This is a genomic window from Candidatus Nitrospira neuquenensis (assembly GCF_979578155.1).
On sequence record NZ_CEFZDU010000022.1, the window covers coordinates 225,295 to 278,497 of the forward strand.

Genomic DNA, 53,203 nt, shown 5'->3' on the forward strand with positions numbered 1-53,203 from the left:
TCGGCGCGGGCCTCCTCGTCCTGCTCGGCGTGGCCCAGGGCGACGAGCCGGCCGACGTCCGGTGGATGGTCGAGAAGCTCGCCACGCTGCGCGTCTTCCCCGACGCGGACGGCAAGATGAACCTGGACCTCGTCGCGGCCGGCGGCGCCCTGCTCGTCGTCCCGCAGTTCACGCTGCTCGGCGACACGGCCAAGGGCCGCCGGCCCGGCTTCGACCGGGCCGCCCCGCCGGCGGTCGCCCGGGCGCTCTACGAGGAGGTCGTGGCGGGGCTGACGGCCCGGGGGCTCCGGGTGGAGACCGGCCGGTTCGGCGCGCACATGCAGGTGTCGCTCGTGAACGACGGCCCCCTCACGTTCATCCTGGACAGCCGGGGGGGCGCCGCCTGAGGTCCCCGTTAAGGTCGGTGGAGGAGGCGCCGACACAGGATATGATCGGGGGAGGCCGCCGGAGCGGAGCGGGCGGCCGGCTTGCCTTCGTGAGGATTGGCTGGCATACTGCCCGCACAGCCTGTGACGCGAGGGGAACATGGACGTGCCGATTCCCGAGCATCACCCGTTGCGACGCTTGTTCGAGACGCTGACCGAGCGCAGCTTCACCGAGAAGCTCGGCTGGCCCGACCTCACGGTCACCGAGTACGTCTCCAACCTCCTGGTCCGGTTCACCCACATCGACCAGCTCCACCGCATCAGGAACGCCCAGGGGCGGCCGGCCGATACGGTCGTGGACCTGCTCTACGAGTCGGAGGTCCTGCTCGAAGCGCAGTCCTTCGACCGGGAGCGCGACGTCCACCGGCACATCGGCGACTTCACCCTCTTCATGACCGGCCTGTTCCCCGAGTACCTCCGCCGGCTCAAGGCCGCCGGGCTCATCTATCACAAGGACTTCCTGGTGGACTACGTGAAGACGGGCAAGCGCTCCTACGGGATCGTCGCCCGGTTCGAGGCCGGCGCCTCCGGCGACGACACCCCGCTCTTCCGCAAGCTCTCCGAGAATTTCGAGCTGTGCGTGACGGGGCTCGGCTTCGTCCGCACCGACCTGGACCGCCTGAAGGACCCGACCTACCGGAAGGCGAAGGACCTCCTGCTGAATTGACCCCGTGACGCGCGCGACCCCGGTTCTCCTGGCCCACGGCGGCGCGGGCTCGCGGCGGATGTCCGCCGCGCAGGCCGCCTGCCTGGCCGAGGCCCTGACGGCCGGCGGCGCCCTGCTCCGCCGCGGCGCCCCGGCGCTGGACGCCGTCGAGGCGACGATCCGCGTCCTGGAGGGGTCCGGCGGCTTCAACGCCGGCCTGGGGGCGCGACTCCAACTGGACGGGACGAGGCGGATGGACGCCGCGCTCATGGAGGGTCGCGGCCTGCGCGCGGGCGCCGTGGCCGGGATCGAGCGCGTGCGGCATCCGATCACCGCGGCGCGGCTCGTGCTGGAGCGGACGGCCCACGTGCTCCTCGCCGGCCCGCCCGCGACCCGCCTGGCCCTGCACTTCGGCTTGGCGCGGCAGCCCCGCCCGACGCCGGCGCAGCGCCGGCTCCTGGCGGCGGACATCCGGCGGCTGGGCCGGGCGGCCGGGGCGACCGGCACGCTGCGGCTGTTCGCGACCCTGGCGCGACGCCGGCGGGCGGGACTGGAAACGGTCGGCGCGGTGGCGCGGGACCGAACCGGTACGGTGGCCGCCGGCGCCTCCACCGGCGGCATCGCGCTCATGCTGCCGGGGCGCGTCGGCGACACGCCCCTGATCGGCTGCGGGGTCTACGCGGATAACGAGGCCGGCGCCGTCTCGATGACCGGCATCGGGGAGGGCATCATCCGCCTGGCCATGGCGAGGGCGATCACGGAGCGGCTGGCGGCCGGCGCCGGCCCCGCCGCGGCGGTCCGGCTCCTGCTCGCGCGGCTGACCGCCCGCGTGGACGGCCGGGCCGGCGCGTTGGTCCTGGCCGCGGACGGCCGCTTCGCCATCCGGCACAACACGCCGCGCATGGCGGCCGGCTGGTGGCGCGGCGGCGACGAGCCGGTCGTCGCGGACACCTTTCCGTTAGAGACGAGTGCCCCCTTGAGGGATTGATGCATTGACGGAGGGCGGGCCGGCGGGCTAGCCTGGGGGGGCTCGTCCATCATCCATCACCCAATGCTTCAATCCACGATCGTCAACCCTTCCATCACGCAATCTCCCAACCTTCAATGGCTCGCCTCCTCTTCCACCTCGCCTTTCCCGTGACCGACCTCCTCGAGGCCAAGCGCTTCTACGTGGAGGGGCTCGGCTGCACGCTGGGGCGGGAGTCCGCCTCCGCCGTCACGCTGGGCTTGGCCGGTCACCAACTGGTGGGCCATCTGGTCGAGCGGGTCGAGCGGCAGCGGGGCGTCTACCCGCGCCACTTCGGGCTGATCTTCACGGATGAGCGGGATTGGCAAGCCTTGGCCGACCGAGCCAGGGAGCGGGGGCTGCGGTTCTTCCAGCAGCCTCGGGTCCGGTTTCCCGGGACCCGCATCGAGCACCGGACGTTCTTCCTCGAAGACCCCGCCGGCAACCTCCTCGAGTTCAAGCACTACAGCCACGAGTCGGCCGTTTTCGGCGAGCGGGAGCATCGGGAAATCGGGGACACGGATTAGCGGCAGAAGCGTTCATGAAGAACGCGGGCTAGAACCCCGCCTTCTTGATCCGCTCCACCGCTTCGGCGAGGCGCTCTTTCGTGGTCGTCACGGTCATGCGGATGTAGCCCTCGCCCGGCTCGCCGAAGCCGTTGCCCGGCGTCGTGACGATGCCGGCCTTCTCCAGCAGGTGCGCGGTGAAGGAAGTCGAGGTGTAGCCCTTGGGCACGGTCACCCAGACGTAGAAGGCCGCGGGCGGCAGGGCCACGTCCAGGCCGAGCTTCTGCAGGCCCGGCACGAGCGTGTCGCGCCGCTCCTGGTAGATCTTCCGCAAGCCGTCGGTGACGGCGTCGTCGAGCCCCAGTGCCGTGATGCCCGCCTCCTGCACGGCCTGAAACACGCCGGAATCCAGGTTGCTCTTGACCTTCCCCAGCCCGGCCAACACCTGCGCGTGGCCCACGGCGAAGCCCAGCCGCCAGCCCGTCATGTTGTAGGTCTTGGACAGGGAGTGGAACTCGATGCCGACCTCCTTGGCGCCCTCGACCTCCAGGAAGCTCGCCGGCCGCTTGCCGTCGTAGTACACCTCCGAGTAGGCCGCGTCGTGGCAGATGATGATCCCGTGCTCCCGCGCGAAGGCGACGGCGCGCTTGAAATAGTCCTTCCCCATCACGACCGAGGTGGGGTTGTTCGGCGAGTTCAGGAACATCAGCTTGGCCCGCCGAGCCACGTCCCTGGGCACCGCGTCGAGGTCCGGGAGAAAGCCGTTCTGCTTGAGCAGGGGCATGACGTGCGCCACGCCGCCGGCGAAGCTCGTGCCGACGGGATAGACCGGATAACCGGGGCTCGGCACCAGGACGACGTCGCCCGGGTTCACGAACGCCAGCGGGACATGCCCGATGCCCTCCTTCGAGCCGATCAGGGTCAGCACCTCGGTCGCCGGGTCCAGCGTGACGTGGAAGCGGCGCCGGTACCAGTCGGCGACGGCCCGGCGGAACGACAGCAGGCCCTCGTAGGAGGGGTACTGGTGGTTCTTGGGGTCGGCGGCCGCCTGCGTGAGCCGCTCGATGATCGGCGCGGGCGTCGGCAGGTCGGGGTCGCCGACCCCCAGGTTGATGATGTCCACCCCGCGGGCGATGGCGGCCCGCTTCATCTCGTCGATCGCGGCGAAGAGGTAGGGCGGCAGCGTCTTGATCCGGTCGGCGTACTCGATCGAGAGTCCGGCCATGCGACGGGGCTCCTTTCGCTCGTTGAGTCGGACGGGTGACGAGGAGGCTTCAGGGTACTTCAGGACGAGGCCGGCAATCAACGTGCGGGCAGCGCGAGCCGGGCGATGAGGCGATCGGCCCATTCCTGCTGGCGGGCAAAGTGCGGCGCGGCGCGGGCCAGCAGCGCGGCGGCATCCAGCCCGGCGCGGCGGAGGTCATCGGGGCATTCCCGGCAGAGGGCCTCCGCCCCCGGCCGCTCCATTTCCAGGTGGAAGAGCAGGCCGTAGGCCCCTTCGTCGTAGCGGAAGGCCTGGCAGGGAAAGAGGTCGGATTGGGCCAACGAGACGGCGCCGGTCGGGAGGTCGAAGCCCTCCCCGTGCCACTGGAACACCTCGAAGGTCGCGGGGAAGGTCCCGAACACCCGGTCCTTGCGGCCGTCCTCGGTCAGCCGCGCCGGCGTCATGCCGATCTCGACGCCGGGTCCCGGCCGGACCGTCGCGCCCAGCGCCCGCGCGAGGAGCTGCGCCCCGAGGCAGACGCCGATCAGCGGTACGCCCCGTTGCACGGCCAGCTTGATGAATTCGATCTCCTCGGCGATCCAGGGGTCGGGATCGTTGACGGACATCGGCCCGCCCATGACGAGCAGGAACTCCCCCGCGTCGTCCGGCAGGCCGTCGCGCGGCACCAGCCGCGGCTCCAGCCGATAGCCGCGCCGCGCCAAGAGGCCGGCGAAGGCGCCCGGCCCCTCGAAGGCCACGTGCTGGAGACAGACCGCGCGCGTCACTGGCCGATCTCCTCCTTCACGCCCCGGCCCGTCGCCCCGCCGGCCGGCCCCTCCGCCGTGCGGCCGTCCGCCCGAACGTCAGGCCGGTCTTCTGCACTTCCTGGTAAGGCAGCAGCCAGACGAGCGACTCGTCGTGGAGGTCCACGACCTGGATGCGGTTGCCCCAGGGGTCTCGGAAGTCGCAGCGGAAGCCGGGGATCGGCCTCAAGCCGTACTTCGTGACGATCTTTCTGCGGACCTCCTCGATCTGCGCCTCGTCCCGCACGATCAGCCCGAAGTGCTTGGCCCGGTCCGGCTGGAGCCGCTCCACCTCGAAGATCGCCATGAACTGGTGCGCGCCGAGCTTGCACCAGACCGCCCCTTCCCCGCCGGTCAACATCTTCATCCCGAAGACGTCCGCATAGAACCGCGCGGCCTTCTTCGCGTCGGACACCTCGATGACGATGTGGTTACAGCCGTAGACCTGGACCGCCATGATCGGCCTCCCCTCTTCGCGTGCGGGCCTCAGTCGAGGCGGCCCATCCGGCCCGCCTGATAGTCGCGCACCGCCTGCACCAGCTCCTCTTGCGTATTCATGACGAAGGGGCCGTACCGGGCGACCGGCTCGCGGATCGGCTCCCCCGCCATCACGAGGATGGTCGCATCCGCCTCCGCCTCGACCAGGACCGGCGCCCCCGAATCCCCGACGGCCGCGAGCGTCGCCTCGCCGATCGGCGCCGAGCCGTTCACCGACGCCGGCCCGCGCAGGACGAACAGCGCGGCCTGCTGCCCGGCGGGCAGCGCCAACTCGACGCGCCGCCCCGCGCTCACGCGGAGGTCGTAGAGCTGCACCGGGGTGAAGGTGCGGGCGGGCCCCGTCACCCCGCGGTAGGAGCCGGCGATCACGCGCAGGCGGCCCGCGCCGGCCGTCAGCTCGACCACGGGAATGTCCCGCTCCCCCAGCGTCTGATAGCACGGCGGCGTCAGCTTGAAGGCCTTGGGCAGGTTCACCCAGAGCTGGATCGCCTCGAGCGTGCCGCCCCGGCGGGCGAAGTCCCGCTCGTGCATCTCCTCGTGGACGACGCCGGACCCGGCCGTCATCCATTGCACGTCGCCCGGTCCGATGATCCCGCCGTGGCCCGCCGAGTCGCGGTGCGCGACGACGCCCTGGTACAGAAGCGTGACCGTCTCGAAGCCGCGGTGCGGATGCTCGCCGACGCCCCTGGGCCGGTCCGTGGGGGGAAAGTCGGCCGGTCCCGCGTAGTCGAGCAGCAGGAAGGGCGAGAGGCGCTCGCCCAGGCCGCCGCTGGGAATGAGGTTGCGCACCGGAAACCCGTCGCCGACCATGTGGGCCGACCCGTGCCGATAGACCGCCGGCGCCGGACCGACCCGCTCGGGTGTCGCCTTCATGGCTTCCATGGGAGCGCCTCCTTCGCATCGCGCCGCATAGGCAAGAGTATAGTTCTAGCTAGGATGAAGTCAAGGGCAAGCTGACCCCCGTAGCCGAGGGGCCCGCCCTGCGCTACAATGGCGCCATGCCGCGCCGCATCCGCAGCGCCGAGGACCTCGCCCTGCTGCTGGAGCACGCCCACGCCTTCCGGGGCGGGCAGATCACGGACCTGCACGTCCACAAGCATCGGCTGCTGGACGAGGCGACCGGCCGCGAGATCCCCGCCGCGACCACCATCACCGCCGTCATCCAGTACGAGCTGCGCGTGCAGACGGCCGGGGGCCTCTGCCCCGTCGCCCGCGTGGCGAAGCTCACCATGCGCGGCGTGACCGACTTCTCGATCTTCGAGCAGGAGGGGGCGGATTGCTCGGAGATCGGCACGATCCACGCCGAGGCCTCGGGTGGACGGCTCCGGTTCTGGTTCGATCCGCACGGCGAGCTCTACGTGATCTGCGACGAGGCCGAGATCGAGGAGGTGTCGCGCCCCGCGTCCGGTCTCCTCGTCCCGCGGGGACGGACGGAATGGACCTTCCAGTCCGTCGGCGGCGCGCTGCCGCCCGTCTCCTGGTTTCTGGATGGGCTCGATCGGGCGGGGCTGCCCTGCGCCTGGCGTGCCGTCAAGCGGACCGCGGGGCACCCGCTCTTGCGCTGGGAGGGCGTCCTGCTCCCGGCCGGGGCGCCGGCCCCGCCGCGGGGCGCGGGTGTGTATGTCCAGGCCTTCGGTCCGCTGGACGGGAGCGCCTTCGGCATCTCGCTGCGGGCATCCGAGGACGGGAAGGTCGGCGACCGCCTGATCGCCGTGCTGGCCGACCTCATCCTCCGGGAGTTCGACGGCACCTGCCTGGCGGGCACGCTGGTGCTGGAGCGGGATGAGTGGCTGGGCTGGCAGGGGCTGGGGCCGGTCGGCCGCGGCGGCGAGGAGCGCCGCTGAGCGGGGGCGGTCAGTGGGCGTGGACGGCCGAGCCGTTCTTGCGGTTGACGCACTCGACCAGGTGCCAGAACCGGAAGGGGTTGACCTTCTCCTTGCGGGCCACGAGCAGCGACGTGCCGTCCAGCACGGTGTCCAGTGAGAGGTCGGTCCGGAAGCCGATGTGCTTGCACAGCGGCGAGATGACCTTCTCCACCGCCGCGATGAGCTTGTTGCCGTTGCTGAAGTGGTTGAGCATGATGATGCGCCCGCCGGGCCGGCAGACGCGGATCATCTCGGTGACGACCTTCCGGTAGTCGGGGACGGCGGTTACGACGTAGGCGGCCATCACCGTGTCGAAGCTGTCGTCGGAGAACTCCATCTGGCCCGCGTCCATCCGGTACAGCTCGATGTGCGTCAGCCCGTGCCGCGCGACCCGCTCCTGGGCCTCCTTCAACATCCCGCCGGAGATGTCGATCCCCACCACCCGCACGTGGCTGGGGTAGAGCGGCAGCGCCAGCCCCGTCCCGACGCCGACCTCCAGGATCCGCTCGCCGGGGACGACCTTCAGGTTGCGGACGGCCGACTCCCGCGACTCGTGGAAAATGCGGCCGAAGATGTGGTCGTAGACCCCCGCATAGTTCGAGTACACCCGCTCGACTTTCTTCAGGTCCATTGAACCCCTGCCTCCACGAACGATGCCCGCTGGCTGGCCCGGCGGCCGGCACCGGAATGTCCTGCCTGGTGCGACGACGAAAGAGATTGTATTGAGGCGGGAAACCGGATGGTGGTGCTTGGTCGGAAGGCCCGCCTGAGCGAAAAATCCGCGTTACTCTAGCCAAAATGCCGGAGCGAGTCAACAGACTCGACTTCGTGCGGTCGGGGGACGCGGGATCGCGGCGCCCGGCCGTCCCCTGTCGGCTCCAGGGGCACTGTGCTATCCTCCCGCCCATGCTGCTCGCCGGTCTGTTCGGGGGCGTCCTGCTCGTCGCGCTCGTGGTCGGGGACTGGGTCCGGTTCACCGGCCTGACGGCGCCCGCCAGCCGGTACGGCTGCACCGTCGCCCGGCGAGAGGACCGGCTCCCCGGCACCGCCGCGGCGGCGCTGGCCGACCGGTTCGACCACCGAGGCCTCCTGGCGCTCCCCCACGGCGTCGCCCGGCTCTTCGCGCGGGAGCGTCGCATCCTGCTCCGGCCGCAGTACCGGCTCTTCTCGCTCCGCTTCCGGACCGCCTGGCCCATCAAAGGCTCGATCGAGTTCGCAGCGGAGGGCGACGCGACGCGCCTCCTCTGCCTCAAGCGGGTGCCCTGGTCCTCCGCGCTCATCACCCTCCTGTGGTTCGCGCTCGTCGGGGTCGGGACGCTGGGCTTCGTGGGCGCCTACCTGGCCGACGGCGGGCTCGCCTCGTTCGCGGGCCTGCTCATGGGCGTCGGGATCACCGCGCTCGGGCTGATGGTCCTCGCGTTCGGCCTGATCGTCGTGACGCTCGCCTACCGGCTCGAGGACCAGCGCTTCTCGCAGGCCTACGAGGAGCTGTGCGCGGCCCTGGCCGGCGACCGGCCCGCGGCGCCGTGAGGGGCTACCGCGTATAGACGTCGAGGAGCGGCTGATACTCGGGGGGGAGCCCGCCGGTCTGCTTGGCCCGCACCAGTCCCGCGATGATGCCCCGGTGCTTCTGGCTCAAGCCCGACTCGACGAAGGCCCGCCGGTAGAAGACCCAGCGGCGGGCGGGCTCCGCGGCGACGCGCGCGCGCTCCTCCGGCGGGAGCGCCGCCAGCGCGGCGGCCAGGTGCGCGACCGCCCGCTCGACGCTGTGGTAGGGCGGGGCCAGCTTGAGCCCCGCGTAGAACAGCTCCAGCGTGCGGCGGAAGTCGTCGCGCAGCGACGGGATCGGCTCGGGGGAGGACGGCGACATGACGATGGTTCGGTTCGACGGCTCCGGCAGGCAGCAGGATAGGCCGACCGACGGCGCGAAGGCAAGGGGCGCGGCGGGGAGGCCGACGGCATGACGCCTGACCTCCGCCGGATGCGCGAGGCGGCCGTGGCGGCGGCCCGCGAGGCGGGCGCGATCCTCCAGGACCACGCCCGACGCGGCTTTCGCATCGAGCACAAGAACGCCGTGAACCTCGTCACGGACGCGGATCGCCGCGCGGAGGCGGCCATCGTCGCCGCCCTCGGCAAGGCCTTTCCCGACCACGAGATCCTCGCCGAGGAGGAGGGGCTGCGTGAGGCCCGCGCCGCGGCCTTCCGCTGGGTGATCGATCCGCTCGACGGCACGACGAACTTCGCGCACGGCCTGCCGCTCTACTGCGTCTCGATCGGGTTGGAGCACGAGGGCCGGCCCGTGCTCGGCGTCGTCTTGGATCCGACGCGGGACGAGCTGTTCGTCGGCGAGGCCGGCGGCGGGGCCACGGTCAACGGCGCGCCGCTCCGCGTCTCGGCCACCGCGACGCTGGACGCGGCGCTGCTCGTCACCGGCTTCGCCTACGACATCCGCGAGACGGCCGACAACAACCTCGACCACTTCTCGCGGTTCGCCCTGCGGGCCCAGGGCGTCCGCCGGCTCGGGGCGGCGGCGCTGGACCTCTGCTACGTCGCGGCCGGGCGCTTCGACGGGTTCTGGGAGCTGAAACTGCACCCCTGGGACATGGCGGCGGGGGTCGTGATCCTGCGGGAAGCGGGCGGGCGGGTCACCGACTTCGCAGGCCGGCCCCACTCGATCTACGGCACGCAGCTCGTCGCGAGCAACGGGCTGATCCACGACGCGATGCTGACGGTGCTGCGGGGGACCTGACCGGCGGCGTCCCCCTCCGCTCCACGTATACAGGGCCGCGGCCGATGGGGTATCATCCCTCCCGGCTCGAGTCGCGAGCGAGGAGGGCGCCATGGCGAGTCAGATTCCCCCGGAGAAGCCGCCGGCCGCGCCGGGCGGCCAGGCGAACGGCGGCGAGCGCGTGTCCTCGGAAGTGGAGCTGCTGAAGGTGGTCGTCGCGCGCGGCGGGCGTCAGGTGAGCGCGCAGTGGGCCATCCATCCCCAGATCAAGCAGGACCTGAAGCCCGAGGAGTGGAAGGAAGTCTCGGACCTCATGGCCAAGGTGACCGGCCTCGTCGGCGCCCGCTTCGCCGAGATCCTGGCGGAGGCCGAGCCCGACCGGCCCGGCAACGCGTAGGCGCCGCCGGGCCCCCCATCACCCATCACGCGGAGCGCGCCATGGACGCCTATTACCATCCCCACGATTTGAAGAAGTTCGCCGACATGGGCAAGGGCGGGAAGGAGCTCTGGGAGAAGTTTTCGAGCTACTACCAGGCCGTCTTCGCCGACGGCGCGCTCACCGAGCGGGAGAAGGCGTTGATCGCGCTGGGCGTCGCCCACGCCGTGCAGTGCCCCTACTGCATCGACGCCTACACCCAGGCCTGCCTGGAGAAGGGCTCCAACGTCGAGGAGATGACCGAGGCCGTCCACGTCGCCTGCGCCATCCGCGGCGGCGCCTCGCTCGTCCACGGTGTGCAGATGCGCAACGTGGCCGAGAAGCTGTCGATGTAGCAGGAGCGGCGCTCCTTCGCTTTCGCGCCTCCCGCGGCAGCTCATCTACGGCTCATCTCCCCGGCCCGCAAGTACCCGAATGCCGCGACTGACCGGCGCCTGCAGTACGTGTTCCCCGCCGGACACCGGTGGGTCAATCAACAGACCGGCGAACAGGGACGCCATCACGTCCACGAGCCGGCCGTCCAGCGTGCCGTCAAGGACGGCGTCCGCAAGGCGGGGATCGCCAAGCACGCCTGTTGTCATACGTTCCGCCACTCGTTTGCCGCGCACGTGCTTGAGGACGGCTCTGATAGTCGAACCATTCAGGAACTGCTCGGCCACCCTGACGTCAAGACCACAATGATCTACACCCATGTCTTGAACCGGGCGGCAAGGGAGTCCGCAGCCCGGCCGACGGGCTGATCGGCACCGTGGGCTCCTGTCAGGTCTAACGGTGCTAGACGGAACCCCATATGACGGCCGCGCGCGAACCAGGAGTCTATTAACCCTCATCCGAAAATACATGGAACGCGGCACTGCCTAAGAGGGAGCGGGTGGCGTGGCGAGCGGGTCCCCCGTCGCCCGCAGCGGAAGGGGCGAAGGGCCCATAGGTTGCCCAACCAGCACGGTCACACAGCGCCCGTACCCCGCCAAACGCCGGAGCGCCCCCCACGGGGGGAGGGGTGGAGCGAGGACGACGGGGGTGGGGGTGAACCATAAGTTCGGCATCTGGCGTTCTGAGATGGGGAATCCGTATGAGGAAGCCGTACGAACTAGAGATGGCGGGCGATACCGCGATGTTGGAACTGCGGGCGACGAGTCTCGAACAACGGGGTTACGTGCAATGAGCGGCCAGCAGCGGAGACCGGCCGACGCGGCTCCACGGGTATAGAAGGTGGCGCGAGAAGGGTCGGATGATCGAGTGCAGTAGCTGCCGGAACGACGCGCGGATCACGCAGGCGACCGGAGCCTTCTACCGCGACCTGCGCGTGACCGTGACGCGGGGCGGGGCTACGTTCCAGAAGAGCATCTGGAAGACGAGGCCCGACCGGCTCCCGGACGGGTTCGCCTGCAAGGCGTGCGGCGAGGTCGTCTCGTTCCCGTCCAAGTGGATCAAGGCCTGGAAGCTGGACGACGCGCCCGCCACGGTCGGGTCGACCCTCGACGTGGACAACCTGCTTCGGGAGATCAAAACTCTCGCCGACGGGGCAACGCTCAATCTCGAGGAGCGCGCGCCGCAGGATGGGAGCTTCAGGGCGTTCTCGTCGCTTGGGGTCGAGCTCCCCGAAGGTCTGGCGGACGGCGCTGTGCGCCGCCGCTGATGCTGCGCGTTGGGCGTCAAGGTAACGCAGTGGCGTGGTGTACAAGGCCGTCAAGGAATCAATAGGTTCCCCCTCAATGTTCTCCCTCATCGAATCCAAAGAAGAAATTGCCAAGGCACAGCGCAAGCTGGAAGCAACCATTCGGCGCGATTCCAAGTCGAAAGCAGTCAAGAACATCGGCTACCCCGGCGGGATAGAATTCCACCTGAATCCGGCGTGAGAAAATTGGTCAGCGTCTTGGCACCTAACGTCACTCGCGGGTTCCACGGACCTTTGGGCATAGGACTGAACCCTACCTTTTAGGTAGCTTTCAGCCCAATCCGCCTGAACAGGAATTCTGCGGTGCCCTGGCTGCGTGGAATGATCAGCTATCACTTTCTCACGCCGGATTCAGGTTCAGAAGAGCCGGAGAAGACGCCCGACCCCGTTTCCCTTTCTCGGCGTGCCCCTCATGGCGGCGCCGTCACCGCCGCGGCTTGACGTGGCCTTCGCCCTTCATCGTCTCGGCGACGTTGGCGTCGTCCACGTAGACCTCGGCCAGCGTCCGGCCGTAGGCGTCGGTGCCCACGGTCAGCATGGCGACCTGGCCGCCGCGCAGCAGCTCGTCCAGCCGCTTCATCGCGTCGAACCCGCCGGGCTCCAGCAGCTCGGGCGCGTTCAGACCCTTGATGCGGATGCGGTCGCCGCCGTAGGCGAAGGTGTCGCCGTCGATGACGTGGATGCGCGCGGCGTCCAGCGTGCGAAGCCGCTCGTCGTCGAGGGGCATATCGAGTCGGGAGCTCGGACTGGAGTCGCGGGCGTGCCGGCGCAAGAAGGTCCAGGGAGAGCGGTGCACGCCGGATCGAAGGGTGGAGCAGGGCCTGCGGATCGCGGGACCGGGGAGGCTGCTCGGTGTGAGCATGACGCAGGGGCGGTGGCGGCTCCGCGGCACGGCGGCCCGCGCCCGCCTGGCTGCGCGCGAGCCCGACGGCGGGTTGCCGACGGCCGGTCGGCCCGAGAGCTTCGGGGCGCCCTGGCCCTTTCCCTGGGGCCCGGCGGCGCCCGCGTGGCCGAGGGCCGGCGTGCCGATGACGATCAGCGCAGCGATGAGCATCGGAGCGAAGAAACGGATGAGGGGACGCATGGCGACCTCCCGTCTCTGGTGAGCCCGGACTCCGTGGAGACCCGGAGCCTCCGGCAACGCCGGAGCGCATACCGCGGGTCCTGCAAGAGCCGTGCGCGGGTTCGGTCTGATCGGGAAGGGGCACCTGTGCGGGAGGAGGCGCGGGGGCCGGGCGGTGGACAAAAAAGAGGCCCGCTCCCGTGTCGAGGACGGGCCGGACGGCATCGTGGGTGGAGAGAACCGGACGCCGCGTCGTGCCGGCGCCCCGCATCTGTTGGAAGGCCTTGGCCTTGTTCGGTCGTGCCTACTGGCACCGAGCGTCAGATGCGCGCCTTCGGTTCCACTCCGGATCCGTCCAGAGTCATCCTCATCGGCTCACGGGAGCGGGCCACCCTTGTCCGGTGGCGTCATGGCTGGCTCCATCACCCCCCTTCAACGCCCGTGAAAACGGTCTTACGATGCGCCCGGCCCGGAGCGAAGTCAAGGTGGAAAATCCTGCCCGCGCGCCGGCGACGCGAGCATATTGCATGCCACGCCGACGGCTCGGGCGACCCGCTGGGGGCCAGGGATCGTCCGGTTGACAACGCCGAAAGGCGCGTGCTGAAATGGCCGCTGGTTCGCGGCCTTTTGCGATGTCGGCAAGGGGGGTTTCGCCATGGACATGTTCGGCAAGGTGGGGCTGGTCGAGATCCCGATCTTGATCGCGCCGGATCAGAAGGAATGGCTCGATCGGATGATCAAGGAAGGCAAGATCGCGATCCCGCCCGGCGGGACGCTGGAGAAGGGCTCGCTCTATTCGATGTTCATCCGGATGCTGCTCCACAACGCGATGGAGGAGCAGCGCCGGCAGGAAGCGCTGGAGGCCGACGAGGACGACGACGAGTAACGGCCTGTATCCTCCCGGAGCCTCCCGTCTCTCTCCGGATACGGACTACAGGCTCTTGAACGCCGCCCGGGCGGCCTTGATCGTCTGTTCGATGTCCGCCGCGCTGTGGGCGGTCGAGAGGAAGGCCGCCTCGAACTGCGAGGGGGCCAGGTACACCCCCTTCGCGAGCATCGCGCGGAAGAACGTCGCGTAGGCCCGGGTGTCGGACTGCTTGGCGGTCGCGAAGTCCACGACCGGCCCCCTGGTGAAGAAGCCCGTCAGCATCGAGCCCACCCGCCGCTGCGTCAGCGGCACGCCCGCCCGTCTCGCCGCCTCGCCCAGGCCCTCCGCCAGGGCCGCCGCCCGCTGCTCCAGTTGCTCGTAGACGCCCCGCCGCTTGAGCCGCGTGAGCGTTTCGATCCCCGCCGTCACCGCGAGCGGATTGCCCGAGAGCGTGCCCGCCTGGTAGACGGGCCCGGCCGGCGCGATCAGCCCCATGATGTCCCGCCGCCCGCCGTAGGCCCCGACCGGCAGCCCGCCGCCGATGATCTTGCCCAGGCAGGTCAGGTCCGGCGTCACGCCGTAGCGCCCCTGCGCGCCGCCGTAGCCGACGCGGAAGCCGGTGATCACCTCGTCGAAGATCAGCAGGCTGTCGTGCGCCCGCGTCAGCTCGCGCAGGGCGGGCAGGAAGTCGGGGGACGGCGGGACGACGCCCATGTTGCCGGCGACGGGCTCGACGATGACGCAGGCCACCTTGCCGCGATGGGTCTCCAGCAGCTTCTGCACGGTCCGGATGTCGTTGTAGGGCGCGGTGAGCGTGTGGCGGGTGAAGTCCGCCGGGACGCCGGGGCAGTCGGGGAGGCCCAACGTGGCGAGGCCCGAGCCGGCCTTGGCGAGCAGGTAGTCGCTGTGCCCGTGGTAGCAGCCCTCGAACTTGATGATCGCGTCGCGCTTCGTGAAGGCGCGCGCCGCGCGGACCGCGCTCATGACCGCCTCGGTCCCCGAGCTGACGAGCCGCACGAGCGCCATCGAGGGCAGGGCCTCCGCGATCATCTTCGCCAACCGCACTTCCAGCGCCGTCGGCGCGCCGTAGCTCGTGCCCCGCGCGGCGGCGCGGGCGACGGCCTGGACGACCGGCCCCGGCGCGTGGCCGAGGATCATCGGCCCCCAGGAGAGCACGTAGTCGATGAACCGGTTGCCGTCCGCGTCGATCAGGCGCGACCCCTTGGCGCGCGCGATGAACAGCGGCCGGCCGCCCACGGACCGGAAGGCGCGCACGGGACTGTTCACGCCGCCCGGGATGTAGTGCTGGGCCTCGACGAAGAGCCGCTCGGAATTCCGTGTCTTCATCCCCTCATCCCCCTCAAAAAACGCGGCGGACCCTAGCATGGGCCGCTCGGCGCGGTCAACCGCGCGGCGGGGACCGGCGACCCGCCCCGCCTTGCCCGCCGCCCCGCCAACTGTGATAGATTGCCCCAGGCGCGACGGGCCACCGCCCATCGCGCGTCACCGCCCATGCGCAAGGCCAAAATTATCTGTACGATCGGCCCGGCCTCCGGCTCGCTGGAGATGCTGGACCGGCTCATCGCGAGCGGCATGGACGCGGCGCGGCTGAACTTCTCGCACGGCTCGCGCGACTGGCACGGCCGGACCGTCAAGGCAATCCGCGAGGCGGCCGGACGGCGGGACACGGCGGTCGCGATCATCCAGGATCTGCAGGGCCCGCGCATCCGGCTGGGCGCCCTGCCGCCCGCCGGGGTCGAGCTGCGACCCGACCAGCGGGTGCGATTGCGCCCCGACGCGGGACCCGGCGCCGCGCCGGCCGGCCCCGGCGACCTGCCGGTGGGCTACGCGCGCCTCGCGGAGGACCTGGCGCCCGGCGCCCGCGTCCTCATCGACGACGGGCTGATCGAGCTGGTCGCCGAGCGGATCGCGGACGGCGCGGTCGAGTGCCTGGTGGTCCGCGGCGGACGGGTCACGTCGCACAAGGGCCTCAACCTGCCGGGCACGCGCATCAGCGAGCTGACGCTCACGGACAAGGACCGGGACGACCTCCGCTTCGGCGTGGCCCAGGGGGTGGATTACCTCGCCCTCTCGTTCGTCCGGAGCCCGGAGGACGTGGCGGCGGCCAAGCGGCTGATCGCCGACTTTGGCGGCGACCAGCCGGTCATCGCCAAGATCGAGCGGCCGGAGGCCCTGGCCTGCCTGGAGGCCCTGCTGGACGAGGCGGACGGCGTGATGATCGCGCGGGGCGACCTGGGCGTCGAGCTGAGTCCGGAGGAGGTGCCGGTGCTCCAGAAGCGGATCATCGCGGCGGCCAACCGCCGGCGCCGGCTGGTCATCACCGCCACCCAGATGCTGGAGTCCATGACGCAGCAGGCGCGGCCCACGCGCGCCGAGGCCTCCGACGTGGCAAACGCGGTGTTCGACGGGACCGATGCCGTGATGCTCTCCGCCGAGACCGCCTCCGGCCGCTTCCCCGTCGAGGCCGTCCAGGTGATGGACCGGATCGTGCGGGAGGCGGAGCGCGGCGCGGAGCCGGGCGTCGTCCGGCTCCGGCAGCCGGAGCGCGGCCCCCTGTCGTTCCAGGAGGCGATCTGCGCGGCCGCCCCCTCCGTCGCGGGCATGGTCGGGGCGACGGCGATCGTGGCGTTCAGCGAATCGGGCACGACGGCCCGGCTGATCGGCAAGCACCGGCCCGCCGCGCCGATCATCGCCTTCACCCCCTTCGAGCCGGTCCGCCGCCGCATGGCCCTCTACTGGGGCGTGCGCCCGCTGACGATGCCGCCGATCGCCCAGACCGACGAGCGCGTGCGCGAGGCGGAGCGGCGGCTCACGGCCGAGGGCCTGGCGGCGCGCGGCGACCGGCTCGTGATCGTGACGGGCGCGCAGGCGTCCCACCCGGGGGGCACGACGTTGCTCAAGCTCCATGCGGTCGCCTGACCTCCGGAAGACCGGCGCGCGGCGCCGGGTCGCGGCCGCGCTGCTCGGCCTCGCGCTGGCGGCCGGCCTGGCCGGCGCCGACGGCCTCGCCATCACCGGCGACCTGACCAAGGACCCGGCCGACATCGTCAAGAAGTACTTCGACCTGGACATGAAGGGCGCCCGGCTGGAGTCGCTGAGCCGCACGGCGCTCAAGCCCTACACGCGCTGGAAGGAGGAACCCGCCTGGGGCTACGTCGTGGTGATCCAGGACTTCCTCGTCCTGGACGAGAGCGCGATGTGGGAGATCCTGGGCCCGCTCGACGTCGTGATCCCCGTCCGGTTCAAGGTGCTCGGCCGCATGTACTGGAACACGGCCGCCTTCATCCCGGAGCCGCGCACCGAGGAGGTGCGGGTACGGGTCGCCGCGGTGCACGACCGCTGGCGCATCCTCGAGCCCCAGGTGCCGCCGCACGTCGGCCGGCCGCGCCTCATCAATTACGTCCGGCAGGCCCAGCTCGACGCGACGGAGCAGGCGGACCGCGACGCCCTGGCCGCGCTGCTGGGGGACCTCAAGCGGGCCGGGCCGTGACGCCGATGCCGCGAACCTCCGCCCGATGGCCCGTCGAGCTGCTGATCTTCGACCTGGACGGGACGCTGATCGAATCCAAGTGGGACATCGCCACGGCGGTGAACCTGACGCTCGCCGAGTTGGGCCTGCCGGAGCGGAGCCAGGAGGAAATCTTCGGCTTCGTCGGCGACGGCGTGAAACGGCTGCTGCGCCTTTCCGTGGGCGAGGAGAACCAGGCCCGGTACGAGGAGGCGCTGCGGGTCTTCCGCGGCCATTACCTCGCCCACTGCCTCGACCGCACCCGCTTCTACCCCGGCGTCGAGACCGTGCTCGCGCACTTCTCGCACAAGCAGCAGGCCGTCGCGACGAACAAGTCGTTGGAATACACCCGGCGCATCCTGGAGGGCCTGGGCGCGCGCCACTTCGCCTGCGTCGTCGGGGGCGACAACGGCTACGGGCTCAAGCCCGAGCCGGGGATGCTGCTCAAGATCATGGAGACCCTGAACGCGGACCCGTCCCGAACGGTCCTGATCGGCGACAGCACGAACGACATCACGGGCGGCCACAACGCGGGCATCCGCGTCTGCGCCGTGGGCTACGGCATGGGCAACCGGGAGAAGATGGCCGCCTGCGGGCCGGACTGGTTCATCGAACGGCCCGAAGAATTGATGGAGCTGTTCCTATGAAGACCTTCGCGCCGACGCTGCTCGTCTTCCTGGCGCTCGTCGGGCCGGCGGCGGTCGCGCCGTGGCCCGCCGCGGCCGCCCCGCCGCCTCACACCGAGCGGCCCGGCCTGGCCGAGCGGGTGATCGAGCACCGGCTGGCCAACGGCCTGACCTTGCTGATGGTCGAGCGGCACCAGGCGCCGATCGTCTCCATCAACTTCACCTTCGGCGTGGGCGGGATGCACGAGGCGACCGGCGCCACCGGCGTCGCCCACCTCTACGAGCACATGGCCTTCAAGGGGACGCGCACCATCGGGACGAGGGACTACGAGCGCGAGCGGCCGCTGCTGGAGGAGGTGGAGCGCCTCCAGGCGCGGATCGCCTCGCTCGAGGCCTCGCCGGCCGACCCCGCCGCCGCCGCGGCGCTGGAGGACCTGCGCCGCAAGCTGAAGGAAGCCCAGGAGCGCGCCGACGCGCTCGTGGTGGTCAACGAGATGGCCCTCCTCTACCAGCGGCACGGAGCGGTGGGCTTGAACGCCTCGACCGGCAAGGACGTGACGCGCTACACGGTGAGCCTCCCCGCCAACCGACTGCCCCTGTGGGCGGCGATCGAGTCCGATCGGATGGCGCACCCGGTCCTGCGGGAGTTTTTCAAGGAGCGCGCCGTCGTCATGGAGGAGCGGCGGCTGCGGACGGAGGACAGCCCGGCCGGGCTCCTCCACGAGGCCTTCACCGCCGCCGCCTTCCAGGCCCATCCCTACGGGTTCCCGACGATCGGCTGGGCGTCGGACATCCAGGCGCTCACGCCGGCCGAGACCGAGCGGTTCTTCCGCGCCCACTACGGGCCGAACAACGCGGTGATCGGCATCGTGGGCGACATCGACCCGCGCGAGGTGATCGCCCTCGTCGAGCGGACCTTCGGGAAGATCCCCGCCGCCCCGCCGCCGCCCCCGGTCGTGACGGTCGAGCCGCCCCAGCGCGGCGAGCGGCGCGTCGAGGTGGAGTTCGACGCGGAGCCCTCCCTGCTGATCGGCTACCACAAGCCGGCCATCGGCCACCCGGACGACTATGTGTTCGACGTGCTGGATTCCCTCCTCTCCGAGGGCGTGACCTCCCGCCTCTACAAGCGCCTCGTGCGCGAGAAGCGCGTTGCCGCCTCCGTCGCGACCAGCTCGGGCTATCCCGGCGCCGTCGCGCCGAACCTTTTCGTGATCAGCGCGGTGCCGCTCGCGCCCCACACGACGACGGAGGTGGAGGCCGCGGTCTACGAGGAGCTGGAGCGGCTGAAGGTCGAGCCGGTCACGCCCCGGGAGATGGAGAAGGTCCTCAACAACCTCGACGCCTCGCTCGTGCGCGCGCTGCGCTCGAACAGCGGGCTGGCCTCGCAGCTCGCCTATTTCCAGGTCGTCGCAAAGGACTGGCGCTACCTGCTCAAGGCGCGGGACCGGATCGCCGCCGTCACCCCCGCCGACATCCAACGGGTCGCCGCGACCTACTTCAGGAAGTCGAACCGGACCGTCGCGACGCTCGTCAAGCCCTCCGCGGCGGCGCCGGGCCCCTCCGTCACGAAGGCGGTGCGGCCATGAGGCGGCGGGGATCGGCGCCGACGGTCTCCGTCGCGGGACTCCTCCGCCTGGTTGTCGCGCTCGCGGTCTGCCTGGGCGCCGGCGCGCGCCCCGACGCGGCGCGCGCGGAGGAGCGGCGGCTCGCGCCCCCGCCGGCGGCGGCGGACCTCGACCCGCGGACGATGACGTTCGCGCCGGTCGAGATCCATCCGCCCGAGCCCGAGCGGCTGGTGCTGGCAAACGGCATGGTGGTCTATCTCTTGGAGGACCACGAGCTGCCGCTGGTGACGATCACCGCCACGCTGCAGACCGGCGCCTGGCTGGACCCCCTCGACAAGGTGGGGCTGGCCGGCCTCACCGGCGCGGTGATGCAGACCGGCGGAACCGCCCGGATGTCCGCCGAGGAGGTGGACGAGGAGCTGGAGCGCTTGGCCGCCGGACTGTCCGTCGGCATCGGCACGGACTCGGGGAGCGCCTCGCTGGACGTGCTCAAGAAGGACCTGGACCGCGGGCTGCGGATCTTCGCCGACGTGCTCATGACCCCCGCGTTCGACCCGGCGCGCCTGGAGCTGGCCAAGCTGCAGACCATCGAGGGCATCCGCCGCCGGCAGGACCATCCCGGCTCCATCGCGGGACGCGAGTTCGCCAAGCTGCTCTACGGGCCGACCCACCCGTGGGCGCGCGAGAGCACGGTCGAGTCCATCTCCCGGATCGCGCGCGACGACCTCGTCGCCTTCCACCGCCGCACCGTCCATCCCAACGGGATCATCCTCGGCGTGACGGGCGACTTCGAACGGGACGCGATGCTGGCCGCGCTGCGCGAGGTCTTCGGCTCCTGGCCGAAGGGCGAGGTGCCGCCGATCGCGATCCCGCCGGTCGAGGCGGCCGAGGCGGCCGGCGTCCGTTACATCGGCAAGGACACGCAGCAGACCCACCTGCGTGTCGGCCACCTGTCGCTGAAGGAAGACGACCCGGACTATCCGGCGCTCGCGATCCTGAACGACATCCTGGGGGCCGGCTCCTTCCGCAGCCGGCTGTTCCAGGACGTGCGGACGCGCCGAGGCCTCGCCTACTCGGTCGGGAGCACGCTGCGGCCCGGCACGCGGGAGCCGGGCGTCTGGCTCATGCGCGCCGAGACGAAGCTCGCCTCGACGGAGGAGGTCATCCGCCGCCTGCTCGCCAACGTGCAGCGGCTGCGCGAGGAGCCGGTGAGCGACGCGGAGCTCGCGGAGGCCAAGGAGGCCTTCGTCAACTCGTTCGTCTTCTCGTTCAGCAGCCCCTCGGCGATCGTCAACCGCCTGATCGGCCTGGAGTACGACGGGCTCCCGAAAGACTTCCTCCAGCGGCTGCGCGACCGCGTCGTGAAGCTGACCAAGGAGGACCTGCTCCGCGCCGCCCGCGCGCACCTCCATCCCGAGCGGCTCAAGATCCTCGCCGTCGGCCCGGCCGACAGCCTGCCCCGCGCCCTGGCCGGCTTCGGCGAGGTGAAGGAGATCGCCCTGTCGCCGGAGGGGTAGGGGGAGGGCTGTGGCAGGGCTCTCCCTGCCGCGCTTCGTCGGAGCGACCGTTCCGCCATAGTTATCGATTCGGCCGATCGCGATACGAGGTGGCACGGCGTTCGGAGAACCCGATCGACAGGACGACCATGGCGGACCCGATCCACGGCACGGTTCACGGGAAAGCCATCGAGCTCCACGAGCGCCTCGCGCTGCCCGATGGGACTCAGGTGCTGCTGACTGTGGAACCGCTGCCGCTGTCCGACGAGGAGCGGCGCGAGGGGGCTCTTGCGATGTGTGGGGCCTGGAACGATGACCCTTCGATTCCGGATGTCTGTGAAGCGATCGGCCGCGAGCGGCACCGTCAGAGTGAGCGCGAGGTCCGGATCGATTGCTCCTCCTGGATACCAACGTCGTCGTCGCCTAGCTCCACGGCCATGCCCAGGTCGCTCAACGCATGGCTACTCACCGGGCTGAAAGTACCATCCCCGCTCTCGTCGCCGCCGAGTTGTACTCTGGTGCCCCTGCGTCTTGCCGAGTTGAGGAACATCTCGCCAAACTGGAACAATCGTGGAGGCTCGTCCCGATTCTCACCTTCGACCTCGCTACAGCCCGTCGCTTCGGCGAACTGAAGGCCGGCCTTCGCAGGCGCGGCAAGCCCACGGGTAAGACCGATGCCTGGATCGCTGCGATGGCCCTCGCCCATGCCGCCGGGCTGGTCACGCACAACACGGGGGATCGCGAGAACATCCCCGAGTTGCGCCTTGAGAGCTGGCTGACAAGCGACGCGGAATCACGCTAGACTGTCCCGGTCCACGTCCTTCCTCGACAGGACGCGATGAGCATGGAACGGCCCCGCATCACCGTCGTCCACGGCAGCATCCTGGAGGTCGAGGCCGAGGCGATCGTCAACGCGGCGAACAGCCTGGGGATCATGGGCGGGGGCGTGGCCGGGGTGATCAAGCGCGCGGCGGGAGCCGCGGTGGAAGAGGAGGCGCGGCGGCAGGCGCCGATCCCCGTGGGTCGGGCCGTCCTGACCTCCGGAGGACGGACGAAGTTCCGGGGCATCATCCACGCGCCGACGATGGCGCGGCCGGCCATGCGGATTCCCGTCGGAAACGTGGGGCAGGCGACGCGCGCGGCGCTGGCGCTCGCGGACGAACGGGGGTTCGCCTCGGTGGCGCTGCCGGGGATGGGCACGGGGGTCGGCGGCGTGGCGCCCGCCGCGGCGGCGGCGGCCATGGTCGAGGCGATCGCGGCGTTCGACGCCGCCTCGCTCCGGTCGGTCGTCCTCGTGGACGTGGACCAGGCCATGGTGCGCGCCTGGCAGGAGGCCCTGCCGTGACCCTGGAAGACGACTTCTGCGACATCATCAAGAAGGCCCGGATGGGACAGGGGCTGTCCGTCGAGCAGGTGGCGGGCGCGAGCGGGATTTCGACGGACGCGCTCGCGCGGCTCGAACGAGGCGGGCGGCCGCCCACCCGCGAGGAGGCGGCGGCGGTGGCGGCCGCGCTGGGGCTCCGGGCCGCGCCGCTGGCCGAGATCGCGGCCGGCGCCTGGACGCCGCCGCCGGTCCCGCCCTCGCTGCCGGTCGGCTCCGGCGGCGTGGAGACGGTCCGCGGCGACATCGGCGGCTACGAGGTCAAGGGCTACGTGCTGCACGAGGGCGGAGACGCGGTGCTGATCGACACGGCCGCCAACGCCCCGGCGATGCTGGAGCGGCTGTCGAGCCGGGGGCTCCGCCTCGCCGGGATCTGCCTCACGCACGGCCACGCGGACCACGCGGGGGGGCTGGACCGGATCCTCGCGCAGTGGCGCGTGCCCGTCTATCTCGGAGAGGAAGACCTCGACCTGATGCCGGCGTCTCCGCCGCGCGCGCTGGTTCATCTGCTGACCGCCGGCGACGACGGGCTGACGATCGCCGTCGGACGGCTGACCCTGCGCTGCCTGATCACGCCCGGCCACACGCCGGGCGGCCTCTGCTACCTGGTCGAGGCGGACGGGACGGCCTGCTGCTTCGTCGGGGACACGCTGTTCGCCGGCTCGGTCGGTCGCGCGAATCCCTTCGCGCTCTATCCGACGCACCTGCGCAGCGTCCGCGAGCGATTGCTGCGGCTGCCCCCCCGGACGGTGCTGCTCCCCGGCCACGGGCCGGCGACGACGGTGGAGGCGGAGGCGGCGCACAATCCCTTCGCGGCGAGCCCATGAGCGAGACGCCGGATACACCGGACCGGTCCGTCACGGCCGGTGACCCGCTCCCGGACCTCGACCAGCCGGCCGCGGCCCCGGAAGAGGTGGCGCCCCCGGCCCCGCCCGGACTGGCCTTGCCGCTCGGGCTGTTCCTCGCGACCGTCTTCACGACGCTCTGGGCCGGCGCCTACGCGACAAACACCGATCCGCGGCTCGGGCCGCTCGATTTTCTCCTCGGCGATCCCCGACGGCTCATCCGTGGCCTGCCGTTTTCGGCCACGCTGCTGGCGATCCTGGTCACCCACGAGCTGGGCCACTATGTGCTCTCCCGCGTCCATGGGGTGCCCGCGTCGCTGCCCCTGTTCATCCCCGGCCCGCCCCAGTTCATCGGCACGTTCGGCGCGATCATCCGGATGCGCGGCCCGATTCTCAGCCGCAAGGCGCTCTTCGACATCGGCGTGGCCGGCCCGCTGGCGGGGTTCGCGGTGGCGCTGGCGGCCCTGGTCATCGGGCTCCGCCTCTCGCGGGTCGTCACGAACGACGCGTCCTACGGCCTCCACCTCGGCGAGCCGCTGCTGCTCCAGTTCGTGGCCTGGCTCGTCGTGGGGCCGGTGCCCGAGGGCTACGACGTCCTCCTCCATCCCGTCGGCTTCGCGGCCTGGTTCGGCCTCTTCGTCACCTCGCTGAACCTGATCCCGATCGGGCAGCTCGACGGCGGCCACGTCGCCTGCGCGCTGCTCGGCTCGCGCCAGCGCTCGCTCGCGCTGGCGATCCTGCCGATCCTGCTGGTGCTCGGCTACGTCGGCTGGCCCGGCTGGTACCTCTGGGCCAGTCTGGGCGCGCTCATGGGCATCGCCCACCCCCCCGTCCTCGACCCGGAGGCGGCGCTCGGCCGGACCAGGATCTGGATCGGCTGGGGCGCCCTGGCCATCTTTATCCTCACGTTCGCCCCCATCCCCTTCTCCGTCCACTGACCGGCGCGGGCGGGACGCGCCCCCTGGTCGCGGCCGCCATGAGTCCGAACGGCGGTTCCAATCCCGCGTGCAGTCCGCCCGGGACGCCATCGTGCTCGCCAACGGCGCCGGGCACGCCATCGCGTGGAACCCCGCGGCCCGGCCGGGATTGTCAGCCCCCGCCCTCCTGCGCTATCCTGCCTCGCCGACCATGACGCCCGCCGACGCCGCCCGGACCATCCTGACGCAGATCCCCCGCGCCTTCACGCCCGCGACGTTGGAGGATTACGGCCTCCAGCTCTCGCCGGAGCAGGCCCGACGGGTCACCCGGGAGGCGTTGGCCCTGAGCCTGTTCTGGGTCCGCTCCGCGCTCGACCTCGCGCTCAAGGCCGCGACCGGCGCGACGGTCCTGGCGGAACTGCGCCGCGCCATCGAGCAGGAGTGGCGAACCGGCTTCGGACAGCGGGAGGAGGATGCGGCGGCGTTCTTCCGGGAGGCCGAGGCGCGGCGGGCGGCCTACGACCGCATCATGCGGGAGGGGGCGCCGCCGATGATGATCGCCGGCGAAGCGGCCGGGCTGCTCGTGGACGTCGGCGCGGTCGCGCCGGAGGACCGGACCAAGGCGCTCGCCCTGCTGGTGGACGTGATTCCCGTGGACGAGATCGGCGAGCTGATCGCGGACCTGGACGTGACCGAAGGGTGACGCTCAGAGATACCGCCGGCTCCGGACCTCCCCGCGCTCGTCGAGCTCGTAGAGCAGGGGCACGCCCGTCGGGATGTTGAGCTCCAGCACCTCTTCCTTCGAGAGCCGGTCCAGGTGCATGACCAGCGCCCGGAGGCTGTTGCCGTGGGCCGCGATGAGCACGTGGCGGCCCGCCAGGAGGTGCGGCCGGATGGCCCGCTCGTAGTAGGGCAGCACGCGCTCGGCCGTGTCCTTGAGGCTCTCGCCGCCCGGCGGACGGACGTCATAGCTGCGCCGCCAGATCTTCACCTGCTGCTCGCCGTACTTCCTCGCCGTCTCGGCCTTGTCGAGGCCCTGCAGGTCGCCGTACATGCGCTCGTTCAACGCCCGGTCCCGCTCGATCGGGATGCCGGACTGACCGATGACCTCCAGGACGATACGGAGCGTCTCGCCGGCCCTCGTCAGGACCGAGGTGAAGGCTCGGTCGAACCGGTAGCCGGCCAGCTTCCGCCCCGCCTCCCGCGCCTCCTCCTCTCCCTTCGCCGAGAGGGGCACGTCTACCCAGCCGGTGAAGCGGTTCTCCAGGTTCCACTGCGACTGTCCGTGCCGGAGCAACACCAGATTCGCCATCACGCGGTCTCCTCGACGGGCCGCCGGGCCCTGCGCGGCTTGCAATCGCCCGGGGCGATGGGTACGATGCCTCGAACCCCGCGCGGGCGCGCCGCGCGGGGAACCCCGGAGCCCTCATGTCCTCCTCGCCCCCGCCGCAGGACCCGCCCTGGGCGGAGATCGAGCACTGGTGGGTGGAGATGGCCCGCCGCCTCGGCGTCGCCGACCGGGGGCAGGTCTTCTTCAAGAACGCGCTGGGCCGCGCCGGCGTCCTCGAGCGCGTCGCACGGCTGGGAGCCGATCCGCACTACGTCCTCTTCGTCCTCCTTCGCTACTGGCTTCCCGCCGTCCTGCCGCCGCCCGGCCGGGAGCGAACCTCCAAGGGCGACCAGGACTACTGGCTCGAATCCGAGCAGATCCTCAAGGGCGCGGTCGCGCGACTGCGCGAGCTCAAGCCGCTGATCGACCTGCTCACGGCCCCGAACCCCTTCGCCGCCGAGCCGCCAGCGGGCTCGCCCCCGGTCGCCCCGGTGGTGGAGGTGGAGCTCGCGCGGATGCTGGAGGGGATCGCCGAGGTCGCCGGCAGCTACGGCGGCCCCGACTACACGTCGGTCATCAAGCACTTCGACCCAATCCCCTTCCGCCAGACGCAGCCGTTCAAGCACAATAAAAAGAACAGCGCGGAGCTCTGGGTCGTCTTCCTGCTGCGCGAGCACTTCCGCGCGCTGGGCCTCGGCAAGGACCGCTACTGGCCGCTCGTCGCAGAGTTGCTGACGTGCGCCGGCATCGTCCAGCCCGGCGGCCTGCCCTACACCCCGGACGAGCTGAAGTCCTGGTGGCAGAAGAACTGGCCCCGCACCTACACGCAGTTCGTCCAGAAGGGTCCGGCCGCCGAGCCCTCCGGCGCCGCCTACCAGCAGGACATCGAGTGGTTCCGCACCTGGTTCGCCTGGCAGCTCCGGCGCGCGACCGGCTAGCCCGGCCGCCTCACGACAGCTCGCGTCCCGGCACGAGCCGCGGCAGGTTGCGTAGCGGCGGCCCTCCGTCGGGCGGACCCTGCAACGCCGCCGCGATCAGGAGCGCGAGCAGGAAGAGGTGCAGCGCCACCCCCAGCCAGACGACATAGACCTGCACCCCGCCCAGATCCCTGATCATGGCCGCCTGCCTCGCGGGATCGAGGCCGCCCTTCGACCGGAGATCGGCGAGCTTGTCCCGCACGTGCCAGTAGTAGATGTAGTTGGCGCTCGCGCCCGCCATGATCCGCCAGACGACGCCCACCGTGAGATCCCCCGTCAGGTAGGCCGAGACCACCGGCCCCACCGCATAGACCGCCGCGTAGAGGTACATCTTGCGGTAGAGGAACCACAGGAAGGGGTCCACCAGGAAGGCCGGCCAGTGCCAGGTCAGGGCGAAGGCGGGAGACCCGCCGCGGGTGAACTTCTTGAACTGCTCGAGGTAGCGGTCCGCGTGGGGACCGATGAACGCGCGCCAGAGCGCCTCTTCCTCGGCCGGCGTCGGCTTCTCCCAGATGGACGGCGGCGCGACGGGCGCATCCGGCGTCGGGCCGTGGTGCGCGACCGCCGGGGCCGGCTCGCTCACCGGCGACGAGGACGGCCGGTCCGCGGCGGCGCCGACGAAGGGCTGCCCGCACTGGAGGCAGAACCGCGCCTCATCCGGGTTCTGACGCTCGCAGGTCGCACAGGGCTTCATCGGTCCGTCCGGCGCTCTCGTCTCGGTCGTGGCGCGGCCCCATGCCGCGCACCCTTATAACACTTGTCCCCGCGCGGGCTCAAGCGGAAGCTGGCGCGATTTCTTCAATAGTGTGAACGAGATACGGCCCGCCCGCGCCCGCTCACCCGTTGCGTTATTCCGGACCATTGTGCTAGGTTCCCCCAATTGTCGCGAAGGGGTTCGGGGATGCCGACGGAAGAGCTGGAACGGGACGCACGCCGCTACCTGATGAACACCTACGCCCGGTGGCCGGTGTCCATCGTGCGCGGGCGCGGCTGCAAGGTCTACGACCTGGAAGGGCGGGAATATCTCGACTTCGTCGCGGGCATCGCGGTCAATACCCTCGGGTACGGCCACCCCGACGTCGTCGAGGCGATCCAGAAGCAGGCGCGGCTGCTGCTCCACGCCTCCAACCTCTATTACACGGAGCCGCAGGTGCGGCTCGCCGAGCTGCTCGTCCGCCATTCCTTCGCGGACAAGGTGTTCTTCGGCAACAGCGGCGCGGAGGCCAACGAGGCCGCGATCAAGCTCGCCCGCGCGTACGCGCACCGGCACCATGGGCCGGACCGGTACGAGATCATCACCATGCGGAACTCCTTCCACGGCCGGACGCTGGCGACGCTGACCGCCACCGGCCAGGAGAAGGTCCAGCAGGGGTTCGAGCCGCTTCCCGCGGGCTTCACCTACGTGCCCTTCAACGACCTGGGCGCCGTCGAGGCGGCCGTGACCGACCGGACGGCGGCCGTCCTGCTGGAGCCGGTGCAGGGCGAGGGCGGCGTCCGCGTCGCGGACCGCGCCTATCTCGCCGGGCTGCGCGAGCTCTGCCGCGCGCGGGACCTCCTGCTCATTTTCGACGAGGTGCAGACCGGCATGGGCCGGACCGGCACCCTCTGGGCCTACGAGCAGCTCGGCGTCCAGCCGGACATCATGACGCTCGCGAAGGGGCTCGGCGGGGGGCTCCCCATCGGCGCCTGTCTCGCCACCGACCGGGTGGCCGAGGCCTTCACGCCCGGCTCCCACGCCTCGACCTTCGGCGGCAATCCCCTGGCCTGCACGGCCGCGCTGGCGGTGCTGCGCGTCTTGCTCGAGGGCCGGGTGCTGGCCCACGCCCGTGAGATGGGCGAGTACCTCGCCAAGGGGCTCCAGGACTGCCGGGATCGCGTCTCGACCGTCAAGGAGGTGCGGGGCCTCGGCCTGCTGCAGGGCATGGAGCTGACGATCGAGGGCAAGCCCGTCGTGGCGGACTGCCTGGCGCGCGGGGTCCTCATCAACTGCACGATGGACCGGGTTCTGCGGTTCGTCCCGCCGCTGATCGTTTCGCAGCCCGAGATCGACCGCCTGCTGACGCTGCTGCCCCGGGTGCTGGCGAAACCCGGGACCAAGCACTAGCCGGCGGTGGAGCGCGTCACACCATGACCAGACCCTCGACCCGACCCGGCCGCCGGGCGTCCGGCGCCCCAGCCGGCGCCTCGTCCCGCGCCGCAGCCGGCGCGTCAACCGCGGCGCCGTGGGGCAAGGACCTCCTGGCCCTTTCGGCGATCCCGCCCGCGGACGTGCTGCGGCTGTTGCGCGAGGCCCGGCGGATGAAGGCCCTGCGCCGGCGCGGCGTCCAGCACCGGCCGCTGCGCGGCGCGACGCTCGGGCTGGTCTTCGAGAAACCCTCGACGAGGACCCGCGTCTCGTTCGAGGCCGGGATGAACCAGCTCGGCGGGCAGTCGCTGTTCCTGTCGGCCACGGACATCCAGATGTGCCGCGGCGAGAGCATCGCGGACACGGCGCGCGTCCTCTCCCGCTACCTGGACGGGCTGGTCGTGCGCACCTACGAGCACGCGACCGTGGAGGAGTGGGCGCGCGAGGCCGCGATCCCGGTCATCAACGGGTTGACGGACCTGAGCCATCCCTGCCAGGCGCTCTCGGACCTGCTGACGATCCTGGAGGCGAAGGGGCGGCTTGAGGGCGTGAAGCTCGCCTACGTCGGCGACGGGAACAACGTGGCGAACTCGCTGATCGAGGGCGCGGCCAAGACCGGTATGACGATCTGCCTGGCCTGTCCCGGCGGGTACGAGCCGGACCAGCGGATCGTGGACCTGGCGCGGGCCGAGGCCGAGCGGACGGGCGCGACGATCGAGATCGGCGACGACCCGCTGGTGGCGGTCAAGGACGCGGACGTGCTCTACACCGACGTGTGGATCAGCATGGGCCGCGAGCGGGAGCAGGCCCGGCGCTTGAAGGCGCTCGCGCCCTACCAGGTGAACGAGCGGCTGCTCAAGCGGGCGCGGCCCGACGCGATCGTGCTCCACTGCCTGCCCGCCCACCGCGGGCAGGAGATCACCGCCGGCGTGCTCGACGGCCCCCGGTCCGCGATCCTGGACCAGGCCGAGAACCGCCTGCACATGCAGAAGGCCATCCTGGTCGCGCTGCTGGGACGACGAGGGAGGGGGAGAACCGCGGGGCGTGAAGGGTGAGGCGCCAGGCGTGCGGTAAGGAAGGGGCCTCCCTACCCCTGACGACGGCATCGCAAGACGCCCGGTCGAAGGTTGGTGGAAGGAGATGATGAAGCGCGATGCGATTAAGAAGGTCGTGCTGGCCTACTCGGGCGGCCTGGACACCTCCGTCATCTTGAAGTGGCTCAAGGAGACCTACGGCTGCGCCGTCGTCGCGTTCTGCGCCGACCTGGGCCAGGGCGAGGACCTCAAGGCGATCAAGCGGAAGGCCCTGGCCGTCGGCGCGTCGAAGGTCTACGTCGAGGACCTGCGCGAGGTCTTCGTCAAGGACCACATCTTCCCGATGCTCCGGGCCAACGCGGTGTACGAGGGCAGCTACCTGCTCGGGACCTCCATCGCCCGGCCCCTGATCGCGAAGCGCCAGATCGAGATCGCCGAGAAGGAGGGCGCGGACGCGGTGTCCCACGGCGCGACGGGCAAGGGCAACGACCAGGTGCGGTTCGAGCTGACCTACCTCGCGCTGGCCCCGCGGGTCCGGATCATCGCCCCCTGGCGGGACTGGACCTTCCGCTCGCGGCGCGAGCTGATCGAGTACGCCTCGACCCACGGCATCCCCGTGACGGCGACGAAGGCGAAGCCCTACAGCATGGACTTGAACCTCTTCCACATCAGCTACGAGGGCGGCGTCCTGGAGGACCCCTGGCAGGAGCCGCCGGAGGAGATTTTCCGGATGACGGTCTCGCCCGAGCGGGCGCCGGCCAAGCCGCGGTACGTCGAGATCGACTACGAGGCGGGCGACCCCGTGGCGGTGGACGGCAAGCGGATGACGCCGGCCGCGCTGCTCGCGCACCTGAACAGGCTGGGCGGCGCGCACGGCGTGGGCCGCGTGGACCTGGTCGAGAACCGCTACGTGGGGATGAAGTCGCGGGGGGTCTACGAGACGCCGGGCGGGACGATCCTCCACGCCGCGCACCGGGGCCTTGAGTCCATCACGATGGACCGCGAGGTCCTCCACCTGCGCGACAGCCTGATCCCCCGCTACGCCGAGCTGGTCTACTACGGCTACTGGTACAGCCCGGAGCGCCTGATGCTCCAGAAGGCCATGGACGAGGCGCAGCAGGACGTGAGCGGCACGGTCCGGGTGAAGCTCTACAAGGGAAGCTGCACGGTGGCGGGGCGGCGTTCCGACCGCTCGCTCTACCGCCTCGACCTCGCCACCTTCGAGGAGGACGAGGCCTACCGGCAGAAGGACGCGGAGGGGTTCATCCGGCTGAACGCGCTGCGGCTGGCGATCCGCACGCAGCGGAAGCCGCGAAGGGCGTAATCCGTGAAGCAAGGCTCGTCAAAGGGACCGTCGAAGGCGTCCCCCCCGCCTCTGGCGCCTCACGCCTCACGGGCGTCGGGCAAGCTCTGGGGCGGGCGCTTCCGGGAACGGACGAACCGGGCGGTGGAGGCCTTCACGTCCTCGCTCGCGTTCGACCGGCGGCTCTACCCCCAAGACATCCGGGGCAGCATCGCCCATTGCAAAACGCTGGAGCGGGCCGGCGTGCTGACCGCGAAGGAGGCCGCGGCGATCGTCAAGGGGCTGGAGGCGGTGCGGGCCGAGCTGGACGCGGGCCGCTTTCCCTTCGCTCCCCAGGACGAGGACATCCACACGGCCGTCGAGCGCCGGCTCACCGAGCTGATCGGCCCGACCGGCGGTAAGCTGCACACGGGCCGCAGCCGGAACGACCAGGTGGCGCTGGACCTGCGGCTCTACCTGCGCGACGCCCTCGGTGGGCTGGACGACCGTCTGCGGCGCCTGGAGCGCGCCTTCGTGAAGCAGGCGCGGGCGCACCTGGACCTGGTCATGCCGGGCTACACGCACCTGCAGCGGGCGATGCCGGTCCTGTTCGCCCATCACCTGCTCGCCTACGTCGAGATGCTGGAGCGGGACCGGGGACGCCTGCGGGACGCCCTGGTCCGCATGGACGCCTCCCCCCTCGGCTCCGGCGCGCTCGCCGGCACGAACTATCCGGTGGACCGCGCCTACACGGCCCGCCTGCTGGGGTTCGCCGGCGTGACGCAGAACAGCCTGGACGCGGTGTCGGACCGGGATTTCGCGATCGAGACCCTGTCGGCGCTCGCGATCCTCATGATGCACCTCTCGCGGCTCGGCGAGGAGCTGGTGCTCTGGGCGTCGCAGGAGTTCCGGTTCGTGGACCTGCCGGACGCCTTCTGCACCGGCAGCAGCATGATGCCGCAGAAGAAGAACCCCGACGTGCCGGAGCTCATCCGCGGGAAGACGGGCCGCGTGTACGGCCATCTCGTGGCGCTGCTGACGACGATGAAGGGGCTGCCGCTGAGCTACAACCGGGACCTGCAGGAGGACAAGGAGGCGCTGTTCGACGCGCTCGACACGGCGACCGCCTGCGCAGACCTGGCCGCCGGGCTGATCGAGGGTCTCGTGCCGCAGCGGGCGGCGATGCAGCGGGCGGCCCGCTCCGGCTTCCTGCTCGCGACCGAGCTGGCCGATTACCTCGTCGTCAAGGGCCTGCCCTTCCGCGAGGCGCACGAGGTCGTCGGCCGGCTGGTCCGGTCCTGCCTGGACCGCGGGCGCGACCTCACGGACCTCACGCTGGCCGACCTGCGGGCCTGCTCCGAGCGGTTCGAGAAGGACGCGCTGGACGTGCTGACCGCCGAGGGGGCCGTCGAGCGCAAGGCGCAGGTCGGCGGGACGGCGCGCAAGCGCGTGGAGGCCCGCCTCACCGCGCTGGAGCGCGCGCTGCGCGAGCGCCGCGCGGACCAAGGCGCGTGACGATCTCGCGCGCGAGGCTCCTCGTGGGGCTACCGCTCGTGGGGCTGCTGCTCGCGGGCCTGGCGGCCGGCTGCGGCGCGGTGGGCTCGCCGGTGGCGCCGGAGAGCATCGGCGTGGCGGCCCAGCAGGCCCGCGAGCGGGACAGGGCGGCGAAGGCCGCCGCCGCGCGCAAGGAGCCGGCCCCGGCGCCCATGCCGGCGCCCGCGGAGCCGGCCCCGGCCGCCGAGGCGGAAGAAGACGAGGGGGAGATTCTGCCGGAGGTCCGCCCCGACGGCACCCGGTGACGCGGAGACCGGCTCCGCCGTCGGAGGAGGGCGCCTCCGGATTCGACGTCGACGAATGCTCACAAAGGGCCGACGGCGAACCCACCCGCCCCGGGCGCACCGAGGCGCGCCGTTGTCCCGGGCAAGGCGGCAGCGGCGAGGGGGCGGGGCGCCCTTCCGTTTCGTAGGTTGCGCCCGGGAGCGACGCGGAAACGTCGCGAGCGGACGTTTTCAGCATCCGGTTGAGGAGGTATGGTGATGCAGCCGATCCAGTCCCTGGGAAAGACGCGCACCCTGTTGCTGGTCGATCCCTATCCGCGGAACAATCCCTATCACCTGACGGCGAGCGAGCGCCGGGCCGTCTGGTTTCCCAAGCTGAGCCTGCCGGTCATCGCCGCCTACACCCCGGAGCACTGGCACGTGGTGCTCCAGGACGAGGCGGTCCAGGACCTGGACTTCGACCAGCCCTGCGACCTGGTCGGGCTCTCCGTCATGACCTGCTACGCGCCGCGGGCCTACGAGATCGCCGCGGAGTTCCGCAAGCGCGGCAAGACCGTCGTCCTCGGCGGCGTGCATCCGACCTACTGCCCCGAGGAGGCTCTGCGCCACTGCGACGCCGTCGTGAGCGGAGAGGCCGAGGACCTCTGGCCGCAGGTCGTGGCCGATTTCGAGGCCGGGACGCTGAAGCGGCTCTATAAAATGGAGCAGTTCCCCGCGCTGGAGCGCTACAAGAGCCCGCGCGTGGAGCTGCTGAGCCCCGACGCCTACATGACCCGGCAGTGCTCCTTCACGACCCGCGGCTGCCACTTCGACTGCGAGTTCTGCAGCGTGTCGCCCTTCAACGGCAAGACGACGCGCCGCCGGCCCGTGCACGAGGTGATCCAGGAGCTCGTGCGGGTCAAGCAGTGGATCCGCGCCGAGCTGGTCGAGCGCATGGCGAACGACTCGCTCTGGCAGGCCTTCCTCACCGGGTTGCGGATCCGGGTGGGGATCGAGGACGGCTCGATCGTCGCCTTCGTGGACGACCTCCACAACAGCAACCGCGCCTACTGCCGGGAGCTGTGGACCGCCATGAAGCCGCTGGGGCTCAAGTGGGGCTGCCAGTCCACGCTGTTCCTCGGCGACGACCGGGAGATGGTCAAGCTGGCCGCGGAGAGCGGCTGCGTGTCGGTCTTCGTCGGCATGGAGTCGCTCGACGAGGACTGCCTGGAGGAGACCAACAAGCCCTTCAACCGCGTCAGGAAGTTCGAGGACGAGATCAAGATGTTCCACGACCACGGGATCATGGTGAATCCCGGCATCGTCTTCGGCTTCGACAACGACGACGAGTCCGTGTTCGAGCGCGCGGTGGAGTTTCTCGTCCGCAACCGGGTGGAGCTGGCCTACTTCAACGTGCTCACCCCGCTGCCCGGCACCGCCCTCTACGACCGCTACCACGCGGCCGGCCGCATCTTCGACCGCGACTGGGCCAAGTACGACGGCAAGCACGTGGTCTTCTACCCGAGCCGGATGACCCCCGAGCAGCTCCAGGAGGGGTTCTACTGGGCCAACCATCAGTTCTACTCCTGGCCCTCGATTTGGCGGCGGCTGATGGGCACGCAGCAGCGCTTCATCGCCCGCCTGGAGATGAACCGCGAGTTCCGCAAGCTGGTCCGCCGGGCCTGCCCGACCGGCCGGCTGTCGCCCGTCGCCAAGGTGCTCAAGAACCTGCAGGCCCACCTGCCGGCCTTCGACACCGAGCAGCTCATCCCGAGCGCCCTGCACGCCCTCAAGACCGGCGAGAAGACCGCCCAGGAGCTGTGGCTCAAGGTCACGGCCAAGCGGCACGACCGGGCCGCGGCGCTGCTGGTCAACCTGGAGGGGACGCTCGACCGCCTGAACGCGCGCGAGCTGCTGGAACGGATCACCCAGGCGGCCGAGAAGGCCCGCCTCGACATCATCGTCAACTTCGAGCCCCTGCGGCAGGCGACGCCGGGCGCGCTCCAGACCCTGCTGGAGCGGGAACCGCTCAAGGCCCTCGCGCCGCAGGTGCGGGTGCGCTATCGCAAGTTCAAGGAGGCCTTCGCGTCCGCGCTGCAGGGACTCTCCGCGAGCGGACTGGAGGCGCTGGAAGAGGACTGGCAAGATGCATGACTTCGCGTACCGCCACGGCGAGCTCTACTGCGAGGACGTGGCCTTGAGCCGCGTCGCCAAGGAGGTCGGCACCCCCTGCTACCTCTACAGCCACGCGACCCTGGTGCGCCACTTCCGGGTGTTCGACGGGGCGTTCCAGGGCGTGCCGCACATCGTCGCCTTCGCGATGAAGGCCAATTCCAACCTGGCCATCCTGCGGCTGATGGCGCGGGAGGGCAGCGGCGCGGACATCGTCTCCGGCGGCGAGCTGTACCGGGCGCTCAAGGCCGGCATTCCCCCCTCCAAGATCGTCTTCGCGGGGGTCGGCAAGAGCCGAGAGGAGCTCCGCGCCGCCCTGGCCGCGGACGTCCTCATGTTCAACGTCGAGTCGTCGGCCGAGCTGCGCGCGATCGACGAGGTGGCGGCGGAGCTGGGCCGGCGGGCCCGCGTGGCGCTGCGGATCAACCCCGACATCGATCCCAAGACGCACCCCTATATCTCCACGGGGCTCAAGAAGAGCAAGTTCGGCATCAGCGCCGACCGGGCGGTGGAGGAGTACAAGCTTGCGGCCTCGCTCAAGCACGTCGAGGTGGTCGGCGTGCACAAGCACATCGGCTCGCAGCTCACGGACGTCACGCCCTTCGTGGACGCGCTCAAGAAGATCCTCGCCCTGGTCGAGGAGCTCAAGAGCCACGGGGCGGCGATCCGCTACATCAACATCGGCGGCGGGCTCGGCATCACCTACGCGGATGAGACCCCGCCGCGCCCGGAGGAGCTCGCCACCGCGGTCGCGCCGCTGGTCCGCGACCTCAAGTGCGTGCTCATCATGGAGCCGGGCCGCGTGATCGTCGGGAACGCCGGCGTGCTGCTCACGCGCGTGCTCTACACGAAGCAGGGCGAGGCCAAGCGCTTCGTGATCGTGGACGCGGCGATGAACGACCTGATCCGCCCGAGCCTCTACGGCGCGTACCACGAGATCAAGCCGGTGCGCGAGGCCCCCGGCGGAAACACGGCGACGGTGGACGTGGTGGGGCCGGTCTGCGAGTCGGGCGACTTCCTCGCCAAGGACCGCGAGATGCCGGCCGTCGCCCACGGCGACCTGCTGGCCGTGATGAGCGCCGGCGCCTACGGCTTCGTCATGTCGTCGAACTATAATTCGCGGCCCCGGGTCCCGGAGGTCCTGGTCCACGGGAGCGAGATCCACGTCATCCGCGCGCGGGAGACCTACGAGGACCTGCTGCGCGGGGAAACCATTCCGGACTTTCTCAGGTGAGCGCGATGCCGTCCACGCCCACGCGACCCAAGGCCCGTCCCATCCCCTTCATGAAGCTCAGCGGGAGCGGGAACGACTTCATCCTGATCGACAACCGCGAGAAGGTCGTGGACCCGAAGCGGGCCGGCCCGCTCGCGGCCAAGGTCTGCGCCCACCGCCTGTCCGTCGGCGGCGACGGCCTGATCCTCATCGAGCGGTCGCGCCGCGCCGACTTCCGCTGGCGCCTGTTCAACGCAGACGGGAGCGAGGCGGAGTTCAGCGGCAACGGCGCGCGCTGCGCGGCCCGGTTCGCCTACCTGAAGCGCATCGCGCCGCGCCGGATGCGGTTCGAGACGCTGGCCGGGCTGGTCGAGGCGGAGATGGTGGCGGCGGGGGACGGACGGGCGGCCAAGGACCCGACCGCGGTCAAGGTGCGCTTTCCGGACCCGAAGGGGCTGCGCCTCCACCTCCGCGTCGCGATCGACGGGACGGAGCGCGAGGCCCATTTCCTGGACAGCGGCGTCCCCCACTGCGTCTACCTGGTGGACGACCCGGACACGGTGGATGTCGTCGGCCTCGGCCGCCCCACGCGATACCACGAGCTGTTCCAGCCGGCGGGGACCAACGTCAATTTCATCAAGGTGCTCGACCCGCACCGCATCCGGATCAGGACCTACGAGCGCGGCGTGGAGGACGAGACCCTCGCCTGCGGGACCGGAGCCATCGCCTCGGCCCTGATCGCCAGCCTGCTCGCGAAGGTGGAGTCGCCCGTCACGCTGATCCCGCAGAGCGGCCTGGAGCTGATCGTGCATTTCGAGTCCCGCGGCGGGACCTTCACGAACGTCTACCTGCAGGGCGACGCCCGGGCGGTCTACGAGGGACGCATCCTGCCGGAGGCCTGGCAATGACGTGAACCGTGAAAGGCGAGAGGTGAACCGTCGGAGAAAGTAAGCGCGGTCTCCTCACGTTGCCCGTGTTCCCTTTCACCCTTTCCTTTTCACGTCTCACGGGAGGTCCGAGATGTTTACCGGCTCACTCGTCGCGATCGTGACGCCCTTCCGCAACGGCCGGGTGGACGAGCGCGCCCTGGCCGACCTGATCGAGTTCCAGATCGCCAACGGCACGCACGGCATCGTCCCCTGCGGCACGACGGGGGAGTCGGCGACCCTCTCCCACGAGGAGCACAACCGGGTCATCGACCTGACGGTGGCGGTGGTCCGCAAGCGGGTGCCCGTGATCGCCGGCACCGGCTCCAACAGCACGGAGGAGGCCGTCGCCCTGACCAGGCACGCGAAGGAGGCCGGCGCGGACGGGGCCTTGCTCATCACGCCCTATTACAACAAGCCGACGCAGGAGGGGCTCTACCGGCACCACAAGGCCGTCGCCGAGGCCGTGGCGCTGCCGCAGGTGCTCTACAACATTCCGGGCCGGACCGGCGTCAACATGGCGCCGGCGACCGTGGCCCGGCTGGCCGCCCTGCCGAATATCGTCGCGATCAAGGAAGGCAGCGGCTCGGTGCAGCAGTGCTCCGACATCATCCAGGCCTGCGGTGATCGGCTGACGGTCCTCTCCGGCGACGACGCCCTGACCCTGCCGATGATGGCGCTGGGGGCCAAGGGCGTGATCACCGTGACCGCCAACATCGCCCCGCGGGACATGGCCTCGCTCGTCGAGGCCGCGCTGGCCGGCCGGTACGACGAGGCCCGCCGCCTGCACTACAAGCTGGCCCCGCTCTTCGCGGCGCTCTTCGTCGAAACCAACCCGATCCCCGTGAAGGAGGCACTGGCCCTCATGGGCCGGATGGACGGGGAGCTGCGCCTCCCCCTCTGCCCGCTCGCCGCCGAGAACCGGGACAAGCTGGGCCGGGCGTTGAAGGACTACGGGCTGATCGGATGACTCGGGTGATCGTCGCCGGCGCGGCCGGCCGGATGGGCATGAGGCTGGTGGCGCTGGCCGCCGAGTCGCCGGACCTGCACCTGGCCGGCGCCGTCGAGCGCAAGGGCCATCCGGCCGTGGGTCGCGACGCCGGGGAGACGGCGGGCAGCGGGCGCCTGGGCCTGAGCGTCCTGGACGACCTGGCCGCGGTGTTGCCGTCGGGCGACGTCGTCGTGGATTTCTCCGCGCCCGAGGCCACGCTCGCCCACTTCCGCCTCGCGGCCGAGCAGGGCAAGGCCATGGTCGTCGGCACGACGGGCTTCTCCAAGGAGGAGGCCGCCGAGCTGGCGCGTCTGGCCCGCTCGGTGCCCTGCGTCTGGTCCCCGAACATGAGCGTCGGCGTCAACCTCCTGTTCAAGGTCCTCGCCGACATGGCCCGGATCCTCGGCCCGGACTACGACATCGAGATCGTCGAGGCCCACCATCGCTCGAAGAAGGACGCGCCCAGCGGCACGGCGCTCAAGCTGGCCGAGGTGCTCGCCAAGGCCGTGGAGCGGGACCTGGACCGGGTGGGGGTCTATGCGCGGAAGGGGCTGATCGGCGAGCGGACGCGCGAGGAGATCGGCATCCAGAGCGTCCGGGCGGGGGACATCGTCGGCGACCACACGGTCCTGTTCGGCGGGCTGGGCGAGCGGATCGAGGTGACGCACCGCGCGCAGAGCCGCGACACCTTCGCGCGGGGCGCGCTGCGCGCCGCCCGGTGGGTCGTCGGACGCCGGCCGGGGCTCTACGACATGGCCGACGTGCTGGGGCTGCGGTAGCGGGGGGAGGGCCTCCGCCCTCCCCTGCCGGTGATCCGGCCGCCGCCGGACTGATAAGGATCTACTTCGCCGGAAGGTTCAGGTACAGGAGCGTGGGGATCACGATAATGCTGGCCCAGGTGAGCCAGCGCTTGCGAAAGACGTCGTGGATCCCGAAGATGAGGACGACCGAGATGGCCGTGAAGTACAGGAACGCGTTCCCTCGGGAATAGCCCGACACCCCTTCGGCCAGCGCCACAGACGGCGCGACGGCTACCGCCACCCCCGCGAACCAGCCCACGAGTCGCTTCATGGTGACTCCCTCCTTGTGAGAAGTTCACACCCCGCTTCTCCCGGATGGATCATGCCGTAGAAAAACGAACGCCTCCTCGGGCATACAGGCCCGTGGAGGCGCACCAAGGAGGCCAGGCGAGCTGTTTGCCGATCGATCCCGTTGCGGGAAGCTTACCCCGGTTCCATGCTTCCTCCGGGTCTGGGACGGCCTTATGATGCGCCCCCGGAGGGCAAATGTCAACGCCGCCTCCGGTGCGGGGACACCCCCTTCAGCGGGTCGCCGGAGCGAAGAATGGGCGCAGCCGTTCCACGTAGTGGCGGTCGGACTCCCCGGCGGTCCGGAAGACATCGAGCGCCTGCCCGATCTGGTCCAGCCGGCGGGCGCCTTCGGCTAGCCGAAGGCGCCGCAGGCTCTCGGCGACGACCACTCCCTGCTCGATCTCGTACCGATTATACCCGTCGTGACTCAGGTGTTCGGCGTGGGTGTCGAAGCCCTTGCGATGGAGCTCGATCATTCGGGGAAGGTACCGTTGCCGACTCTGGCGCTTCACCCGAACCAGCGTCGCGAGCCAGCAGAGGGACAGCACCGCGACGTGGAGCAAGATATCCGACCAGAATCCGACGAGATAGGCGGACTCGCCGCCGCGGGTCGCGCCGAGGAACAGCGCCAGGAGCCCGATCGTGAGCCATCGGACCCCCGCCATGACTTCTGCGTGCCGGATGATTCCGTCACGAACCGCGATCGGGTCGCTGTCCTCGGCGGCTGCGGGGGCGGCCTCCGACCGCGCGGGACCGCGCCGGTAGCGCCCGGCGAGGAACAGGCCGCCCCCGACCGACACCAGGACCCCCAGCACAACCAGGTCGAATCCGCTCACACCCATCGTGACCCAGTCGTTCGATTCTCCGGCTGCCGAGGTCCCGTATCCTCGTCGAGTTGAGGGGAGCAGGCGATGAGGAACGCGAGCAGGAGGCGTGAGGAAGGCTCAGGTCACGACCTTCATGCCATCACCGTCCGCCGAACGGACACCCCCAGGGCTGACGGGGGGAGGACCTTAGCATGCGCCGGCCGACCGGTTCAAGCGCCGCTTCACCTCAGTCCATCCGCGGCGAGGGGTTCAGCGCCCCATCCAGGGAAGGGTCCCTGACCACCGCCCCGCAGGCGTGGCAGGACACGGAGGCCTGGCTGGCCTCGAAGCTGATCAGCCGGTAACAGCCCGGGCAGCAGACCAGAGAAGTCATGGGGACGCTGGAGAGTCTGGTGACCGATGGTTTCATGGATGAATGGCCGTCCCCCTCCGTCCGCGCCGCTCAGAGCGGACACGGACCCCGCCGCGAGACACCGCTCCCCTTCCGGCCGAGGCCGGTCACGCGCGCATGGGCTGGTGGAAGACGGAGCGACGATCCCTGAGGCAGGGGAGTCAGCGACGCGACGTCATGGGACGCGGCTCCTGTTCCGCCGCTCGGCGCCGCCCGCAATTCAAGCAGGCGAACACGGCAAGGACAAGACCGGCATCCATGTCCACCGCCCGTTCCAGCAGCATGGTGCCTTGGCATTTATCGCAGGTTCTCATGGCGTGAACCCTAACATCCGCCGAGCGGCTAGGCTATCGTCCGGAAGGCCCTTCCGCGGCGGGCAAAGGTCCTTGTCCCGCCCGTGGCGCATGGGTCCTTTGGGCCGCCGACCCGCTGCCGGGACCAGACAGCATTGAGGGAGGAGCGGTGCGCCCGGCCGGCCCGGACTCGCCGGCCGCGCCTTGACAGGGCCGGGGCCCTTCCCTAGGATGGCCCGGCGGCCGCTTCCCGCGAGCCCGGAGCCTCCATGTTCCGACTGATCATCGTCCTCGCCCTCCTGATCGTGGTCTATTTCCTCGTCCGCAACCTGATCCGCCAGGTGGCCGGCGGGGGCCGGAAGGACGAGGCCTTGGGCGACAAGAGCCAGATGATCCAGGACCCCGTGTGTCGCACCTACGTGCCGCGGGGGTCGGCCGTGACCGCCACGATCGGCGGGCAGACCTATTACTTCTGCAGCCGCGACTGCGCGAAGACCTTCCAGCGGCAGTTGTCGGGGTAGGTCAGCAGCCGGAGTAGCTGTAGGAGGTGAGCTTGTCCTGCCTGTCGAACTTGAGGGTGATCTGGCACTCGTTGGGCTTGTAGCCGATGAAGGGCAGGCTGCTCTGGCCCCCCGCGATCCGGAAGTAGGTCCACTTCTCGGTCCCGAAAAATCCCTGAGCCTTCCCGCTGGGCGTCCCCCAGTGCTTCTCGAACCAGGCCTTGTCCTTGCCCTCCAGCTCGGCCGCGTCCAGCGACTGGTCGAGGTAGGGATTGCCCCCGCACCCCGCCGCCAACGCCGCCGCCAGCAGGACCGCCACCCACCGCCGCATCTCGTCGTCCCTCCACGATCAGCCGCAAGGTCGGGTGGATTCTATCCGCGGGTCGGCACCCTGTCAAACATCGCCGTCCGGCCGCGTGACCTTGCTTTGAGCTTCAGTTCTTCCTAGAATAGCCGATACCGCAGCGAGGCGCACCCTCCTCGAACGTAAGGAGACCCGACCATGAAAATCTTTCTCGACACCGCCAGCGTGAAGGAAATCCGGGAAGCGGCGGGCTTCGGGATTCTCGACGGCGTCACGACCAACCCCTCGCTCGTCTCGAAGGAGGGCCGCAGCTTCCGCGAGATCCTGCTGGAGATCTGCTCCATCGTGGACGGGCCCATCAGCGCGGAGGTCGTGTCGGTCGAGGCGGACGCGATGGTGAAGGAGGGCCGCGAGCTCGCCAAGGTCCACAAGAACATCGTCGTGAAGGTCCCCCTCATCCCCGAGGGGATCAAGGCCACCAAGCGCCTGGCCGCCGAGGGCATCCGCGTCAACGTCACCCTCTGCTTCTCGCCGACCCAGGCCCTGCTCGCCGCCAAGGCGGGCGCCTGGTGCGTCTCGCCCTTCATCGGGAGGCTGGACGACATCAGCTCGAACGGCATGGAGCTGATCCGGCAGATCGTGGCGATCTACCGCAACTACGACTACCAGACCCTCGTGCTCGTCGCGAGCGTGCGCCATCCGCAGCACGTCGTGGAGGCGGCGTTGGCGGGCGGCCACATCTCCACCATGCCCTACGGCGTGTTCCAGAGCCTCTTCAAGCATCCCCTCACCGACAACGGCCTGAAGAAGTTCCTGGCCGACTGGAACGCGAGCGCCGCGAAATAAGGCGCGGCCGGCCGGCCCATCGTCACGCGCGCGGCGCGCGCCCCCGGGCGGGCGCCGCCAGGGCCGCGCGCGCCGCGCGGAACACCGCGTGGAACATCGGGCGCGTCAGCTTGCCGGTGAAGGTGTTCTGCTGGCTCGGATGGTAGGAGCCGATCAGGGTCACGCCCCAGGGCAGACGGCAGGCGACGCCGTGCCCGAACCGCGGCCGCGGCACCGGCACGGCCAGCCCCAATTCCCCGCAGGCCTTCAGGTACTGGTCGAAGGCGATCTTCCCAAGCGCCACCACCACCCGCACCCCGCTCAGCAGCCTTAGCTCATCCAGGAGGAAGGGCCGGCAGGCGTCGAACTCCTCCGGCGTCGGCTTGTTGGCCGGCGGCGCGCAGCGGACGGCCGCGTTGACGTAACAGTCCGTGAGCCGCAGTCCGTCCTCCCGGTGGGTGGACGCCTTCTGGTTGGCGAACCCGAAGCGGTGGAGCGCCTCGTAGAGCCAGTCGCCGCTGCGGTCGCCCGTGAAGACGCGCCCGGTGCGGTTGCCGCCGTGAGCCGCCGGCGCGAGCCCGATCACGAGCAGGCGCGCCCGCGGGTCACCGAACCCCGGGACCGGCTTGCCCCAGTAGGTCCAGTCCCGGTACTGCCGCTTCCGGGCCGCGGCCGTCGCCTCCCGATGGGCGACGAGGCGGGGGCACCGGCGGCAGGCGATCAGGCGCTCGGTCAGGAGGCGCAGGCGATCCATCGCGCGGCAGTCTAGCACAGACGGGCGGCGCAGGCCCTTGCCGCCTTCCGGACTTCCTGTTAGCATGGGCCCGCGTTCTTCGATGGCGGCTCACGAGGCGATCACGATGTCCCGCCGGCGCCCCGAACGGACCGCGCTGCTCTTGACGCTCCTCCTGAGCCTGGCCGCCGCCGGGCCGGTGGCGATCGCCCAGGCGCCCTCCCCGGCGCTCGAGCCGAGCCACGCGACATCCGCCCGGCCGGGCCGGCCCGAGGCACCCGCCGCGCCGGCCGAGCCCAACGGCGGCGAGACCGGCCGGGCCCTCAACGAGGCCGACGAGCCGGGCCCGGGGCAGGAGGACCGCCTCGTGGTCCTGCCGACGATCGAGCGGCCCGGCACCAGGATCTTCCTCAGCTCCTTCAAGCTGCCCGACAAGCTGGAGTTCGCCGGCCAGCCCGTCCCCCTCGACAACTGGCAGGTGCGCGAGCGGGTCGAGTACGAGTTCTACCAGTTCCTCGCGGACGAGGGCGACAGCATCATCATGGCCAAGCGCACCGGCCGCTGCTTCCCCCCCGTCGAGAAGCAGCTCGCCGAGGCCGGGCTTCCCGACGACCTCAAGTACATGCTCCTCGTCGAGAGCAAGTGCATCATGGCCGCCTTCTCCCGCGCCAAGGCCTCGGGCCCCTGGCAGTTCATCGGCTCCACGGGCAAGCGCTACCGCCTGCGCAGCAACCACTGGCGCGACGACCGCCGGAACCTGGAGATGTCCACGGAGGCCGCGATCAAGTACCTCCGCGCGCTCGAGCAGGAGTTCGGCGACTGGTTCCTGGCCATGGCGGCCTACAACGCGGGCGAGGACCGGATTCGGAAGCTGATGAAGGAGCAGCGGGTCAACGACTACTGGAAGCTCTACTCCGTGCGCGAGACGATGCGCTACGTGCCCCGGATCGTCGCCGCCAAGGAAATCTACTCGCAGACGAAGAAATACATCGGCCTGAGCAAGGAAGAAGTCTACGCCCCGGTGGACATCGAGACCGTCACCGTCACGGTCAAGGAGCCGCAGCGTCACCTGGCCCTGATCGCCGAGGAGTTCGGCACCTATTTCCTGGAGGTCAAGATGCTGAACCCGGAGATCCGGAAGGAGTACCTCCCCAAGGGCACGCACCAGATCCGGGTGCCCCGGCAGACCTGCCCGTCGAAGTGCTTCAAGCAGGGGAAGTAGTCGTCCCCTCATGCAGGTTCGGTTCCCCGACGCCCGTATCCGAAGCCTCCTCCCGCGACTGCTGACCCCCGCCCTGACCGCGGTGGACCCGGCGGCGGCGCTCCGCCGGCACGTCCGGCGGCGCGGGTCTGTCCTGCAGGTCGGGGCGCGACGCTACGACCTCGACCGGCGGCGGCGGATCGTCGCGGTCGGCGCCGGCAAGGCCTCCGCCCGCATGGGCGCGGCGCTGGAGGCCATCCTGGGCGCCAGGCTGGACTCGGGCCTGCTCGTCGTCAAGTACGGGCATGGGGCGGCCACGAAGCGGCTCACGGTTCTCGAAGCCGGCCATCCCGTCCCCGACCGGGCCGGGGAAGCGGCGGCGGCCCGGCTGCTCGCCGTCGTCCGGAGCCTCGGTCCCCGCGACCTGCTCTTCGTGCTCCTCTCCGGCGGCGCCTCCAGCCTGCTCCCCGCGCCGGCGCCGGGCCTCACGCTCGCGGACAAGCAGCGCGCCTCCGCCCTGCTGCTCGGCTGCGGCGCGGGCATCCGCGAGATCAACACGGTCCGCAAGCACCTCTCGGCGATCAAGGGCGGCCGGCTGGCCGCGGCCTGCCGGGCCCCCATCGTCACGCTGACGCTCTCCGACGTGCTCGGCGACGACCTGGCGGCCATCGGCTCCGGCCCGACCGCGCCCGACCCCACGACCTTCGCCGAGGCCTGCGCCATCCTGCGGCGCTACGGCCTCTGGCGCCGGGTCCCCGCCTCCGTGCGGCGGCACCTCCTGGCCGGGCTCGCCGGCCGGATCGCGGAGAGCCCGAAGCCGGGCGCCCGGCTCTTCGCCCGAGTCCAGCACCAGCTCATCGGCAACAACCGCCAGGCGGTCGCGGCGGCGGCGGCCGCGGCGCGGCGGGCCGGGCTCAACCCCCTGGTCCTCACCACGACCTTGACCGGCGAGGCCCGGGAGGCCGCGCGCGCCTTCGGCGCCGTCGCGCGCGAGATCGTCGCCTCGGGCCGGCCGGTGACGCCGCCCTGCTGCGTCCTGGCCGGCGGCGAGCTCACGGTCACGCTCCGGGGGCGGGGCCGCGGTGGACGCGCCCAGGAGTTCGCCCTGGCGGCAGCGCGCGAGATCGCCGGCCTGCCGCGCCTGTGGATCGCCGCCCTCAGCACCGACGGCACGGACGGCCCGACCGACGCGGCGGGCGCCGTGGTGGACGGCCGGAGCGCGGCGCGCGGCGCCCGCGCCGGGCTGGATGCGGGGACGGCGCTCGCGCGCAACGACGCCTACCGCTTCTTCGCGAAGGCCGGGGGGCTCATCGTCACCGGCCCGACGGGCACCAACGTCAACGACCTGTACCTGCTGATCGCGCGGTAGCCTTCACCGCGGAGCCGACGGCCTCTTCGCCAGGTCCCATGTCCGACCCCTACGTGATCCCGCTGGCGGCCTGCTCCGAGCGCTCGCTCGTCGGCGGCAAGGCGGCCGGCCTGGGGCGGCTCATCGGGGCGGGCTACCGTGTCCCTCCCGGTCTTTGCCTCACGACCGCGGCCTATCGCGAGGCCCTGCGGGCGGCGGGGGCGGAGCCGGGGGCGCCGCCGGAAAGCCCCATGATTCCCCTCCCGCCGACGATCCTCCAGGCGCTCGACCGCGCCATGGACCGGCTGGAAGAAGAAGCGCGCGCGGCGGGTGTCGATCCGCGTCTCTGGGCCGTGCGGTCCTCCGCGACGGAGGAGGACGGGGAGGGGGCGACGTTCGGCGGACTCTTCCGTACGCTCCTCGCGGTGCCCCGCCCGCGCCTGGCGGAGGCGATCGCCCGATGCTGGGCGTCGCTCTGCTCCCCGGAGGTTCAGGCCTACCGCGCCAGGCGGCCGCCCGCGCGACACCCGCCCGCCATGGCGGTCGTCATCCAGCCGCTGCTCGCGCCCCGCGCCGCGGGCGTCGCCTACTCGCGTGATCCCTTGACGGGCGCGCCGCGGGTGGCCGTCGTGAACGCGGTCCGCGGGCTGGCCGAGCCGCTGGTCGCCGGCCTCGTCACCCCGGAGCAGGCCCTGTTGACCGAGGAGGGCGGGCGCGTGACGCTGGCGGAGCGCGAGCCTGGCCGGCAGGGCTTCGTCCGCCTCGCCACGGCGGAGGGCCTGATCGACCGGCCGCTCGCGCCGGAGGAACGGAGCGGGCCGGCGCTCACGGACGAGGAGGCGATCGCGCTCGCCCGCCTGGCCTGGGACGTGGAGCGGACGTTGGGGCGGCCGGCGGACATCGAGTGGGCGCTGGACCCTCGCGGCCTCTGGCTGCTGCAGGCGCGCGGCATCCCCGCGCTGAAGGCCGGTCGCGGCGGCCCCACCCTCTGGTCGCGCGCGAACTTCAAGGAAACCCTGCCCGAGCTGCCCAGCCCGCTCGCCCTCTCGTTCTTAGACTCGTTCATGGAGCACGCCATCCTGCGCCATTACCGGGAGGCGGGCTGCGAGGTGCCGGAGGGTCGGCCCTCGGTGCAGGTCGTCCACGGCCGGCCCTACATCAACGTCACGCTCTTTCAGGACATCGTGGGCCAGCTCCGCGGCGATCCGAGCCTCGTCACGGAGCAGATGGGCGGGGAGGCCGGTCCGCTCCCGGCGGCGAGGCCGCTGCCCTGGCCCCGGCTCGTCCGCGCGCACCTGGTGCTCGGCGCGAAGGTCCTCGCCGCCGCGCGGCGCGCGCCCGCCTGGTTCGCGGAGCTGCGCCGGATGGGCGAGGAGGAGGTCCGCCTCGCGACGACCGGGACGGACGCGGCGATCGGCGAGGCGGCGCTGCTGGACCGGATCGAACGGCTCCACCGGCGCGTGCTCGAGGGCGACCTGACCTTCGGGATCGTGGGGGGCGTCTCCCGCGACCTCTACCTCCTCGGCCTGGTCCTCTCGCGGCGGCTCCCCGACGGCTGGCGCCCCCTCCTGAACGCCGCGACGCGCGGCCTGGGCACCATCATCAGCGCGCAGCAGATCCTGGGGCTCGCGGACCTGGCCCGGGTCGCGCGCGACGAGCCGGCCGCCCGCCGGTTCTTCCTCGAAGGCCGCTGGGAGCCGGCGGCCTACCGCTCGCGCCTGGCCGGCACGAAGTTTCTGGAGGGCTTCGACCGGTACCTGGCCGACTACGGCCACCGGGCGATCGGCGAGTCCGACATCATGATGCCGCGGTTCGCCGAGATGCCGGACTATCTCCTCGGCGTGGTCCGCGGCCACCTGGAGGCGGGGATCGGCCCGACCGAGGCGGACCGACGGGAGCGGCAGGAGGCGGCCAGGCGGGAGGCGCTCGACCGCATCCGCCGCGCCTTCGGCCGGCGCCGGCACGAGTGGCTCTGGTTCCGCTGGTGGTACCGCTCGCTCTGCCGCTATCTCTCGCTGCGCGAGGCGAACCGCCACCATCAGATGTACTACCAGGCCTGCAGCCGGCGGGTCCTCCTGACGCTCGGAGCGCGGCTCGTCCAGGCCGGCCGATTGGGGTCCGCCGAGGACCTCTTCTTCCTCACGGCGGAGGAGATCAGGGCGCTGGTCCTGGGCCGCGCGCCGGAGCGGGGCGGGACCTGGCGCGGGCTGGTGGCGGCGCGCCGCGCCGAGCGGGAGGCCCACGCCGCGAGGCCCGCGCCCGATACCCTCGCCCGGCGGCCCGACCGGTCCGCCGCGCCCTCCGCGTCACCGCCCGGCGACGAGTGCCTGACGGGGCTCCCGATCAGCTCGGGCACGGCGGAGGGACCGATCCGCCTCGTCGCGACGCCGGAGGATGCCCGGCGCGTCCGGCCCGGGGACATCCTGCTGGTGCCGGTCATCGACCCGGGCCTGGCGCCGCTGCTCGGCCTCGCGGCGGGGCTGATCGCGGACATGGGGGGCACGCTCTCCCACGGGGCGATCATCGCGCGGGAGTACGGCCTGCCGGCCGTCGCCAATGTGGCCGGCGCGACCGGTCGCCTCAAGGACGGCGAGCGCGTCCGGGTGGACGCCGACCGGGGGCTCGTCACGCGGCTCGGCCGGCCGGGGAGGGGTGCGGGCTAGTCGAGGTGATAGGGCACGTCGAGGACGATCGTCCGGTACTTGAAGAGCAGCGCGCCCTTGATGAGGAGCGCCCGCTGGTTGTGCAGCAGGGTCTGCCACCAGCGCCCGGGGATCACCTCGGGGAGCACCACCGTCACCCACCCGCCCAGGTTCTGCTGCCGCACCTGCTCGACGTACTGGAGCAGGGGGACCAGGATCGAGCGATAGGGCGAGGGGATCACGATCAACGGGACGCCACGCCCCCACTTTCCCCACTGGGCCTTCACCTCGGCCGTCGCCGCCGGGTCGGTGTCCACGAAGACCGCGCGCAGGTCCGGCTGCTCCACGTTGTCGAGCACGTAGTCCAGCGCGAGGACCACCGCCCGGTTCACCCCCCCGATCGGCATGACGTAGACGGCCCGGCGGGGCGTGGGGAGCCGGGAATACTGGCTCAGCGAGAGCGCCCACTCCGCGTCCGCATAGTGGTGCCGGATGGCGCGGAACATCGCGATCAGCAGCGGGATCAGCAGGATGACCGCCCAGGCGCCGTGCACGAACTTGGTGGTCGCGATGACGAGCGTGGCCAGCCCCGTCGCCACGCAGCCGGCCAGGTTGACGGCGAGGGCCTTCCTGGCGCCGCGCGCCCGCTCGAAGCGCCAGGCCGCCCGCCAGTACTGGACCATGCCGGCCTGCGACAGCGTGAAGGACAGGAACACGCCGATCGCGTAGAGCGGGATCAGCGCGTGGGTGTCCCCCCGGAACAACAGGAGCAGGAGCGCGGCGAAGGCGCCCAGCAGCACGATCCCGTTGGAGAAAACCAGCTTGTCGCCGAGGTCGCTCATCTGGTGGGGCAGGAAGCCGTCCTTGGCGAGCAGCGAGGCCAGGCGCGGGAAGCCGGCGAAGCTTCCGTTCGCGGCGAGAAAGAGGATGCCCAACGTCGTGGCCTGCAGGTAATAGTACAGCGGCCCCTCGCCGAACACGGCGCGGCCGAGCTGGGACACCACGGTCTCGTGGTCGCTCGGCCGGACGGCGTAAGCGTCGGCCAGGCCGCTGATGCCCATGAACAGCGTGCCCAGGATGGCGGCCATCCAGACCATCGTGACGGCGGCGTTGTGCGCGGCCGGCTTCCGGAAGGCGGCCACGCCGTTGGAGATGACCTCAAGCCCCGTCAGCGCGGTACAGCCGGAGGAGAAGGCCCGGAGCAGCAGGAACAGCGTGAGCCCGCCGGTCGCGGCATCCAGGGAGACGGGCGGCGTGGCGACCGGCGCCGCCCCGCCGACCACCAGGCGCCCGACTCCCCCGAGGAGGAGGAGGCCCATGGCCCCGATGAACAGGTAGGTGGGCACGGCGAAGACCTTGCCCGATTCCCGCACGCCGCGCAGGTTGGCGTAGGTCAGGAGCGCGATCACCAACACGCCCAACCCGACGCGGTGCTCCAGGAGGGACGGGACCGCCGACGTCAGCGCCGCGATCCCGGCGGCGACGCTCACCGCGACGGTCAGCACATAGTCGATGAGGAGCGAGGCGGCCGCGGCTAGGCTCCAGGTGACGCCCAGGTTGGCCTTGGATACGGTGTAGGCGCCGCCGCCGCCCGGATAGGCGTGGATGATCTGCCGATAGGAGGCGGTGAGGATCGCGAGCAGAAGGACGATCGCCAGGCTCACCCCGATCGAGGCGTGCAGGGCGGCCGCGCCGGCGAGGATCAGGACCAGCAGGATTTCCTCCGTCGCGTAGGCCACGGAGGAGAGCGCGTCGGAGGAGAAGACGGCGAGGGCGACGGGTTTGGACAGCCGTTCGTCCGCCGCTTGGGCGGTCGCGAGCGGATGTCCCAGGAGCCACTGCTTGATCGGCATCGAGTCGGTCCGCGTTCCCGGGCGGCAGCGGGCTCCCCTCCCGCGGGCGCGTCCGCCGACGGACCGGCCCAGTTTACGGCGAGCGGGCCGGAAACGCAACGGCCGCGGCGCGCTCAGGGCAGGGGCTGTCCGGCCCAGCCGGGCCGGGAAGCGAAGCCCGGCCCGTAGCGGTCGTACAGCTCGAAGAACTGGAACGCCTTGCAGTCGGTCAGCACCTCCGCGGCCTCCTGGAGGTACCGCTCGAACGTGTACTCGAACCGCACGCCCTGCCCGCCGACCATCGTCACGACCCGCCGCGCCCGGTCGATCTGCGCCTCCTGGTGGAAGACATAGCGGTAGTAGGGGCTCTCCGGGCCGCCGATGTGTTTGAGGAACTGCGCCCAGGTCGGCGGCTTGTCCATGGTCAGGCGCTGCCGGATGCTCACGCCGGTCACGGGCCCGTAGGGCTCGAAGAAGTCCTTGAACATCGTGTCCACCCAGCGATGCTCGTCGGCGATGTGGTGGATGGCCTGGTGGAAGGCGACCAGCGTGTGGGTTTCCCATCGCGAGCCCGGCGCCCAGTGGAAAATCACGCCGTCGGCCGGGCCGTCCCAGTCGGTCCCGCCCACCTGCTCGACCTGGTGCTCGAGGATCTTGTTGGCCCAGACCCAGTGGAGGAAATCGAGGAAGCGCGGATCGCCGGGCTTGAGGGTCAGCGCCTCCGTGCTGAGCGGGGTTGTGGGGTTATAGCTGGTCCGAACCTCCCGGCAGCGCGCTTCCCACTGCGCGTCGGTCCAGGCGGCGGCGCTCAAGGGAAAGCCGGAGGCGCCGGCGGGCCAGCCGGCCAGGCAGGCCAGGACGCCGACGCTTCCCACCCAGACCGGCGCTCTCATCGGGTTCCTCCTGTAAGTCGGCCGGCTATTCTAGCCATTCCCGACCGCCAAGCCAAACACCATTTCTTGACGAGCCGGCGGGATTCCCGTACCCTGGGCCAACCCGGCCGGGCGCCGACGCGCGCGGCGGCCGCGGGGCCGGTGGAGGTGGAATCGAGGAGGGGGCGATGGCGGAGCCGACCTGGTGGTTCGCCGGGCTGCTGGCCGGTCTGGCCGTCGGCGCGCTGCTCGCCGGCCTCTGGACGGCCGCCCGCCTCCGGGCCCGGACCCAGGCCCGTCTGATAGAGGCGGCCGAGCGCGCGCAGCGGGCCGAGGCCGCGGCCGACGAGCTCCGCAAGCAGATGGACACGGAGCGGGCGGAGGCCGCGCGGTTGCGCGGCGCCCTGACCGACGCGCTGCAAGCCCGCGCGGTCGCGGAGACGCGCGGCGAGGCCGCGCTCGCGAGCCTTGAGGAGCAGAAGGCGTTGCTCGCGCAGGCCAGGCAGGAGCTCGCCGACGCCTTCAAGGCCCTCTCGGCCGACGCGCTCAAGAGCAACAACGAGACGTTCCTGGAACTGGCGCGCACCGCCTTCCAGCGGCTGCAGTCGGAGGCCCAGAGCGAGCTGGCCCGACGGCACCAGGCCGTGGACGAGGCCGTGCGTCCGCTCCACGAGGCGCTCAAGCGGTACGAGGAGCAGGTGGCGCAACTGGAGCGGTCGCGCCAGTCGGCCTACGGCGGGCTCGACCAGCATCTCCGGCTCCTGGCCGAATCGCACCAGCGCCTGCAGCAGGAAACGGGCAACCTCGTCAAGGCGCTCCGCTCCCCCACCGTCCGCGGGCAGTGGGGCGAGCTCACGCTGAAGCGGGCGGTGGAGCTGGCCGGCTTGGTCGAGCACTGCGACTTCGTCGAGCAGGAATCCGTCGAGACCGAGGAGGGCCGCCAGCGCCCCGACATGCTGGTGCAACTCCCCAACGGCCACCAGATCGTCGTGGACGCCAAGGCCGTGCTGGCCGCCTACCTGGACGCGCACGAGGCGCCGGACGAGGCCCAGCGGCACGCCGCGCTCAAGCGGCACGCCGCGCAGATCCGCTCGCGCGTGGAGCAGCTCGGCGCGAAGGCCTACTGGGCGCAGTTTCCGAAGACCCCCGAGTTCGTCGTCCTCTTCCTGCCCGGCGAGCAGTTCCTCGGCGCCGCCCTGGAGCAGGACCCCACGTTGATCGAGGACGGGTTCGCGCGGGGCGTCGTGCTGGCGACCCCCACGACCCTGATCGCGCTGCTCCGCGCCGTGGCCTACGGCTGGCGGCAGGAGCGGCTGAGCCGACACGCGCAGGAGGCGGGCCGGCTGGGCAAGGAGCTGTTCGAGCGGATGGCCGTCCTGGCGGAGCACCTGGCGGACGTGGGACAGACGCTGGGCAAGAGCGTGCAGTCGTACAACAAGGCCGTCGGCTCGCTGGAGGCCCGCGTGCTGCCGGCGGCCCGGAAGTTCAAGGAGCTGGGCATCTCCACGGAGAAGGACCTGCCGGTGCTCGAGCCGGTGGAGACGACCCCCCGGGCCCTGCCGCCCGTGGAGACGGGATGAAGGGAGGCGGCGGCATGACGGACGCGCAGCGGATGGTCGCGGAGTTCCACCGGACGTTCGACATCGCCGTCGCGCCGGAGCCGACGGTGCCCGACGAGGCGACGCGCCGGCTCCGCGAGCGGCTGATCGCCGAGGAGTTCGAGGAGCTCCGGGAGGCGCTCGCGCAGAAGGACCTGCCGGCCGTGGCGAAGGAGCTGGCGGACCTGCTCTATGTCGTCTACGGCACCGCCGTGTCCTGCGGCATCGACATGGAGCCGGTGTTCCGCGAGGTCCACCGGTCGAACATGAGCAAGGTCGGCGGGCACAAGCGGGCCGACGGCAAGTGGGTCAAGCCCGCCTCCTACTCGCCCGCCGCCGTCGCGCCGATCCTGCAGGCGCAGCGGCTGGGCAAGAGGGCCCCGGGCGCCGGCGCGCTCGCGGATGAGCGCGCCTGATGCAGCCGCGCTGCCCCCACTGCGGCAAGGACTACACCCGCCGCACCCGGCGCGAAGGGCTGCTGGAGCAGATCGCGAGCGTCGTCTACGTCTATCCGTTCCGGTGTCAGCTCTGCAGGCACCGCTTCCGGGTCTTCGAGTTCGGCAGACGCTACGAGCGGGGGCCGGCGGACAAGCGCGAGTACGACCGCCTGCCGACCTGGATCCCGGCGACCCTGTCGGCCGACGCGCTGGAAGACACGGGCGTGATCACCGACCTCTCGATCGCCGGCTGCGCCGTGCAGACCGGCGCGAAGCCGGAGCCGGGGGCCTTGATTCAGCTCAGCCTGCGCGTGTCGGAGTCGGCCCTGCCCATCGTCGTGGAGGCCGCCGTCGTCCGGGCGGTCCACCCGGCCGGGCTGGGGCTCCAGTTCCTGCGGATCAGCGCGGAGGACAAGG

The 53,203-nt window shown here is 71.2% G+C and carries 58 protein-coding genes and 1 pseudogene (2 of these 59 running past the window's edge); 42 read left to right on the plus strand and 17 right to left on the minus strand.

Features of this window, described 5'->3' with window-relative positions; genetic code table 11:
• From dtd to AC1U7O_RS09940, 4 genes are all read left to right on the plus strand, one after another.
• On the plus strand, positions 1–386 hold the 3' portion of the coding sequence (gene dtd, locus AC1U7O_RS09925; RefSeq protein WP_479894592.1) for a D-aminoacyl-tRNA deacylase. 67 nt of this gene lie to the left of the window's left edge; 386 of the gene's 453 nt are visible here — the last part of the coding sequence; the start codon falls outside the window, past its left edge; it ends in the stop codon at positions 384–386.
• A 139-nt stretch (positions 387–525) separates the two neighbouring features.
• Entirely contained in the window at positions 526–1,092 is a 567-nt protein-coding gene (locus AC1U7O_RS09930) for a hypothetical protein (protein ID WP_479894593.1), read from the plus strand.
• Positions 1,093–1,096: 4 nt separating this feature from the next.
• Positions 1,097–2,059 (plus strand): isoaspartyl peptidase/L-asparaginase family protein, encoded by a 963-nt coding sequence (locus AC1U7O_RS09935; protein ID WP_479894595.1) that lies wholly within the window; start codon positions 1,097–1,099, stop codon positions 2,057–2,059.
• Between the two features lie 116 nt (positions 2,060–2,175).
• Complete coding sequence (locus tag AC1U7O_RS09940; RefSeq protein WP_479894596.1) at positions 2,176–2,604, plus strand: VOC family protein; 429 nt, start codon at positions 2,176–2,178, stop codon at positions 2,602–2,604.
• Between the two features lie 28 nt (positions 2,605–2,632).
• Here AC1U7O_RS09940 and AC1U7O_RS09945 read toward each other — a convergent pair whose 3' ends face one another.
• From AC1U7O_RS09945 to AC1U7O_RS09960, 4 genes are all read right to left on the minus strand, one after another.
• Entirely contained in the window at positions 2,633–3,808 is a 1,176-nt protein-coding gene (locus AC1U7O_RS09945; RefSeq protein ID WP_479894597.1) for an LL-diaminopimelate aminotransferase, read from the minus strand.
• 77 nt (positions 3,809–3,885) lie between these two features.
• Positions 3,886–4,572, minus strand: coding sequence for a type 1 glutamine amidotransferase (locus AC1U7O_RS09950; protein ID WP_479894599.1), 687 nt, complete (start codon positions 4,570–4,572; stop codon positions 3,886–3,888).
• A gap of 16 nt (positions 4,573–4,588) precedes the next feature.
• Complete coding sequence (locus AC1U7O_RS09955; RefSeq protein ID WP_479894600.1) at positions 4,589–5,047, minus strand: VOC family protein; 459 nt, start codon at positions 5,045–5,047, stop codon at positions 4,589–4,591.
• Positions 5,048–5,076: 29 nt separating this feature from the next.
• Positions 5,077–5,970, minus strand: a complete 894-nt coding sequence (locus tag AC1U7O_RS09960) for a pirin family protein (RefSeq protein ID WP_479894602.1) — start codon at positions 5,968–5,970, stop codon at positions 5,077–5,079.
• Positions 5,971–6,086: 116 nt separating this feature from the next.
• Between AC1U7O_RS09960 and AC1U7O_RS09965 the strand changes: the two genes are divergently transcribed.
• Positions 6,087–6,932 carry a hypothetical protein gene (locus AC1U7O_RS09965; RefSeq protein WP_479894604.1) on the plus strand — a complete coding sequence of 282 codons (846 nt, stop codon included), beginning with the start codon at positions 6,087–6,089 and terminating at the stop codon, positions 6,930–6,932.
• Between the two features lie 10 nt (positions 6,933–6,942).
• Here the strand turns inward: AC1U7O_RS09965 and AC1U7O_RS09970 are convergent, their stop codons facing one another.
• Positions 6,943–7,584, minus strand: coding sequence for a class I SAM-dependent methyltransferase (locus AC1U7O_RS09970; RefSeq protein WP_479894605.1), 642 nt, complete (start codon positions 7,582–7,584; stop codon positions 6,943–6,945).
• A 275-nt stretch (positions 7,585–7,859) separates the two neighbouring features.
• Here AC1U7O_RS09970 and AC1U7O_RS09975 point away from each other — a divergent pair, with 275 nt between their 5' ends.
• Complete coding sequence (locus AC1U7O_RS09975) at positions 7,860–8,483, plus strand: hypothetical protein (protein WP_479894606.1); 624 nt, start codon at positions 7,860–7,862, stop codon at positions 8,481–8,483.
• A 4-nt stretch (positions 8,484–8,487) separates the two neighbouring features.
• Here AC1U7O_RS09975 and AC1U7O_RS09980 read toward each other — a convergent pair whose 3' ends face one another.
• Positions 8,488–8,823: a hypothetical protein gene (locus AC1U7O_RS09980; protein ID WP_479894607.1), complete on the minus strand. Its 336-nt coding sequence runs from the start codon at positions 8,821–8,823 to the stop codon at positions 8,488–8,490.
• 90 nt (positions 8,824–8,913) lie between these two features.
• Here AC1U7O_RS09980 and AC1U7O_RS09985 point away from each other — a divergent pair, with 90 nt between their 5' ends.
• From AC1U7O_RS09985 to AC1U7O_RS10010, 6 genes and pseudogenes are all read left to right on the plus strand, one after another.
• Positions 8,914–9,702 (plus strand): inositol monophosphatase family protein, encoded by a 789-nt coding sequence (locus AC1U7O_RS09985; RefSeq protein ID WP_479894608.1) that lies wholly within the window; start codon positions 8,914–8,916, stop codon positions 9,700–9,702.
• A gap of 91 nt (positions 9,703–9,793) precedes the next feature.
• Positions 9,794–10,078 (plus strand): hypothetical protein, encoded by a 285-nt coding sequence (locus AC1U7O_RS09990; protein WP_479894610.1) that lies wholly within the window; start codon positions 9,794–9,796, stop codon positions 10,076–10,078.
• Positions 10,079–10,119: 41 nt separating this feature from the next.
• Positions 10,120–10,452, plus strand: a complete 333-nt coding sequence (locus tag AC1U7O_RS09995) for an arsenosugar biosynthesis-associated peroxidase-like protein (RefSeq protein ID WP_479894611.1) — start codon at positions 10,120–10,122, stop codon at positions 10,450–10,452.
• A 63-nt stretch (positions 10,453–10,515) separates the two neighbouring features.
• Positions 10,516–10,886 (plus strand): annotated as a pseudogene (locus AC1U7O_RS10000) (tyrosine-type recombinase/integrase); the annotation flags it as partial.
• 462 nt (positions 10,887–11,348) lie between these two features.
• Positions 11,349–11,756: a hypothetical protein gene (locus AC1U7O_RS10005; RefSeq protein WP_479894612.1), complete on the plus strand. Its 408-nt coding sequence runs from the start codon at positions 11,349–11,351 to the stop codon at positions 11,754–11,756.
• Between the two features lie 34 nt (positions 11,757–11,790).
• Positions 11,791–11,976 (plus strand): hypothetical protein, encoded by a 186-nt coding sequence (locus AC1U7O_RS10010; protein ID WP_479894613.1) that lies wholly within the window; start codon positions 11,791–11,793, stop codon positions 11,974–11,976.
• A gap of 243 nt (positions 11,977–12,219) precedes the next feature.
• Here the strand turns inward: AC1U7O_RS10010 and AC1U7O_RS10015 are convergent, their stop codons facing one another.
• Entirely contained in the window at positions 12,220–12,879 is a 660-nt protein-coding gene (locus tag AC1U7O_RS10015; RefSeq protein WP_479894614.1) for a thermonuclease family protein, read from the minus strand.
• A gap of 634 nt (positions 12,880–13,513) precedes the next feature.
• Here AC1U7O_RS10015 and AC1U7O_RS10020 point away from each other — a divergent pair.
• Positions 13,514–13,744, plus strand: a complete 231-nt coding sequence (locus AC1U7O_RS10020) for a hypothetical protein (protein ID WP_479894615.1) — start codon at positions 13,514–13,516, stop codon at positions 13,742–13,744.
• A gap of 45 nt (positions 13,745–13,789) precedes the next feature.
• Here AC1U7O_RS10020 and hemL read toward each other — a convergent pair whose 3' ends face one another.
• Positions 13,790–15,073, minus strand: a complete 1,284-nt coding sequence (gene hemL, locus AC1U7O_RS10025) for a glutamate-1-semialdehyde 2,1-aminomutase (RefSeq protein ID WP_479894617.1) — start codon at positions 15,071–15,073, stop codon at positions 13,790–13,792.
• A gap of 165 nt (positions 15,074–15,238) precedes the next feature.
• On the opposite strand from hemL, the gene pyk reads away from it, so the two are divergent.
• The 10 genes from pyk (at position 15,239) to AC1U7O_RS10075 (ending at position 24,788) form a co-directional block, all read left to right on the plus strand.
• Entirely contained in the window at positions 15,239–16,666 is a 1,428-nt protein-coding gene (gene pyk / locus AC1U7O_RS10030) for a pyruvate kinase (protein WP_479894618.1), read from the plus strand.
• Positions 16,653–17,237 (plus strand): hypothetical protein, encoded by a 585-nt coding sequence (locus AC1U7O_RS10035; RefSeq protein WP_479894619.1) that lies wholly within the window; start codon positions 16,653–16,655, stop codon positions 17,235–17,237. The genes pyk and AC1U7O_RS10035 overlap by 14 nt, the downstream gene beginning before the upstream one ends.
• Positions 17,238–17,242: 5 nt before the next feature.
• Complete coding sequence (locus AC1U7O_RS10040; RefSeq protein ID WP_479894620.1) at positions 17,243–17,902, plus strand: HAD family hydrolase; 660 nt, start codon at positions 17,243–17,245, stop codon at positions 17,900–17,902.
• Positions 17,899–19,467 (plus strand): M16 family metallopeptidase, encoded by a 1,569-nt coding sequence (locus tag AC1U7O_RS10045; RefSeq protein WP_479894621.1) that lies wholly within the window; start codon positions 17,899–17,901, stop codon positions 19,465–19,467. The genes AC1U7O_RS10040 and AC1U7O_RS10045 overlap by 4 nt, the downstream gene beginning before the upstream one ends.
• Positions 19,464–20,963, plus strand: coding sequence for a M16 family metallopeptidase (locus AC1U7O_RS10050; RefSeq protein ID WP_479894622.1), 1,500 nt, complete (start codon positions 19,464–19,466; stop codon positions 20,961–20,963). The genes AC1U7O_RS10045 and AC1U7O_RS10050 overlap by 4 nt, the downstream gene beginning before the upstream one ends.
• 436 nt (positions 20,964–21,399) lie before the next feature.
• Positions 21,400–21,744 (plus strand): type II toxin-antitoxin system VapC family toxin, encoded by a 345-nt coding sequence (locus AC1U7O_RS10055; protein WP_479894624.1) that lies wholly within the window; start codon positions 21,400–21,402, stop codon positions 21,742–21,744.
• A 42-nt stretch (positions 21,745–21,786) separates the two neighbouring features.
• Entirely contained in the window at positions 21,787–22,287 is a 501-nt protein-coding gene (locus AC1U7O_RS10060; RefSeq protein WP_479894625.1) for a macro domain-containing protein, read from the plus strand.
• Entirely contained in the window at positions 22,284–23,150 is an 867-nt protein-coding gene (locus AC1U7O_RS10065) for an MBL fold metallo-hydrolase (RefSeq protein WP_479894626.1), read from the plus strand. The genes AC1U7O_RS10060 and AC1U7O_RS10065 overlap by 4 nt, the downstream gene beginning before the upstream one ends.
• Positions 23,147–24,106 (plus strand): site-2 protease family protein, encoded by a 960-nt coding sequence (locus AC1U7O_RS10070; RefSeq protein ID WP_479894627.1) that lies wholly within the window; start codon positions 23,147–23,149, stop codon positions 24,104–24,106. The genes AC1U7O_RS10065 and AC1U7O_RS10070 overlap by 4 nt, the downstream gene beginning before the upstream one ends.
• Positions 24,107–24,173: 67 nt before the next feature.
• Positions 24,174–24,788, plus strand: coding sequence for a hypothetical protein (locus AC1U7O_RS10075; protein WP_479894628.1), 615 nt, complete (start codon positions 24,174–24,176; stop codon positions 24,786–24,788).
• A 3-nt stretch (positions 24,789–24,791) separates the two neighbouring features.
• On the opposite strand, the gene AC1U7O_RS10080 is transcribed toward AC1U7O_RS10075, so the two are convergent.
• Positions 24,792–25,397 carry a 2,3-bisphosphoglycerate-dependent phosphoglycerate mutase gene (locus AC1U7O_RS10080; protein WP_479894629.1) on the minus strand — a complete coding sequence of 202 codons (606 nt, stop codon included), beginning with the start codon at positions 25,395–25,397 and terminating at the stop codon, positions 24,792–24,794.
• A gap of 116 nt (positions 25,398–25,513) precedes the next feature.
• Between AC1U7O_RS10080 and AC1U7O_RS10085 the strand changes: the two genes are divergently transcribed.
• On the plus strand, positions 25,514–26,353 hold the full coding sequence (locus tag AC1U7O_RS10085) for a hypothetical protein (protein ID WP_479894630.1): 840 nt from the start codon (positions 25,514–25,516) through the stop codon (positions 26,351–26,353).
• Between the two features lie 10 nt (positions 26,354–26,363).
• Here AC1U7O_RS10085 and AC1U7O_RS10090 read toward each other — a convergent pair whose 3' ends face one another.
• Complete coding sequence (locus AC1U7O_RS10090; protein WP_479894631.1) at positions 26,364–27,086, minus strand: DUF2628 domain-containing protein; 723 nt, start codon at positions 27,084–27,086, stop codon at positions 26,364–26,366.
• Positions 27,087–27,293: 207 nt separating this feature from the next.
• Between AC1U7O_RS10090 and AC1U7O_RS10095 the strand changes: the two genes are divergently transcribed.
• The 10 genes from AC1U7O_RS10095 (at position 27,294) to dapB (ending at position 38,671) form a co-directional block, all read left to right on the plus strand.
• Positions 27,294–28,496, plus strand: coding sequence for an acetylornithine transaminase (locus tag AC1U7O_RS10095; protein WP_479894633.1), 1,203 nt, complete (start codon positions 27,294–27,296; stop codon positions 28,494–28,496).
• A 23-nt stretch (positions 28,497–28,519) separates the two neighbouring features.
• Complete coding sequence (gene argF, locus AC1U7O_RS10100) at positions 28,520–29,572, plus strand: ornithine carbamoyltransferase (protein ID WP_479894634.1); 1,053 nt, start codon at positions 28,520–28,522, stop codon at positions 29,570–29,572.
• 88 nt (positions 29,573–29,660) lie between these two features.
• Positions 29,661–30,875, plus strand: coding sequence for an argininosuccinate synthase (locus AC1U7O_RS10105; RefSeq protein ID WP_479894635.1), 1,215 nt, complete (start codon positions 29,661–29,663; stop codon positions 30,873–30,875).
• A 51-nt stretch (positions 30,876–30,926) separates the two neighbouring features.
• Entirely contained in the window at positions 30,927–32,348 is a 1,422-nt protein-coding gene (gene argH / locus AC1U7O_RS10110) for an argininosuccinate lyase (protein WP_479894664.1), read from the plus strand.
• A complete protein-coding gene (locus AC1U7O_RS10115; protein ID WP_479894636.1) occupies positions 32,345–32,632 on the plus strand; it encodes a hypothetical protein in 288 nt (95 codons plus the stop codon). Before argH ends, AC1U7O_RS10115 begins: the two co-directional genes overlap by 4 nt.
• A 237-nt stretch (positions 32,633–32,869) precedes the next feature.
• On the plus strand, positions 32,870–34,744 hold the full coding sequence (locus AC1U7O_RS10120) for a B12-binding domain-containing radical SAM protein (protein WP_479894637.1): 1,875 nt from the start codon (positions 32,870–32,872) through the stop codon (positions 34,742–34,744).
• A complete protein-coding gene (gene lysA, locus AC1U7O_RS10125) occupies positions 34,737–35,996 on the plus strand; it encodes a diaminopimelate decarboxylase (RefSeq protein WP_479894638.1) in 1,260 nt (419 codons plus the stop codon). The genes AC1U7O_RS10120 and lysA overlap by 8 nt, the downstream gene beginning before the upstream one ends.
• A 5-nt stretch (positions 35,997–36,001) precedes the next feature.
• Positions 36,002–36,883 carry a diaminopimelate epimerase gene (gene dapF / locus AC1U7O_RS10130; protein WP_479894640.1) on the plus strand — a complete coding sequence of 294 codons (882 nt, stop codon included), beginning with the start codon at positions 36,002–36,004 and terminating at the stop codon, positions 36,881–36,883.
• 112 nt (positions 36,884–36,995) lie between these two features.
• Entirely contained in the window at positions 36,996–37,871 is an 876-nt protein-coding gene (dapA, locus tag AC1U7O_RS10135) for a 4-hydroxy-tetrahydrodipicolinate synthase (RefSeq protein WP_479894641.1), read from the plus strand.
• A complete protein-coding gene (dapB, locus tag AC1U7O_RS10140) occupies positions 37,868–38,671 on the plus strand; it encodes a 4-hydroxy-tetrahydrodipicolinate reductase (protein WP_479894642.1) in 804 nt (267 codons plus the stop codon). The genes dapA and dapB overlap by 4 nt, the downstream gene beginning before the upstream one ends.
• Positions 38,672–38,732: 61 nt before the next feature.
• Here the strand turns inward: dapB and AC1U7O_RS10145 are convergent, their stop codons facing one another.
• The 3 genes from AC1U7O_RS10145 to AC1U7O_RS10155 all read right to left on the minus strand — a co-directional run bounded on the left by AC1U7O_RS10145 (position 38,733) and on the right by AC1U7O_RS10155 (position 40,219).
• Positions 38,733–38,963, minus strand: coding sequence for a hypothetical protein (locus tag AC1U7O_RS10145; protein WP_479894643.1), 231 nt, complete (start codon positions 38,961–38,963; stop codon positions 38,733–38,735).
• 250 nt (positions 38,964–39,213) lie between these two features.
• Positions 39,214–39,819: a hypothetical protein gene (locus AC1U7O_RS10150; protein WP_479894644.1), complete on the minus strand. Its 606-nt coding sequence runs from the start codon at positions 39,817–39,819 to the stop codon at positions 39,214–39,216.
• 217 nt (positions 39,820–40,036) lie between these two features.
• Positions 40,037–40,219, minus strand: a complete 183-nt coding sequence (locus tag AC1U7O_RS10155; RefSeq protein ID WP_479894645.1) for a hypothetical protein — start codon at positions 40,217–40,219, stop codon at positions 40,037–40,039.
• Positions 40,220–40,763: 544 nt separating this feature from the next.
• Between AC1U7O_RS10155 and AC1U7O_RS10160 the strand changes: the two genes are divergently transcribed.
• The gene (locus tag AC1U7O_RS10160) at positions 40,764–41,015 is read left to right on the plus strand and encodes a YHS domain-containing protein (protein ID WP_479894646.1); all 252 of its coding nucleotides are present in this window, start codon (positions 40,764–40,766) and stop codon (positions 41,013–41,015) included.
• Between the two features lies 1 nt (position 41,016).
• On the opposite strand, the gene AC1U7O_RS10165 is transcribed toward AC1U7O_RS10160, so the two are convergent.
• Positions 41,017–41,325: a hypothetical protein gene (locus tag AC1U7O_RS10165; protein WP_479894647.1), complete on the minus strand. Its 309-nt coding sequence runs from the start codon at positions 41,323–41,325 to the stop codon at positions 41,017–41,019.
• Positions 41,326–41,496: 171 nt separating this feature from the next.
• On the opposite strand from AC1U7O_RS10165, the gene fsa reads away from it, so the two are divergent.
• The gene (fsa, locus tag AC1U7O_RS10170) at positions 41,497–42,144 is read left to right on the plus strand and encodes a fructose-6-phosphate aldolase (protein ID WP_479894648.1); all 648 of its coding nucleotides are present in this window, start codon (positions 41,497–41,499) and stop codon (positions 42,142–42,144) included.
• 22 nt (positions 42,145–42,166) lie between these two features.
• Here fsa and AC1U7O_RS10175 read toward each other — a convergent pair whose 3' ends face one another.
• Entirely contained in the window at positions 42,167–42,877 is a 711-nt protein-coding gene (locus AC1U7O_RS10175; protein WP_479894649.1) for a uracil-DNA glycosylase, read from the minus strand.
• A gap of 106 nt (positions 42,878–42,983) precedes the next feature.
• On the opposite strand from AC1U7O_RS10175, the gene AC1U7O_RS10180 reads away from it, so the two are divergent.
• From AC1U7O_RS10180 to AC1U7O_RS10190, 3 genes are read left to right on the plus strand one after another with little or no spacing between them, the layout of a single operon-like run.
• The gene (locus AC1U7O_RS10180; protein ID WP_479894650.1) at positions 42,984–44,078 is read left to right on the plus strand and encodes a lytic transglycosylase domain-containing protein; all 1,095 of its coding nucleotides are present in this window, start codon (positions 42,984–42,986) and stop codon (positions 44,076–44,078) included.
• Between the two features lie 10 nt (positions 44,079–44,088).
• The gene (locus AC1U7O_RS10185; RefSeq protein ID WP_479894651.1) at positions 44,089–45,426 is read left to right on the plus strand and encodes a glycerate kinase type-2 family protein; all 1,338 of its coding nucleotides are present in this window, start codon (positions 44,089–44,091) and stop codon (positions 45,424–45,426) included.
• A 38-nt stretch (positions 45,427–45,464) separates the two neighbouring features.
• The gene (locus tag AC1U7O_RS10190; protein ID WP_479894652.1) at positions 45,465–48,068 is read left to right on the plus strand and encodes a PEP/pyruvate-binding domain-containing protein; all 2,604 of its coding nucleotides are present in this window, start codon (positions 45,465–45,467) and stop codon (positions 48,066–48,068) included.
• Here the strand turns inward: AC1U7O_RS10190 and AC1U7O_RS10195 are convergent.
• Positions 48,065–49,900, minus strand: coding sequence for an APC family permease (locus AC1U7O_RS10195; RefSeq protein ID WP_479894653.1), 1,836 nt, complete (start codon positions 49,898–49,900; stop codon positions 48,065–48,067). The two genes, AC1U7O_RS10190 and AC1U7O_RS10195, sit on opposite strands and share 4 nt — an antisense overlap.
• 113 nt (positions 49,901–50,013) lie before the next feature.
• On the minus strand, positions 50,014–50,772 hold the full coding sequence (locus AC1U7O_RS10200) for a hypothetical protein (RefSeq protein ID WP_479894654.1): 759 nt from the start codon (positions 50,770–50,772) through the stop codon (positions 50,014–50,016).
• A gap of 167 nt (positions 50,773–50,939) precedes the next feature.
• Between AC1U7O_RS10200 and AC1U7O_RS10205 the strand changes: the two genes are divergently transcribed.
• The 3 genes in view from AC1U7O_RS10205 to AC1U7O_RS10215 are tightly spaced (at most 14 nt apart) and all read left to right on the plus strand, a layout consistent with a single transcriptional unit that may run on beyond the window.
• The gene (locus AC1U7O_RS10205) at positions 50,940–52,331 is read left to right on the plus strand and encodes a DNA recombination protein RmuC (RefSeq protein ID WP_479894655.1); all 1,392 of its coding nucleotides are present in this window, start codon (positions 50,940–50,942) and stop codon (positions 52,329–52,331) included.
• 14 nt (positions 52,332–52,345) lie between these two features.
• Positions 52,346–52,765: a pyrophosphohydrolase domain-containing protein gene (locus AC1U7O_RS10210; RefSeq protein ID WP_479894656.1), complete on the plus strand. Its 420-nt coding sequence runs from the start codon at positions 52,346–52,348 to the stop codon at positions 52,763–52,765.
• A protein-coding gene (locus AC1U7O_RS10215) for a PilZ domain-containing protein (RefSeq protein ID WP_479894657.1) crosses the window boundary here: on the plus strand, positions 52,765–53,203 show its 5' portion. Its footprint extends 59 nt past the window's final position; 439 of the gene's 498 nt are visible here — the first part of the coding sequence; the start codon lies at positions 52,765–52,767; its stop codon lies off the right edge, out of view. The genes AC1U7O_RS10210 and AC1U7O_RS10215 overlap by 1 nt, the downstream gene beginning before the upstream one ends.

What these genes read in the sequence shown, in the direction of transcription:
- AC1U7O_RS10055 (WP_479894624.1), top strand. Translation starts at nt 21,400, where the DNA reads ATGGCTACTCACCGGGCTGAAAGTACCATCCCCGCTCTCGTCGCCGCC.
- AC1U7O_RS10035 (WP_479894619.1), top strand. Translation starts at nt 16,653, where the DNA reads ATGCGGTCGCCTGACCTCCGGAAGACCGGCGCGCGGCGCCGGGTCGCG.
- AC1U7O_RS09980 (WP_479894607.1), bottom strand. Translation starts at nt 8,823, where the DNA reads ATGTCGCCGTCCTCCCCCGAGCCGATCCCGTCGCTGCGCGACGACTTC.
- AC1U7O_RS10050 (WP_479894622.1), top strand. Translation starts at nt 19,464, where the DNA reads ATGAGGCGGCGGGGATCGGCGCCGACGGTCTCCGTCGCGGGACTCCTC.
- AC1U7O_RS10070 (WP_479894627.1), top strand. Translation starts at nt 23,147, where the DNA reads ATGAGCGAGACGCCGGATACACCGGACCGGTCCGTCACGGCCGGTGAC.
- AC1U7O_RS09945 (WP_479894597.1), bottom strand. Translation starts at nt 3,808, where the DNA reads ATGGCCGGACTCTCGATCGAGTACGCCGACCGGATCAAGACGCTGCCG.
- AC1U7O_RS10015 (WP_479894614.1), bottom strand. Translation starts at nt 12,879, where the DNA reads ATGCGTCCCCTCATCCGTTTCTTCGCTCCGATGCTCATCGCTGCGCTG.
- AC1U7O_RS10105 (WP_479894635.1), top strand. Translation starts at nt 29,661, where the DNA reads ATGAAGCGCGATGCGATTAAGAAGGTCGTGCTGGCCTACTCGGGCGGC.
- AC1U7O_RS10165 (WP_479894647.1), bottom strand. Translation starts at nt 41,325, where the DNA reads ATGCGGCGGTGGGTGGCGGTCCTGCTGGCGGCGGCGTTGGCGGCGGGG.
- AC1U7O_RS10175 (WP_479894649.1), bottom strand. Translation starts at nt 42,877, where the DNA reads ATGGATCGCCTGCGCCTCCTGACCGAGCGCCTGATCGCCTGCCGCCGG.
- AC1U7O_RS09970 (WP_479894605.1), bottom strand. Translation starts at nt 7,584, where the DNA reads ATGGACCTGAAGAAAGTCGAGCGGGTGTACTCGAACTATGCGGGGGTC.
- AC1U7O_RS09930 (WP_479894593.1), top strand. Translation starts at nt 526, where the DNA reads ATGGACGTGCCGATTCCCGAGCATCACCCGTTGCGACGCTTGTTCGAG.
- AC1U7O_RS10005 (WP_479894612.1), top strand. Translation starts at nt 11,349, where the DNA reads ATGATCGAGTGCAGTAGCTGCCGGAACGACGCGCGGATCACGCAGGCG.
- AC1U7O_RS09940 (WP_479894596.1), top strand. Translation starts at nt 2,176, where the DNA reads ATGGCTCGCCTCCTCTTCCACCTCGCCTTTCCCGTGACCGACCTCCTC.
- AC1U7O_RS10190 (WP_479894652.1), top strand. Translation starts at nt 45,465, where the DNA reads ATGTCCGACCCCTACGTGATCCCGCTGGCGGCCTGCTCCGAGCGCTCG.
- pyk (WP_479894618.1), top strand. Translation starts at nt 15,239, where the DNA reads ATGCGCAAGGCCAAAATTATCTGTACGATCGGCCCGGCCTCCGGCTCG.
- AC1U7O_RS09985 (WP_479894608.1), top strand. Translation starts at nt 8,914, where the DNA reads ATGACGCCTGACCTCCGCCGGATGCGCGAGGCGGCCGTGGCGGCGGCC.
- AC1U7O_RS09965 (WP_479894604.1), top strand. Translation starts at nt 6,087, where the DNA reads ATGCCGCGCCGCATCCGCAGCGCCGAGGACCTCGCCCTGCTGCTGGAG.
- AC1U7O_RS10145 (WP_479894643.1), bottom strand. Translation starts at nt 38,963, where the DNA reads ATGAAGCGACTCGTGGGCTGGTTCGCGGGGGTGGCGGTAGCCGTCGCG.
- AC1U7O_RS10120 (WP_479894637.1), top strand. Translation starts at nt 32,870, where the DNA reads ATGCAGCCGATCCAGTCCCTGGGAAAGACGCGCACCCTGTTGCTGGTC.
- AC1U7O_RS10090 (WP_479894631.1), bottom strand. Translation starts at nt 27,086, where the DNA reads ATGAAGCCCTGTGCGACCTGCGAGCGTCAGAACCCGGATGAGGCGCGG.
- AC1U7O_RS10205 (WP_479894655.1), top strand. Translation starts at nt 50,940, where the DNA reads ATGGCGGAGCCGACCTGGTGGTTCGCCGGGCTGCTGGCCGGTCTGGCC.
- AC1U7O_RS10060 (WP_479894625.1), top strand. Translation starts at nt 21,787, where the DNA reads ATGGAACGGCCCCGCATCACCGTCGTCCACGGCAGCATCCTGGAGGTC.
- AC1U7O_RS09975 (WP_479894606.1), top strand. Translation starts at nt 7,860, where the DNA reads ATGCTGCTCGCCGGTCTGTTCGGGGGCGTCCTGCTCGTCGCGCTCGTG.
- AC1U7O_RS10155 (WP_479894645.1), bottom strand. Translation starts at nt 40,219, where the DNA reads ATGAAACCATCGGTCACCAGACTCTCCAGCGTCCCCATGACTTCTCTG.
- AC1U7O_RS09990 (WP_479894610.1), top strand. Translation starts at nt 9,794, where the DNA reads ATGGCGAGTCAGATTCCCCCGGAGAAGCCGCCGGCCGCGCCGGGCGGC.
- AC1U7O_RS10080 (WP_479894629.1), bottom strand. Translation starts at nt 25,397, where the DNA reads ATGGCGAATCTGGTGTTGCTCCGGCACGGACAGTCGCAGTGGAACCTG.
- lysA (WP_479894638.1), top strand. Translation starts at nt 34,737, where the DNA reads ATGCATGACTTCGCGTACCGCCACGGCGAGCTCTACTGCGAGGACGTG.
- AC1U7O_RS09955 (WP_479894600.1), bottom strand. Translation starts at nt 5,047, where the DNA reads ATGGCGGTCCAGGTCTACGGCTGTAACCACATCGTCATCGAGGTGTCC.
- AC1U7O_RS10185 (WP_479894651.1), top strand. Translation starts at nt 44,089, where the DNA reads ATGCAGGTTCGGTTCCCCGACGCCCGTATCCGAAGCCTCCTCCCGCGA.
- dapA (WP_479894641.1), top strand. Translation starts at nt 36,996, where the DNA reads ATGTTTACCGGCTCACTCGTCGCGATCGTGACGCCCTTCCGCAACGGC.
- AC1U7O_RS10020 (WP_479894615.1), top strand. Translation starts at nt 13,514, where the DNA reads ATGGACATGTTCGGCAAGGTGGGGCTGGTCGAGATCCCGATCTTGATC.
- argF (WP_479894634.1), top strand. Translation starts at nt 28,520, where the DNA reads ATGACCAGACCCTCGACCCGACCCGGCCGCCGGGCGTCCGGCGCCCCA.
- AC1U7O_RS10195 (WP_479894653.1), bottom strand. Translation starts at nt 49,900, where the DNA reads ATGCCGATCAAGCAGTGGCTCCTGGGACATCCGCTCGCGACCGCCCAA.
- dapB (WP_479894642.1), top strand. Translation starts at nt 37,868, where the DNA reads ATGACTCGGGTGATCGTCGCCGGCGCGGCCGGCCGGATGGGCATGAGG.
- AC1U7O_RS10095 (WP_479894633.1), top strand. Translation starts at nt 27,294, where the DNA reads ATGCCGACGGAAGAGCTGGAACGGGACGCACGCCGCTACCTGATGAAC.
- AC1U7O_RS10180 (WP_479894650.1), top strand. Translation starts at nt 42,984, where the DNA reads ATGTCCCGCCGGCGCCCCGAACGGACCGCGCTGCTCTTGACGCTCCTC.
- AC1U7O_RS10085 (WP_479894630.1), top strand. Translation starts at nt 25,514, where the DNA reads ATGTCCTCCTCGCCCCCGCCGCAGGACCCGCCCTGGGCGGAGATCGAG.
- AC1U7O_RS10040 (WP_479894620.1), top strand. Translation starts at nt 17,243, where the DNA reads ATGCCGCGAACCTCCGCCCGATGGCCCGTCGAGCTGCTGATCTTCGAC.
- fsa (WP_479894648.1), top strand. Translation starts at nt 41,497, where the DNA reads ATGAAAATCTTTCTCGACACCGCCAGCGTGAAGGAAATCCGGGAAGCG.
- AC1U7O_RS10045 (WP_479894621.1), top strand. Translation starts at nt 17,899, where the DNA reads ATGAAGACCTTCGCGCCGACGCTGCTCGTCTTCCTGGCGCTCGTCGGG.
- dapF (WP_479894640.1), top strand. Translation starts at nt 36,002, where the DNA reads ATGCCGTCCACGCCCACGCGACCCAAGGCCCGTCCCATCCCCTTCATG.
- AC1U7O_RS09960 (WP_479894602.1), bottom strand. Translation starts at nt 5,970, where the DNA reads ATGGAAGCCATGAAGGCGACACCCGAGCGGGTCGGTCCGGCGCCGGCG.
- hemL (WP_479894617.1), bottom strand. Translation starts at nt 15,073, where the DNA reads ATGAAGACACGGAATTCCGAGCGGCTCTTCGTCGAGGCCCAGCACTAC.
- AC1U7O_RS10160 (WP_479894646.1), top strand. Translation starts at nt 40,764, where the DNA reads ATGTTCCGACTGATCATCGTCCTCGCCCTCCTGATCGTGGTCTATTTC.
- AC1U7O_RS09995 (WP_479894611.1), top strand. Translation starts at nt 10,120, where the DNA reads ATGGACGCCTATTACCATCCCCACGATTTGAAGAAGTTCGCCGACATG.
- AC1U7O_RS10200 (WP_479894654.1), bottom strand. Translation starts at nt 50,772, where the DNA reads ATGAGAGCGCCGGTCTGGGTGGGAAGCGTCGGCGTCCTGGCCTGCCTG.
- AC1U7O_RS10210 (WP_479894656.1), top strand. Translation starts at nt 52,346, where the DNA reads ATGACGGACGCGCAGCGGATGGTCGCGGAGTTCCACCGGACGTTCGAC.